Here is a 57,671-nt window from a genome sequence, read left to right as displayed (position 1 = left end):
ACTGTCGCACTATCATCATGATCATGTTGCAGACATTGGGGTGCTGCAATATGCAAGATTAATTACGAGTGTGACAAAAGGACAACTACCGGAGTTACCAATATACGGTCATTCGTTTGATGAGAATGGATTCCATTCTTTAACGCATGAACCGCATACGAAAGGAATCGCGTACAATCCAGAAGAAACACTTCAAATTGGACCGTTTTCGATTTCATTCTTAAAAACTGTTCATCCTGTTACATGTTTTGCGATGCGCATTACAGCTGGTAGTGACGCTGTAGTATATAGCGCAGATTCCAGTTATATTCCTGAATTTATTCCATTCACAAAAGATGCTGATCTTTTCATTTGTGAGTGTAATATGTATGCACATCAAGAGGCTGCAAAAGCAGGGCATATGAATAGTACAGAAGTAGCAAGTATTGCGAAAGATGCGCATGTAAAAGAACTTTTATTAACGCACTTACCGCATACAGGCAACCCATCTGATTTAGTAACAGAAGCAAAACAAATTTTCAGTGGCCATATTACGCTAGCGCATAGTGGCTACGTATGGAATTCATGAGGTGATACGATGTTATTTATTGATAATAAAGGGATTACAGATCCTAGAATAAACTTAGCGATTGAAGAATATTGTGTGAAGAATTTAGATATTAACGAAACATATTTACTGTTCTACATTAACAAACCTTCGATTATCATTGGTAAAAACCAAAACACAGTAGAAGAAATTAATGCAGATTACGTAAAAGAACAAGGAATTCATGTCGTTCGTCGTCTATCAGGCGGAGGCGCAGTATATCATGATTTAGGAAACTTAAACTTCAGCTTTATTACGAAAGATGATGGAGATAGTTTCAGCAACTTTAAAAAGTTCACAGAGCCTGTAACGAAAGCGCTTGGTAAATTAGGCGTAAATGCAGAACTAAGTGGTCGTAACGATATTTTAGCTGAAGGTAGAAAAATTTCAGGTAACGCGCAGTTCTCAACGAAAGGTCGTATGTTCAGTCATGGCACGTTACTATTTGACTCTGAAATCGATCACGTTGTATCGGCACTTAAAGTGAAAATGGATAAGATTCAATCAAAAGGCATTAAATCAATCCGTAGCCGCGTTGCGAATATTACAGAGTTCTTAAACGAAAAAATGACGACAGAAGAGTTTAGACAACTTCTTCTAGAAACAATTTTCGAAGGAGAAACAGAAATTCCAACGTATGAATTAACAGAAAATGATTGGAAAGAAATCCATAAACTTTCTGAAGAGCGCTACCAAAATTGGGATTGGAACTACGGAAAATCTCCGAAGTTCAACTTACAACATTCACACCGCTTCCCAGTTGGACAAGTTGACGTTCGTCTTGAAGTGAAAAAAGGGACAGTAACAGAATGTAAAATTTACGGTGACTTCTTCGGCTCACTAGATGTGCATGACATTGAAGAGCGTCTAACAGGTGTACAATTTGATAAAGATGCATTCACTGTAGCTTTAGAAGGCGTAGATATCGTACGCTATTTCGGTAATATTACAACAGAAGATTTCTTGCATTTATTCTTCTAAAAGAAGAAGCCATCCCAAAATACCTTTTGGGATGGCTTTTTTTATTATGAATTCATTTACCGTTAAAAGCGTCCCTAAAAACATCTACTAGCAGGACATTCTTTTATTATAAAGGAAGTATATATAATTAAAGGAGGATGATCGAAATGAAAAGGATAATACACTTTATATTATTGATCAGCTTCGTTATAGGGATGACAGCTTGTAACGATGAAACTTCCTCTAGTCGTACACTTTTATTTATTGGAAAGCCAGCGAAGGATAATGTCATATATTATACGCATACAAATAACAAACAAAAAATAAATGATATACAAACTATGTTTCAAAATAAGAAATGGAAAAGAAATGAAACGTTTAGTACCGTTGGTAAAACGCCAGATTTCGTCTTGTCGATAGATGAGGACAATAAAGGATTGCCGACATTATATGTTACAGTCTACTTGCACGAAAATGGAGCGGACGCTCTCAATTTGTATGGAGAGTATACGGCTTTAAATAAAGAGGAAGTTGAAAAACTTAGAGAGAAGATGAGTGCATATTATCCTACAATGATTTTAGCTATGGTTTAACTATATGTTTGTACCTGTTTTTTTTACATATAATTCTCGTATCTTACTAAAGTATTCTGGAAGAAAGTGGTTTATGTATATTCGATTAATAGAATATCACTTGCTACTTTAATTTTCTTTTAATATAATTAATTTAGAATTTTTAAATATTCTAAATTTTATAAAGGTGGGGTTTGTGTGAATCTCGTTCAATCTTTGGCTGAAACGGCAAAAAAGAAGGGGGATAAACCGGCGTACATATTTATGGATCAGTCGGTCTCTTATGACCAATTAAACAAAGTGGTCACTAGGTTTTCTAGTAATTTAGCAAAAATGGGCGTTGGAAAAGGGGACAATGTCGCATTAGCTGTAGGCAATTCACCACATTTTTTAGTAGGTTTATACGGAACGATGAAAGCCGGAGCAACTGTCATTCCGATTAATCCAATTTATACAGCAGACGAAATACATTACATATTACAAAATGGAGATGTAAAAACAATCATTGTACTCGACGTCCTTCTACCTGTTATACAATCTCTTACAACAAGACTTCCTTCACTTGAAAATATCATCATATGCGAAACCTCATCAGATTTTACTCATACAGAAACGGAAAAAATGAAAACGTTTACTAGTTTTATAGGAACTGGAGATATAACTTACGAAGGTCCTGAACTAGATGAAGAAGATGTAGCTGTTATTTTATACACTTCAGGTACAACTGGAAAGCCAAAAGGCGCTATGTTAACACATAAAAACCTATATAGTAATGCAAGCGATGTTGCGTCATATTTACAATATACTGCGGATGATCGCGTCGTTGCGGCATTGCCGATGTTCCATGTGTTCTGTTTAACAGTTGCGGTAAATGCGCCGATTGTGAACGGGGCAACGATTTTAATGGTACCGAGGTTTAGTCCGAAAGAAGTATTCCGTATTTGTCGTACGTATGAACCAACGATTTTTGCAGGTGTGCCGACGATGTACAATTACTTATATTTATTTGAAGAAGCAAGCGCAGAAGATGTAAAGACGCTTCGTCTCTGTATTTCAGGTGGTGCGTCAATGCCTGTTGCCCTTCTGCAAAACTTTGAAAAACGTTTTGATGTGATTGTTTCAGAAGGATACGGCTTATCAGAAGCATCACCAGTTACTTGTTTTAATCCGTTAGATCGTCCTCGTAAACCAGGTTCGATTGGTACAAATATTTGGCATGTAGAAAATAAAATTGTGAATGAACTTGGGGAAGAAGTACCTGTCGGTGCAGTTGGGGAGCTAATTGTTCGCGGACCTAACGTTATGAAGGGTTACTATAATGCGCCAGAAGATACAGCTGCGACACTTAAAGACGGCTGGCTATATACAGGTGACTTAGCGAAAATGGATGAAGAAGGTTACTTCTATATCGTCGATCGCAAAAAAGATATCGTCCTAGTTGGTGGTTATAACGTATACCCTCGTGAAGTAGAAGAAGTATTATATACTCACGAATCTGTGGCTGAAGTTGTCGTAATTGGTGTACCGGATGAAAACTTAGGAGAAGCAGTGCGAGCTTACGTCGTTCTGAAGCAAACGAACGTAACAGAAGAGGAGCTTACGCATTACTGCACGCTGCATTTAGCGAAATACAAAGTGCCAAAGAGCATTGAGTTTTTAACAGAATTGCCGAAGAATACAACTGGTAAGTTGTTACGAAGAGCTTTGAGAGAGAAGGCATTGCAAGTATAAAAATAAAGATATCCATCACTATGACTACATGTATAGAGATGGATATCTTTTTGTCCCAAAAAAGCTGGATTAGTTTGGATGGACAAAATTCCTACTCATTAAAGTTTCACGTTATTTTTTAGAATTGGTTAAGCTATAAGCCCATATATTTAAAACGTAATATTGCTAATAAGGAGGAGATATACGTGGATCAGAAGGAATTACGCTTACGGAAAGTACAATATCTTATTTGTGACATTATGGATGAAATGAATATGGAGAATGAAAAGAAGAACTTAGAAACATTGCAAAAGGTAATTGATCACCTTTCAGGGGCGATAGGTGATTTAGTTGATCCATCAAGCTCGTATTCTATTGATTATTTGGAAAGAAAAGTTCACACGGCGCATTATTTACTTTTTAAAAATGAGCGGAAGGCGTACTTATGTAGGAAATAGTATTATTAATTTTATTTGACATTGATAATCATTATCAATATGATAGTTATGTTGGGTATATTCATATAAAAGGAGATGTCGTATTGATAATGATTAAGAAAAAATATGTTAATGCGTTCGTTATAGCAGCAACTTTAGCAGTTCCACTAAGTGGTTTCAATGCGCCAATTGCAAAAGCAGATGTGATTGAAATGAAGGCAGCTAGTAAACTTGCAGATGGCACATATGACGTTATTTTAAAAACGTATAAAGATCAAACGAATGAAACATCTGTTGCTTCTACATATTTAAAAAATGCAAAAGTAACAATTCAAGGTGACAAAAAAATCGTTACGTTAACAATTCAAGATAATAGCTATTTCCAGTATCTTAAAGTAGAAGATACTAATAAAGTAGGGACATTCCATGATGTGAAAGTGATCTCTGAAGATAAAACAAATAATGGCACGAAAGTTGTTCAATTTGAAATCGATGAGTTCTCGAAAAAATATAATATGCAAATGCATATATTAATTCCAGCAATTAAATATGATCATAAATATCAAGTGCAGTTTGAAATCGATGCGAGTGCAATTGAAAACAAATCTAAGTTCTCAGATGTACCGACTTGGGCACAAGAGTCAGTTCAATATTTAGTAGACAAAGAGGCAGTACACGGTAAGCCAGCTGGTACATTTGCACCAGCTGAAAATATCGATCGTGGTTCAGCAGCAAAAATATTAGCTACTGTTTTAGGGTTAGAAATTAATAAAGATGCGAAGCCATCATTCCGCGATGCTCAAAATCATTGGGCTACACCTTACATCGCAGCAGTTGAAAAAGCTGGCATTGTAAAAGGTGATGAGAAGGGTAACTTTAATCCGAGTGGGCTAATTAACCGTGCATCAATGGCTTCTATGCTTGTGAATGCATATAAATTAGAAAGAAATGAAAATATTAAACTACCAAAAGAATTTGCTGATTTAAAAGATCATTGGGGTACGAAGTATGCGAACATTTTAATCCAAGAAAATATTTCAGTTGGAACAGATAATGGATGGGCTCCAGATAAATCGGTAAGCCGCGCAGAAGCAGCTCAATTTATTGCGAAGACAGATAAGTTAAAGAAATAAATCGAAACTAAAATCAGTGGGATTCCATTCCCGCTGATTTTTAGCTTGTATGAAGTTTCTTATATAATAATTCTAAATTCCAAGTTGACACATGTGAATTACGGAATTAAAATGGAAAGAAATCAAACAGAATACAATAGAAGCTCATCAGAGAAACTGAAGGCGCACAACGTTCACTTTTGTGAATAGATTGTGTGCCTTTTTCTATTGTACAAACTAAGGGGGCTTTATATATGAAACAGTGGAATAAGACAGCATTAATGAAAAGTACAGGTGTTTTATTATCAGCATTTGTCCTTTTGTCAGGGTGTGGTTCGGCAACATCCACTAACAATTCTGAAGGAAGTGCAGATAAGAAGACAGTCGAACTTTTAAATGTTTCATATGATCCAACGCGTGAGTTATATCAAGATTTCAATTTACTTAGGAAATGGAATAAAATATTTTCAAGTTGATGAAGAAGAACATTTATTGGTTGGGTATAGTGAAGAAGGTATATTTACTTCTGTAGAGGAATTGTTTATTTCAGATGAAGAGTTTGATTCGATAGATTGGGAAAATATATATGATATTAATAAATTTGAAAAGAGCGGATTAGCTATTTTTTCTAAGAATGGCGATTTAATTACTAATGAATTTAATAATTCAATAAAGAGATCTGTCTGTGATTGTACAGCAATACATATACAGAAGACAGGTGATATTTTAATGTCTTACTATAACGAGCAAGGAACGTATTCATTCACACAGATTAATAAAGAACGATGCGAACAAGTTATTCTGTATGAAACAACATTGAATCATACATCACTATATTTAAAAGTACAAAATAATATTATCTTTGGTGTAGATAACAATCAAATACATGCATATTCACTTGTAAATAAAAAATTAGCAACTCTGTTAACAGTAGATAGCGATGGAAATCCTATTCAATTTGAGTATATTTTTTCAAGGGATCAAACAATATATGCTGTTAAAGGGAAACGAATATTTTGTTGGGAGCAATATGGGATTTTAGAAGAGGGAGAATAAATAGAGAAGTGGTTGATAGAGAGAGAGAAAAGCTGATGTAGATTTTTCTCTCTTTTGTACACATTAATTTTTGTTGGCTATAAAAACATAAGGATAAACGCTATACTATCATTATAATTCTAAAGCAAAAAAAGGTCAGACACCTTCATTACCAATAAGAGATTAGATGAACTTATAAATATAAATTTTCCACAATTATACTTTAGATTAGTTATTTATTAGCCAAGCTGTTATACGTATTATAGGGGGGATAAATAATGGAATGTTTTCATATAGGCGAGCAGGATGATAATTTCATCAAGATTGTTATAACTGACTTTGCAAATGAAGGAGATAGTTATTTTGGTGGAGCTTATTTCAAAGGAGAATGTGAACTAGGTTGTTCTGGTTTTAAAGTGAAAACGACATCATTTTATTTTGACAATAATGATATATATCACTTTTACAAAGACCTTCAAAAAATATATACCTTGGGATCCGGAACAGTACATTTTAAATCAGAATCAAATGAGTTATCTTTAACTTGTCACTTGGATATTGATACATCTTTCAAAATTTCAGTTAGTTTTAAAGAGCTTGAAGGAGATAGCACGCTAAGTTGTTATATATATGAATTCCATGAATATATACTTAGTATTAAAAGTCAGCTTTCTTCATTTTTAAATACTTTTAAATTCAATGGAAATGAGTCTTGAAGGTTTTTCTGCCGCACCAATCTGGGAGTGGGATTAGGATTAGGAGAATGGAAGGGTAGTATTTAAAATAATAATTGAGAGCAAGCGTCAAACTTATTAAAAGTATAGAAGTTTGACGCTTATTTTTATGTTTAGAATCAATGAGAGGATTTTCATCTATATGAAAGATATCGCATGTAAAGAGTTAGTAAGTTTTAAGGATATTGTTGAAGCTTATCAGTTAAAAAAAGTGAGTTTGGATTATAAACAAAATGTGATTTTACTAGTACAAGATAATACTGATCAACCTTGTATTATTTATTTGGATAAAAATAATGTGAATATAAGTAAATTCAATTTAAACGTAGATATCGATGTTGAATCTGTGCGATGTATGCAACGAATTGGAGAGAGATGGTTACTTATATTTAATTATGAAGATGATAATGCGGTTATTTACAATTCGGACGGAAGTGAACATTGTAAGTTTTATGCCGGAGAAGGGATTCAAGATTGTCAGGTTGATGTGAATGAAGATATATGGGTTAGTTATTGTGATGAAGGGGTTTTCGGAGAGTGCCGAATTGGAGTAAATGGTATAGTTGCTTTTGATTCTACAGGTAAATTGATTTTTAATAATTATGATCAATATGTAGAAAGGTTTAATGTACCTCCTATAGATGATTGTTATGCAATGAACGTTATAGATGGAGACGTTTGGCTCTATTATTATTCAGAATTTCCTTTAGTTCAAATGAAAGATAAAAATTTTCATATGTTGTGGAATGAAATAAATTTAATTAGGGAAATATGGTCGGAAAGTTTTGCGGTCGCTCAAGATAAAGTAGTATTCATTACTCAAGATAAAAAGTTGGTTGTTTATGATTTAAACAATAATCATGTGTATGATAGTAATCCTTGTAATGAACTAGGTGAGAAAATTCAATTTGTTACTTATTATAGCCGCGGATCTGTTATGTATTTTCAGACGGATGATACGCTGTATTATGTTGAGTTACTTAATACATGAGGGGATAATGGAACGGATACAAGATGAAGATGATGACCCATCATATGAGATTTGTCTATGTTGCGGTTTTCAATTTGGTTATGATGATTGTGATCAAGGCTATACATTTATTGAGTATAGAAAAGAATGGTTGGAAAAAGGTGCAATTTGGTTTGGTAGTGAAAAAAAACAGCTAGATGGTCATTAGAAAAACAACTAAGAAACATCGGTTAATTTCATGAAATAAAGGGTTAAATAGAGAATCAATTGAAATTACGCTTATATGTAAAAGAGTTTGAAGTAATTCAAGCTCTTTTTTATCATTGAAATAGCCTCTTATTATTAATCAAAATATTTCACTATCTGTGATGTTAAATCAAAATAAAGAAGTTGTCGCAACATATTCAATATCATTATCAATTTCGTCTAATACGTAAGATTCTAAAATGCCCATTACAGCCGTTCCTAAAAACTTTAAAACGATGTGTTTATCAATGTTTTTATTGTGAAGATTGATGTGCTTAATATTTACGTTAAACGTGCATAACAAGATATAATAGAAGAAATCAATAAGGAGGCTAGCAGTGAAAAATTTTCGTTATTTCAATATATTCACTATTTTAATTGTATACACACTACTTATGTTTTACATCGGCTGGAACGGATGGGTTTGGCTTCATGCGGTGTTCGGCTGGGAATATTGGGGATATTACGCTTTCGTAGTTGGCTTCATTTCATATGCGTATATTCTCGTACAAGTGTTTAAATTCCTTCCTTTCCTGCGAACGGTCGGTTCAATTTGGTTTGCGGTTATACAATACGCGCTTATGTTATTGCCGTTAGCCGATATTGCCGTCTTATTATTACAGTTTTCAGTGGAGAAAGAGACGGCAATTATTTGGACAGGGGCAGTCACTTTACTCGTATTTTTCTTTATCTTCGCATACGGGGTATTTAATGCGTATAGCCCGGTTGTAAGAAAGTATGATGTACATATACCGAAAAAAGTAGAAGGGCGTAAAAGTTTACGCATTGCGATGGCCTCTGATATGCACTTCGGTAAACTGTCTGGAGTTGCTCATTTAAAGAGACTCGTTCGTCATGTAAATGAAATGAAACCCGATATTATTTTACTGCCGGGTGATATTATCGATGATCATCCAGGTGTGTTCATTCAGAAAAATATGGGACCAATCATGAAACAGATGAAAGCTCCATTAGGCGTATATGGTGTGTTAGGAAACCATGAATATTACGGCCGAGCTGTTCCTGAGTTTTTACAAGAGATGGATAAGATTGATATTCGTATTCTTTTAGATGAAGTCATTACAATTGAAGATGATTTTTATCTCGTTGGAAGAAGGGATAAAACAGAGCGAGATCGTCAAAGTTTTGAAAATCTAATGAGTACGGTAGATAAATCGCTTCCTGTTATCGCAATGGATCACCAACCATTTGAATTAAAACAAGCAGCGGACGCCGGCGTTGATTTATTATTATCCGGTCACACGCATCGCGGACAAATGGCGCCGAACCATATTGTGACGAGAAGAATGTACGAACTAGACTGGGGATACGCACAAAAAGGTGCATTCCACGCAATTGTTTCTTCTGGATTTGGATTCTGGGGACCACCGCTTAGACTGGGAAGTAGATCTGAGATTGTGCAGGTTGAAGTTACATTTGAATAGGATTGTGAAATAGAGAGCTGAGTGCTCTCTATTTTTTAATTTAAAGGTACAAAATATTCGAGTGAAGTTCTTTATTTACTCTCTGAAAAAAGAGATACTATAAGAAGACTCTGCTTGAAAAGGGGGATTTTAAGTGATCATATTAGATGTCATATACGGTGAGTTTAAAGTAGATAGAGTGTTAGAAGAATTAATTTTAAGTAAACCTGTGCAAAGGCTGAAAGGGGTTCATCAAGCCGGAGCAAGTTACTTAATGAATGAGAAATGGAATGTAACACGTTTTGATCATTCAGTTGGTGCTATGTTGTTAATTAAAAAGCTTGGTGGTTCAGTAGAAGAACAGATTGCTGGTTTACTGCATGACGTATCCCATACTGTTTTTTCCCATGTGATCGATTACGTTTTTGATAACGAAAATGAAAGTTATCATGAAGAAATATTTAGTTCTGTCGTGAAAAACTCGGAAATCCCGGCGATTCTTTCAAAACATGGTTATAACTATGAAGATATTTTGTTAGATGATTCGAAGTGGACATTACTTGAAAAATCTGCGCCAGAATTATGTGCAGACCGAGTGGATTACACATTACGGGACATGTTTACATATGGATATATTTCTTTAGAAGAAGTTCATAGTTTTTTAGAGGATTTAATCGAAGTAGATGGGAAAATGGTTCTTCAAAATATTGAAATTGCAGAATGGTTTACGAAGACGTATTACAAAGAAGTAATTGATTTCTTTATGAAACCAATGAATATTTATGGAAACGATATGTTAGCTAAAACGTTAAAATTAGCTCTTCATAAAAAGATAATCCATCCAGATGATTTTCTTCTTGAAGATCATGAGCTTATTACGAAATTGCGGCTATGTAAAGATCAAGAAGTAGATGCTTTATTAAGAAAAGTTCATCCAAGTATAGAAGTAAAAGAAGATAGAAATGAGTATGATCTACATCAGAAAAATAAAGTGCGTCTTATTGATCCTCCGTTACTTCATGAAGGGGAAGTTGTTCGATCGTCTGTTGTATCGGAAAAAATAAGACAGATGAGCGATATCGCTTATGAAAAGGCGATAAGAGGGATGTATGTGAAAGTGATTTCTAATTAGTTTATTTGTAATAGGAAAAGGTGTCATCAATTATGATGACACCTTTTCGCTTTAAAGGGTTGTTCGTATGGAAATGTGTTACATTTTTACGAGACTATAATATTTTACCAGAGAAATACCTTTTATAGTAAAAAAATTTTTTTATAAAGTTTTCCATCAAAAATAATTTGTGAAAAAAGTACTAATTTTTAATGTGACAAAAATAATATATTTTTCAATAATCGCTTTAGAATCTTTCGTTCTTTATATATGGATTGTTATATTTTTTAAGGTAATTTAAAGGTTTTTGTCGTTTTTTGTTGTAATTTTCATATTATGATAAACATAATGTTCGGAATCAGCCATTATAACAGAAAAATTTTTAAAAAACAGAATTGAATCATATTGTTTATTTTAATATAATTTATTTGTTAATTAATAACATATTTAAGGTATGATTCTTTATTGCGGTGAGAATTCTTTTTAGCATAGGAGGATTTACAGAATGGTTAAAACGGCAAAACCTGAAATGATGAATGAATTAAAAGAAACAGTTTACAAATTCTTTCCGAAAAATATTGTGAAAGAAAAAGGATTGTACGAGGAGTCCAAAGAGCATAAAAAGTTTGTAGACTTGAAAGAGAGTTTTATAAAAAACGAAAGCTCTCAAAAGGAAATTTTGTCTTTAATCGAGTCAACATTTTGTGATTATCACGTGTCAGACTATACAGATTTAAACCTATATAATTGTCTAGAATATAATGTGTTACTAAATGGAAAAGAACCGATGTTAAATGATGATATTGATTGGATACGAAAATCAAGAGGCGAGCGCCTTGATTTAGGGGTTTTTGTTAGCTTACTTGATAAATATTATTATTACTACGTATTAAAAACAACATATGATGAAGATGTAAGGGAATGGACTTTTGAAACAATCGATGTAGAAATGGATACCATTTGTGAATTTGATAAACTAATGAATACAAAAGGATTTGTAAGAGTAGAACGAGAGGTTGCTAGAACTGCAATTCCTGATATAGAAACGGAATGTTTACGTATGGGGGAAGTTAACGTATTCCACGCTTTATTCACAGATTCTGTTAGTGAAATATAGGTTTTAAATTATTAAAAAGGTTGTGTAGAAAATAGCTGCTATTTTCTACACAACCTTTTCATTTTCACTAATCAAACCAATTCCAAACCTCAATATCTCCAAGAGTCGCATAACGTACGTGCGGGGAGTTTTGTAATTTTAATAATTCTTTCGACGGCCCCGTAATGACAATGCCGTATACTTTTACGCCGTTATCTTTTACATATTTATAACGTTTATCTAAGTTGAGTTCTTTCTCAGGAAGTGCTGCTATTTTACTTACCGTTTTTTTATGGATAGAAAGGACGCGCATCATTTCGATTACTTGATCTTCTGGCGTTTTGTACTTGTCTGCGTTACTATCTAGAAATCTTACATGTTCTGGAAATCCTATAGCTTCTCCGCCATGTAAGATATAGTCATCTACATTTTTTCTTTCTTGTCCTGTATCTAAAGCGTACCATACAGGAGTTGGAGGGAGTTCTTGTGCTTCGAATATGCTATATAAAAGCGGTTCTAATTCTTTTAAAGTGTAAGTTTTATCAAAAGAAATTGCTACTTCTGCAACGGTTCCATCATGTACTTTTGCAAGTGTATCCCATACTTTTTTTGAGGAATCCTTTAAATAATCACCCTGCTTTGTTTTGGGATGAACAAAGAAGAGTTCTGGTTGATAGAACGGATTCATCCAAGTTTGTTTCGTGACATCTACAGATGATAAGAAGCTTTTTGTTTCTACTGTACCGAGTGGCATTTCTTTTTTACCGACGGTTCTTACTAAATCGAAGCTGCTGTTCGTACGGAAAAAAGCTTCTACACTTGTTCCGCCCCCCATAACACGGCTATTTGGGATAGTTGCTTCAAGTGCAAGCGAAGGAACTTCTCTAATTTCTTCTAGTCTTTTATCATTATTAGTTTGAAAATAAAAGGCTGATAATACCCCACCGATTATATATATAACGATGCAAATGGATAATATAAAACCAAACGTTTGTAACCGATGTTTCCACTTAATTCTCCAAAAAGGAACTTTAAGATCTTTTGGCGGTAATTTTTTCTTTACGGGTTCACTCTTCGCAAGCAATTCATCTAAATGAGCTCCACATTCTGCACAAGTTTCTATATGACTTTCTAACTGTTCTTGTTCGTCATGTGTGAGCGTTCCTTTTTCGTATTTCGTCCACAGTTTTTTAAACTCTGCACAACCCATCTGTATCACTCCTTTATGCTTTTCGTTTCTTTTCGTCCTCGGTGTAATTCAATTTTTACTTTTGCTAACGAGAGACCAGTCATTTCTGCTATTCCCTTATAAGAGAATCCGTAGTAATCTCGTAGTAGTAACACATTTCGTCTTTCGAGCGGAAGAGAGGATATACTTTGTAACCAACTAGCAATCTCATGTTTTACGAAATAAGAGTGTTCTGTACTTGGCACGTTTGGTAAATGGAATTCTTCAATTTGCGTTGTTTTATACTTCTTTTCTTTTCGGTACCAATCGATAAAGGCGTTGTAGGCGATTGTAAATAACCACGGCCTAATTTCTTCTCCTTTATAATAGTCAATATGGACGAGCATTCGGTAAAATGTTTCTTGCATGAGATCTTCAGCACTATGAGAATCTCCGGTTAGGGAGAGAAGATAGCGAAATAAATCTTGCATATGCTCTGAGTAAATTTCTTCTAATGATTGTTTGCGTTTCACTACATTTCCCTCCCTTCATACATAACAACGAAATACATATAAAAAAGTTACAATTTTTACGAAATTATAGTAAAAAACGTCAAGAATTGGATAGGATTCTCTTTTATCATAATACATATAAGGCGGGTGAACAGAGATGGAAAGCTATGAAACACAAATTCAAAGGTCAATTGATTATATTGAGGAAGATGTAATGGAAAAACAAACGCTGCGTAATTTAGCACGTGTTGCAGGTTTTTCTGAGTCGCATTTTCATCGTGTATTCCAGGCGTTAGTAGGCGATACAGTAATGGAGTATGTTCGAAAGAGGAGGTTAGCCCGGGCAGCTTATCAACTTTCTCATACGGATGAAAAAGTTATTGATATCGCATTTGAGCATGGCTTTCAATCTCATGAAACGTTCACGAGAGCCTTTAAAAAATTATTTCAAATGACACCAAGTGAATATCGAAAACAAGAAATTGAAACACCAATGTATTATAGAGTGAATGTAAAGCAAAGAAAATTAAATCCATATTTAGGGGGCATACAAATGGAATATCGTATTGTAAATAAACCAGAATTTTTAATGGCGGGTTATGAGCTGAAGACGACAAGTAAAGAAGGAAAAAACCATCAAGACATTCCAGCATTTTGGCAAGAATATTTACAAAAAGATCTTGGAACGACGATTCCGAATCGTAAAGATACGAGCCAATGGGTAGAACTTGGATTATGTACTGATTTTAATTTAGAAACAGGGGACTTCACTTATATTATCGGAATGGAAGTTACAGACTTTGAAAATGTACCAAATGCAGTTGCAAAGCGTACATTCCCATCCGCAACGTATGCAGTATTTACAACGCCGAAAGTTTCTCATGAAGAAATGGTATCGTCTATTCACCAAACGTGGAATGCAGTATTCTCAGAATGGTTCCCGCATTCAGGATACGAACATTGCGGCGTTAATGAGTTTGAGCTATACGATGAACGTTCCCATGCAGATAAAAGTGAGTTCGCTCAAATTGAACTTTGGATACCGGTGAAGAAGAAATAATAGAAAGAAAGACCGTTCAAAAGGTATTTTTGGACGGTCTTCTTTTATTAATAGGTTGCTACTATTGTTGTATTTTATAGTTAAGTCGATATAATTTCATTTACTAGCGCGCTGCTCCGAAAAGAGAAAGGTGCTTTATAAAAGCACCTTTTTCTACGAACTAAATGGAAACACAAGTATAATCGTCGTTCCTTTTCCAACTTCACTATCAATGAAAATCGTTCCGTTATGGGCATGCACGAGCTGTTTTGTAATGGCGAGACCAAGTCCAGTTCCGATGTTGCTTTCTTCTGTATTCGTTCCTCTGTAATATCGCTCGAATAGAAGTTCTTTCGTTTTATCATCCATACCTTTTCCATTATCTGAAATAGATAGTGTAAATGAATTTGCATTTTGCGAAAGCTTTACGATTACGTTTGTCGTTTCATTATTATGTTTTACAGCGTTTGCTAATAAGTTTTCGATAATACGTTGGAACCATTTTTCTTCAATAAAATATTGGATTTTGCTTGAACTTGGCACGAATTCAATGTTTTGATTTTGTAGTGTCGGGTTATTAATAAATTGTAATAGTACTTTTCGGACGAACTGATTAATTTCAACATTTACGTGTTGCGCAGGAAGAGTATCATTTTTTAATTGATATGTTAAGCTTAAGTCGTCAATTAATGTAGTCATATATTGAGATTTTTCTTTCATTACATGGCCAAATTGTTGAATGTCTTGATCCGTCCAATTATATTGCTTCGATTCTAGTAATAATGCATAGCCGTATATAGAGCTAAGCGGTGTTTTTAGATCATGCGTCAGGCCGGTAATCCACTCTTCACGTGTTTGTTGCAGTACTTTTCTCATTGCATCGTTCTTTTTCAAAGTAATAGAAAGGTGCTCTAGTGAGTTTGTAACATCTTTAAATATGCGGAACGACCATTTTTCTTTACCGGAGCGCCGAAACCGAACAGGTTTGCCTTTTTTACTAACAGGTTCTTCATATTTTCCTCCGGCTATGTTTTTAAGCCAGCGCATCGTGTGTAATAAAGGCTTTCCAAACTTATTTCCATACCAAATTGAAAGAATGACTAAATAAGCAAACACAATAAGGAGGATTAAGCTGCATCCGATTAGAAGTTTCTTGGTAAATATATCATCTAATTCATCATCTGGATAATAATGAGCGTTTGGGGCGGATACAACGACGAGATGACCGCTATTTGAATCGTAAAAACTAGATGTATTTTCTTTATAATTCCACGGTTCTTTTTCATTAAGAGCTGTTTTTATAGCCGAAAATGTTTTTTTCTTCCCAGTTGGATAGGAAAAAACTCCTTCGCCATTGTTATTAAATATTTGCAGTGTTGCTTTTTCTTTAGAAAGTAATTGTTTTTCTTGTTCAGTTAATGCAAATTCATTTAATGATAAAGAAGGGTGTCCTTGTTGTATCGTTTTTAGTAATGCATTACTTTTTAGTTTGGCACCGTAAATAACGATCACTGGTTTCTTTTCTAATTTAATTTCCCAATAGTTAAATTTATAAATATTGTTGTTACTATTCTGTAAATACGTAAGTAAGGATGTCTTTGTGTAAGAGGTCGGAACATCGTTAGGCGTATTAAAGTTGTAAAGGACCTTTCCATCTTCATCTACAATTTGAAGCCAATCACTCTTTTCTGTTATTAAATCTTTTACCTCAGATTTTAAAGTAATGTTATTGTCTTCAGAAGAAATATATTCGGAGATTGTAAAGGTATCATAATCAGAAATATTAGGTTCATATAAAGTACTATTAAGAAGAAAAATTAAATAAGAAAAAGAAGCAATTACTGCGATAAGTAACGTAACTAAGACAAAAACGTGTTGTAAAATAAACTGGATTATAAGTCGTTTATTAAAATTCATATCTTTAACCTACTTTGTAATGAACTTATAGCCAAGTCCGCGAACTGTTTTTATGTATTCTGGTTTACTTGGATCTTGTTCAATTTTTTCACGTAGTTTTCGAATGTGAACCATAACAGTATTATCATCTCCATTATAGGCAGGTGCTCCCCAAACTTTTTCGTATAATTCTTCCTTCGAAAATACGTAGTTCGGATTCTCACAAAAGAATAGTAGTAGTTGAAAGAGTTGAGCGGAACATTCGACAACGTTTCCATCTACTGTTAGTTCAGCAGAATGTTGATCAATTTCAAATCTCCCAAAAGAAAAGGAGTATATTCTTTGTTCTTGTATGTTTTGTTTCATATGTCTTCGGAGTTGAGCTTTCATACGAGCGACTACTTCTAGTGGATTAAATGGTTTCGTAATGTAATCATCCGCACCGTATGAAAATCCGGAAATTTTATCTACATCAGATGTTTTTGCTGTTAGGAAGAAGATAGGGCAATCCGTTTTTTGGCGAATGATTGGACAAATGTCAAAACCGGATTGTCCAGGAAGCATTACATCTAAAATAATTAAATCGTAATTGTTTTGCTCGGTGAGAGATAAGGCTATTTCCGCAGATGTTGCAGTTGTAATATGAGAAAAACCTTCTTTTTCAAGAATGGTAGTTAGTAATTGTAAAATTGCTGTTTCATCATCAATGAGTAGAATATTTGCGTGATACATATGAATCCCTCCTAATTTCCTCGAATATCATATCATCTTTTTGTAACTTATGGAATTTTTAAGGAAATTTTAAGGTTTTCTTTCACAAAAAATTAAGATTCAAATGATATGATAAAAGTAACATGGGGAGGAGATGAATGTGAATCCGTTTCAAACGATGCGAGCTAGATATTTTTTAATTGTATTTGCATTACTAATTTTAATAGCACGAAGTAGTAATGAAGTGCTAGAAAATACATTTCATATACAGAATTCATCTTTTATAAATATGCTTATATTTTATATCCTTCCAATAATATGGCTTTTTTACGGATATAGAAAGCATCGTGTTTCATTTTCATTATTTATTAATAGAAACGAAACATTTAACCTAGTGCAAGTTTTGTACATCGCGATTATACTTTGTATGTTTAGTTACGGCTATCTTATTTTATATATGTACAGCTTTGCATGGATTACACCAGATTTTATTATGAATGCCTTGCATGAACCGATTATAGATAGTACCGGGGGATATGTATTTCAATTTATTAGGGTTGTATTTATCGCGCCTATTGTCGGAGAGTTTGTTTTTCGAGGGTTTTTACTGCAGCGTTTTGCGGCAAAATGGGGTACTAGTATAGCAATGGTCGTTGTAGCACTTTTATTTGCTTGCTTACATGTTGATTTCCTTGGTGCAGTTGTGTTTAGCATCGTACTATCAATTGTATATATTCGTACGAAAAGCTTACTCATGCCAATTGCTATTCATATGTTAAACAATGCGCTTGTGCTTAGTTCTTCTTTTTTAGTAAGTAGAGAAAAGATAATGAGTTTTGCCGATTTTTCGAACTATACGACATTCTTTCCAGGATTAATTATTTTTATGACAGGATTAAACTTAGTGCTCATCTTTTTATTTGTGAATCGCAAATATTGGAGTAAAGAAGTGCCTGTTATATATGCGGAGAGGGAGAAGAACTTTTCAAGTATAATAGGAGATAAATAAGGTAGAGAAGACGTTTGAGAAAATATTGAAGGAAATGATAGATTATTGTACTTCTATTAGATATAAGTACTTTGCCATCAATAATGATACAGGAAATATTATTTTTCTTTTTATCGTGTTAGGGACATTAATAATAGTCAGCTTTATTATAGAAGAAATGATGAAGCGCATCTTCAGACAATATGTAGAAATGAAGTGAATTATGTTAGGACCCATAAAATGTTGGAGAAAGTGATGGGGACTTTTATTTTATGAAAACTAAATCATCATTAATTCGAAATTTGAAAGGGATGTATAAAATTATATGAATGAAACAATATCATCAAATAAGTTTTTTTATTTGATTGTGCTTAGTATAGTGCTGATAACGACAGTCAATGTTATTCTTCGCTGGGAGGAAGCTTACTTTTTTATGTATTTAGCGCTCCATTTATTAGGGATTTTATGCATAACGGGCGGAGTAGTTGCTGAGAAAAAGCATGAAGAAAGTATTAATTATATGTGTGTGATGGGTCTTATATTACTTCTAACTGTACAAGGTATTATGAAATATAGTTCTTTTTCTTTGCAAGATTTTAGTTTGTTAATAGATGTACTTCCTTAAGAAGGATTTTAAGGACTATGAATATATACGATATGTAAAAGGCATTGGTTTGTAAGTACATTTCTTATACCAGATTATGAGCCGGTGAAACTCTTCTTGTAATAGAAGAGTTTTTTTATGTAAATTGAACGAGCTAGAACAATTATCACGATTAGCTTGTTCTAATTTTGAAAGTACGAACTTACAATAATAATAGACAGGCAGCATAGAGGAGGGAATAGCGTGAGGAAAGTTATTGGGTGGTCGCTTTTTTTATACGTTGGGTTTGCGTTACTTATATATTGGTATTTATTTGGATGGAATCATGAGCTCATTCCGGACATGTATAAAGGAACGAGTGCAGATCCAGAAACCTTTATGAATGCGAGGGAGCTTACGCTAAGTCAAGATTATTCGCGTGTGAAAAATTTACTGTTCTTTTTAGCGACGCCTCTTGAATGGATTATTTTATTATTTGTACTCGTGCTCGGTATTTCAAAAAAGTTTGAGAAATGGTCGAAGGAAACGACCAAAATAAATGTCTTACAAGTTGCGATTTATTTCTTTTATTTATCACTACTAACAACAGTTCTTGCATTACCGATGCAATGGATCGGGCGTAAAGTGTCCGTTGATTACGGAATATCTACGCAAAGCACACAAAGCTGGATAAAAGATCATGTCATCGATTTTTGGGTGAACTATGCGACTATGTTACTCATTGTTACGGTTTTGTTATGGCTCATCCGTAAATTCCCGAAGAGATGGTGGCTAGCAGGATGGGCGCTCTCTGTACCATTTACAATCTTTTTAACGTTCGTGCAACCTGTTGTAATTGATCCACTTTATAATGATTTCTCGACGCTAAAAAATAAGGAATTAGAAACGAAAATTTTAGCGATCGCAGATAAAGCTGATATTCCAGCTAAACACGTATATGAAGTAAATATGTCGGAAAAAACGAATTCGTTAAATGCGTACGTAACGGGAATTGGCCCTAACGCCCGTATTGTAATGTGGGATACAACACTTAAGCAATTAAAAGATAAAGAGATTTTATTTATTATGGCTCATGAAATAGGGCATTATGTTATGAAACATATATATTGGGGCGTTGCGAGCTATGTGTTGCTATCGTTTATAGGTATGTATTTAATTAGTCGTATTATAAATATGTGTATTCGAAAATGGGGAGATACACTGCAAATTCCAAAATTAGCATGTTTCTCAATTTTACCTTTATTTTTCTTAATTTCCTCTTTATTATCTTTTGCAGCACAACCAGCAACAAACTACGTTTCTCGTATAGAAGAACGAGCGGCAGATCAATACGCTTTAGATATGACGAAAGATGGAAATTCAGGTGTGAAAACTTTTCAATATTTATCAAAGACGAGCTTAAGCCAAGTGAATCCGCCTGCATTAGTGAAGTTTTTCTTATATACACATCCACCAATTTTCGAAAGAATTCATACGTTTGAACAATATGAAAAACAAAAAAAAAAGAAGTAGCGATTATGCTACTTCTTTTTTATAGAAATATAAGTTTGGTATTAGGAATATTTACCATTGCTTTTTATTGTGATTTTGTAAATAATAAGCTATAAAATTCTAAAAATCTATATATAAAGGAATAAAGGTGGAAATATGTATTTTTTACAAAATTTAAAAGTGAAACATAAATTATTCTTACTTATCTCATTAGCAGTTTTGGGCATGGCAATTATGAGTTGTGTAGCAATTAATTCTATTAATAAGATTAAGCGCGATACAGAGGTTGTAGTAGATGATTATCAAAATTCTGCAGTTTTATTAGAAGGAATGCTTCGTACACAAAATTCACTAGAATATAACTTACTAGAATTAATTACAACGTCACAAAATGAGGGGACAAATAAAGAAGGGATTATTGGTAATGTTGAAAAGGATCTTAAAAAATATGATTCTTTATTAAAAGAATATGATGATGGCGTTAATTTAAGTAAGCAAGAGGATGAGCTGTTTCAGAAGATGAAGAAATCTTTGCCAAGTTATATGGAGACATATAAGAAGTTGTTTGACAAAGCAAAGGGAACAAATGAATCTCAAATGGTAAACGAATTTCAAAAGGACTTAAAACCGAAGGGAGTAGAGTTAGCTGCTTATGCTGTAGATTTAGAAGAGTATGTTTCAAATTTAGCTGACCAAGTATTTAAAGATTCTCAAAAAATGATAGATCGGTCCGTTATTACCTTTATCATTCTTGCAGTAGTTACTACAATCATTATATGTATAGTAAGTTATATTATTAGCAAACTTATAGTTGCTCCTTTACAAACGGTTAGTCGTATGATGGAAAGAGCAAAAGAGGGAGATTTAACTGTACATGGTGATTATAATGCTAAAGATGAATTAGGTATATTAGTAAGTGATTTTAACGAGATGATTGCAGGGCTAAGAACAAATATGCAAGAAGTAGAGAATAATATTCAGCTTTTATTCCAACATGCAGACGGAGTAGTATCTGCATCAGAAGTATCTAGCGGTGCAGCAAAGAAAATCACTATGGATATTGAAGAAGTTGCCAATGGCGCAGAGAGCCAAATGCAAGCAATGGAACAAACTGCGGGTGCGATGGAAGAGTTGACACAAGGAATGCAGAGCATAGTGAATACATCATCCTCTGTAAATGAATTGTCTGCTCAATCAGCATTAGATGCAGAGAGTGGTAACAAATTAATGAAACAAATGATTCAACAGATGGATACAATCCAAAATTCAGTACATAGCGGTGTGAAACAAGTAGAGACTATGAAAGAACAATCAGAAGAAATTGTTAAAATCATTGATGTTATGCAAGGTATTACCTCTCAGATTAACTTATTAGCATTAAATGCCGCAATTGAGGCTGCACGTGCTGGAGAAAGTGGTAGAGGATTTGCAATTGTGGCAGATGAAGTAAGAAAATTAGCAGAACAATCTAGTCATTCTGCAAAACAAATTGAGAAACTTATTATTCAAGTTATGGGAACAACGAACCATACGGTAGACATGATGGGGAAAGTAGATAATGAGGTACAGGCAGGTACACAAGTAGTGATGAATACAGAAAAAGTATTTGGAAAAATCACTGAAAAAGTGCAGCAAGTATCTAATCAAATTCAAACTGTATCTATGTCTACAGATGAAATTGCAGCGAGTAGTGAGGAGATTTCTGCTTCTGCAGAAGACATGGCTCAAATTTCCCAAAGATCATCTGATCGAACTGATAGGGTAAAAGAGTCTATTCATCAGCAAGAAAAATCAGTTCAAGAAATCTCAGTTTCAATTGAGCATCTGCATAGCGTAGCAGGAGGATTAAAGCAGATTGTTTCACAATTTACTCTTCAAAAATAGTATATTTAAGTTTATATATAGTGAAATTCCTCTGAATAAATAGCAAAAAAATCATCCTTTATAAGAAATAAAGGATGATTTTTTTATTATGAAAATTTGGTGTGAACTCTACTTTTTACATTCTATTTTTTTACAGTTTTTCAATTGTGATATATAATGATATATATAATGTTTTTAGAATTTTTAGTTTATAAAGAGATGATTGTAGGGGGAGGAGAAAATTGTTTCATTCAAAATCAATGCCGGCTATAAAAATGATCCTTTCGATGTCTATTTTCGGATCGATTGGATTTTTTTCTGTCCAAACGGGTTTACCATCTTTCGAATTAGTATTTATTCGTTGTATTTGTGCGACTTTATTTTTAACGCTATGTTGGTTTGCAACAGGACAATATAAAAATGAGAAATGGAATAAAAAAGAAATTGTACAAATATTAGCGTGTGGCGTATTTCTCGTTTTTAACTGGGTGTTTTTATTTAAAGCGTTTGAACTCATGTCGATTACAATTGCGATTTCAGTGTATCATCTCGCTCCAATTATCGTATTAATGATCGGTAGTATCGTATTTAAAGAGAGACTTACAGTATTTGCTGTTATGTCCATTGTTATTTGTTTTATCGGCACAGTGTTAGTAGCTGGAGTGGACGGTAGTATGTCGCTTGAGAAATTAATGTCATCTGGAATGGTATGGGCACTTCTTGCGGCTTTATTTTATGCTTTTACAACGTTGCTCGGAAAAGGAATTAAGCATACGAGTGCATATGCGATGACCTTTTTACAAACGTTTTTAGGTATATTTTTATTGCTACCATTCGTAGATTTCGGGAAGTTTCAAGGATTAACAGAGATGAACTGGATGATGATTACTGCGACAGGACTTATACATACTGGGTTTGTATATTACTTATTTTTTGACAGTTTAAGAGATTTACCGACGAGACTTATTTCTGTATTAGTGTTTTTAGATCCTGCTGTTGCAATTTTGTTAGATACGATCTTTACTGGATTCAGACCGACGAGTATGCAAATTGTAGGGATTGCCTTAATATTTGTAGGAATGGCATTTACTTTCTGGAAGCCGAGGGATGAAAGAGTGAAAGTGTACTCAGAAGCATAATATTTACCGGGATTAAAAGTAGCTACGTCATTAACGTTAATAGGTGGAATGTTTTTTAGTGCAAATGGACAATATTTGCACTTTTTTTGTCTGAAAAATGAAGTTTTTATAAGCAAAGGATTTAATGAAAATCTTATAGAATATGTTAGTGTACAACATTGTAAATCCTTTGAAACTGAAGAAGGATTTACAGAGTATACGTCATAATAATTTGTCTATGATTCGGTATACCAATTGAAATGAGGACGGATTTGCTTCCCTTTAGTAGTAATCTTCAAAATAATAGATGTTAAAAATGAATGTATTACATGAGATTTGCAAATACAGCATATGTAATATGGAAAAAGAATGTAGTCTATTATTTTCCATTTTAATAAAATGGAAATGAAGGAGAGAGGGCAATGAAGAAAAGAATGTTGCGTATAATGACGGTAGCGACTATTATGGGTGGTTTATTATTAAATGTAAATGTTCCTAATATAAAAGCAGAAGAGTATCCAGAAATGATTGTATTTGATGATGTTCCAGTAGGCTATTGGGCATATGAATATATTATAGAGGTTGCATATAATAAAGTTATGCTAGGTTATGGAAATGGGAAATTTGGTGTTGGCGATAATGTAACGCGAGAACAAGTGGCGGCAGTACTGTATCGCGCACTTAATATAAAAAATGAAGGACCGTTACATAATCCGTATAAAGATATTTCTGAAAGATCAACAATGTTTCCAAAGGAAATTTTAGCGTTAACAGAACATGGTATTTTTAAAGGTGATGAGAAGGGGAATTTCAGACCGGGGGAAACGATAACACGTGCAGAAGTAGCACAAGTCCTTACACGAGCATTTTCATTTGAAGTGAAGAAGAAACATACATTTGCAGATGTACCAAATAATTATTGGGCAAAAAATGCAATTAGTGCATTGCAATCTAATAATGTCATAATAGGAACAGGGAATGGGAAATTTGAACCAAATAAATTTGTAACACGTGAGCAATATGCAGCATTTTTATATAAGGCTATTATTAATTTTCATTTGAAAGATGAGAAGTATTAAGCGGAAATTCAAAAGTTGTTTAATAGAAAGGTGAAAATATTTTAATTATAGTAATATGTTATTTTGAAAAAAGTGCAAAAGTTTTGCGCTTTTTTTATTTAATTCATGTATATTTATTCACTTTAATACAAAACATGAATTTACCAAAAATGAAAAAAACAGGTGTGTTAAAGTGACAATTCATAAGAAAAAGATATTATTTAGTAACTTTATTATCAACGAAGTGTAAAGGAAAGTATGTGAAAAGATGTTCACAAAATAGACAAAACTTATATAAATAAGTATATTGATACTTTTTTATTAATTCTTTATAGTAGAAAAAAGTATGTTTTTAGGGGGAAAATGCGGTGAAGAAAAAGTTTTTAAAAATAGCAACGGCTTTAACAATTATGGGTGGAGTTGTATTAAGTGCAGAAGGTACTAAAGTAAATGCTGAAGTAGTTGTGAAGCAACAACAACAAGCAAATTCTGTTGTATTTAAAGATGTACCAAAAGGTCATTGGTCTTTTGAAGCTATTCACACTCTAGCAGGCTGGGGAATCATTAATGGTTATGGAGATGGGAAGTTTGGTTTTGGTGATGATGTAACACGTGAGCAAGTAGCGGCTTTAATTTATCGTACGATTGATTTTAGCGAAGTGTTTGAGGAAGGCGACGTACTTGAGAATCCATACAAAGATATTAATGAAAACTCAACAATGTTCATAGAAGAAATTTTAGTATTAACAGAAGTAGGTATCTTAAAAGGTGATGGAACTGGGAACTTTAGACCGAAGGATACGCTAACACGTGCGGAAATGGCACAGGTTCTTACGAATGCTTTTGAATTAGAAGCAAAGGGACCTCATACTTTTAATGATGTTCTAACAGATTCATGGGCAAACAATGCAATTAGCGCAATACAAACAAATAATATTACAATTGGAATAGGAGAAAATAAATTTGGTCCGTCTATGAGCGTAAAGCGCGAACAATACGCACAGTTTTTATATAGAGCCATTTCGAATGATATGGCACAGCAATAAAAAATAATACATAAAGGCCACTGTTGTATAGCAGTGGCCTTTTTTTGCGCGAAAGAAAGGCGGTTTGAAAAAAAATGAAGTGAATTTTCAAAAAAAACTTCCTTTTCTGAAGATTTGTTATATAATATAAAACATAAAATTAAATCTGTTATAAGACAGTTTAAGAAGGGGATGCTAATATGTCGACGCAAACTTCACGGGTTACACTGGCCGGAGAAATGTTACCAGCGTACAACGAAATATTGACACCTGAGGCGCTTAGTTTTTTAAAGGAACTGCATGAAAATTTCAATGAACGCCGCACGGAACTTTTAAAAAAGCGTGTGGAGAAACAAAAAAGAATTGATGCAGGGGAGTTTCCTACGTTTTTAGAAGAAACCAAGCATATACGTGAAGGGGATTGGACAATTGCCCAGCTTCCGAAAGATTTAGAGGATCGCCGCGTGGAGATTACTGGGCCGGTGGATAGAAAGATGGTCATTAACGCTTTAAATTCAGGAGCACATCTTTTTATGGCAGACTTTGAAGATTCGAATGCACCAACTTGGAGAAATGCTGTCGAAGGTCAAATTAACTTACGAGATGCGAGTAAGGGAACGATTTCATATAAAAATGAAAACGGAAAAGAATATCGTTTAAATAGTAAAACAGCTGTATTAATTGTGCGTCCGAGAGGGTGGCATTTAGAAGAAAAACATATGCAAGTTGACGGCAAGAACATGTCTGGCAGTTTAGTAGATTTTGGTTTGTACTTTTTCCATAATGCGAAGACGCTTTTAGCAAAAGGAAGTGGCCCATACTTTTACTTACCGAAAATGGAAAGTTACTTAGAGGCAAGATTATGGAATGACGTTTTCGTATTCGCTCAAAAGTATATCGGTATTCCGAACGGAACGATTAAAGCGACTGTGTTAATAGAAACGATTCACGCTTCATTTGAAATGGATGAAATTTTGTATGAACTAAGAGATCATTCTGCTGGTTTAAACTGCGGACGATGGGATTATATATTTAGTTTCTTAAAGAGCTTCCGTAATCATAATGAATTTTTACTTCCGGATAGAGCGCAAGTCACGATGACAGCGCCGTTTATGCGCGCGTATTCTTTGAAAGTTATTCAAACGTGTCATCGTCGTAACGCGCCAGCAATCGGAGGGATGGCGGCGCAAATCCCAATTAAAAATGATCCAGAAGCAAATGAGGCAGCTTTCGAGAAAGTGCGTGCTGATAAGGAGCGCGAAGCTTTAGACGGTCATGATGGGACTTGGGTTGCCCACCCGGGACTTGTACCGGTTGCAATGGAAGTATTTAATCACATAATGAAAACGCCAAATCAAATTTTTAGAAAGCGTGAAGGAATACGTGTAACAGAAAAGGATTTATTAGAAGTACCGATGGGAACGATTACAGAAGGTGGTCTTCGTACGAATATTAACGTCGGTATTCAATATATTGCATCTTGGTTGAGCGGGCGGGGAGCAGCTCCAATTTATAACTTAATGGAAGATGCAGCAACAGCAGAAATATCAAGAGCACAAGTATGGCAGTGGATTCGTCATGAGGGTGGAAAGCTAAGTGATGGCCGTAATATCACTTTTAAATTAATGGAAGAATTGAAAGAAGAAGAACTAGCAAAAATAGAAAGAGAGATTGGTAAGGAAGCATTTAATAAGGGGAGATTTGAAGAAGCTACAAAACTGTTTACAAACCTTGTTCGTAATAACGAGTTCATGCCGTTTTTAACATTACCGGGTTATGAAATTTTATAAGAAACAAGAAAAGGGGATGGAACATATGAAAAACGAAAGAATTGATAAATTGCAGGAAAGCTGGGAATTAGATACGCGCTGGAAAGGGATAACACGTCCATATACAGCTGAAGATGTAATTCGTCTGCGCGGATCGATTGATATTGAACATACGTTAGCGCGCTGCGGTGCAGAGAAGCTTTGGAAATCACTTCATACAGAAGATTATATTAATGCACTTGGGGCATTAACAGGAAACCAAGCGATGCAACAAGTGAAGGCTGGATTAAAAGCAATTTATTTAAGCGGTTGGCAAGTAGCGGCAGATGCGAACCTTTCTGGACATATGTATCCTGACCAAAGCTTATACCCAGCGAACAGTGTGCCAGCTGTTGTAAAACGAATTAACCAAACACTTCAACGTGCTGATCAAATTCAGCATATGGAAGGTAGCGGTGATACGGATTATTTCGTTCCAATTGTGGCGGATGCTGAAGCTGGGTTTGGTGGACAGTTAAACGTATTTGAATTAATGAAAGGGATGATTGAAGCTGGTGCATCTGGCGTGCACTTTGAAGACCAATTATCTTCAGAGAAAAAATGCGGGCATTTAGGCGGAAAAGTATTATTACCGACGCAAACAGCGGTGCGTAATTTAATTTCGGCACGTCTTGCTGCGGATGTAATGGGTGTACCAACAATTATCGTCGCAAGAACAGATGCAGATGCGGCAGATTTAATTACGAGCGATATCGATCCAGTTGATCAAGAGTTTATTACAGGCGAAAGAACGCCAGAAGGGTTTTATCATACGAAAGCAGGTCTTGATCAAGCAATTGCACGTGGTTTAGCGTATGCGCCGTATGCAGATCTCGTTTGGTGTGAAACGTCGGAGCCAAATTTAGAAGATGCAAAACGCTTTGCGGACGCAATTCATAAGAAATATCCAGGGAAGCTACTTGCTTACAACTGTTCCCCTTCTTTTAACTGGAAACAAAAATTAGATGAAAAAACGATTGCAAGCTTCCAAAAAGAAATTGCATCGTACGGTTATAAATTCCAGTTCGTAACGCTTGCTGGATTCCATTCATTAAATTACGGCATGTTTGAATTAGCGCGTGGTTATAAAGAGCGCGGCATGGCAGCGTACTCTGAATTACAACAAGCAGAGTTCGCAGCAGAGAAATACGGTTACTCTGCAACGCGCCATCAACGCGAAGTAGGAACAGGATACTTTGATGAAGTAGCACAAGTGATTACAGGCGGTACTTCATCAACGACTGCTCTAAAAGGATCCACAGAAGAAGAACAGTTTACGAAATAAAGGTATAAGTAGGTGCCCCAAAAAATATTTTTGGGGCACTTTTCTTATTTATTATTACGTCGCTGACATTGTTAAACTTTGTCGGAAAGTTGATGTAATTTTATTTGTCGTCGTATTGTGGGACGTTCACTTCTATTTAAAATATCCAATCCAATATAGTGAATATACCAACGATAGCAGTAAAAAGAAGGAATACGAATAATGATAGACAGCCCCATGTAAATAGTTTGTCTTTCCATGTTTCTTCATAATCATCAATTAGTTCCTCTATCACTTTTTTCTGCAATGGCTGTAAGGGACGTTCGGTGTGTAGTCCTGTAATAATGTTACGATCTCCTTTGAATTTTAGAGCACGTACAATATGATAAGAGTCGTTTCCCATCGATTTTTCAAATTGTAGACATGCCGCGTGCATAACATCTGTTTTCTCTTTTTCAAGATACCAATACCGTCCAGCCATTTCTGGGTATTGTAATGTAAAGTAAATGTCACCGAGTTTTTTCCTAAGTGCTAATTCATTCGGATAAGTAGTGATTAATCCGTGTAATCTATCTCTTGCTTTTCCAAGGTTGTTATTTTCAATATCTTTTTCAATTCTCTTTAATGTTTTTTTAGGGATTATTTCTGTCATACACGCCTCCTTATTAGAATAGGTATGGTTATATTTTATAAGAAATACTAAAATTTAGAAATTTTATTTTTAAAAAGATTGTACATTCTATTTTAAGTGTGTTATGATAATACCAGTTGAATAATTAAATTAAGCAATCCATATATTATCAAATGCCGAAAACAAACGGGAAAAAGTATGTGAGAACTAGTTTATGTTTCGAATTTGATAATGTGTGGATTCTTTTTTTATACATGAAGACTAAATAAAATGTATTTTCGTAGGAGGAAATAATTATGACAGTTACAGGACAAGTAAAATGGTTTAACAACGAAAAAGGCTTCGGTTTCATCGAAGTTCCAGGCGAAAACGATGTATTCGTACATTTCTCTGCAATCGAAACTGATGGTTTCAAATCTTTAGAAGAAGGCCAAAAAGTTAGCTTCGAAATCGAAGATGGCAACCGTGGACCTCAAGCTAAAAACGTAATCAAACTATAATTTTATAGTTTATTATAGAAAAAAGGATGGCTTATGCCATCCTTTTTTTTGTTGTTGAGATATACGATATTTATATTAGTAATAAAGACAGCCTAAAAAGTACGATTGAAGAAATAAAGGCGTACTCGAAAACTTATGAAAATGATAAAGTGACGGTAATTGATTTGAGGAAGTCTCATTCTCGGTATTTAGATCAAGAACCATATATAATCATAGTACAGGTTGAAAGAGATACAGAGAATCTTGGAAGAAAAAATAGTAGGTTTTTTTGAGGATGAAGAAGAATGAAGGAAATGGCAATCGGTATGTAAAAAGGGCTTTCCGTAAAGGAAGGCCTTTTAGTGTTCTTTCACAGCTTTTTTCTTTTCACGTTTCTTGCATTCTGGACATTTAGATTTACGAAAAGGCTTCGCGAAGAACAGTAAAATAAAAAATAAACCGAATATAATACTCGCTGAATTTTTTACGATAACAATGCTACTATTTTTCATTTGAATTGTTGGATGATCTTGCTTTTCTTCCATGAGAGACCTCCGTATATTTGATTTATATTTTAATTATAGCAAAATTAATTGCTGTAATTATATGAAAAGGGGAATGTGTTAAATATATTACAAATGATATAAATTCTTTTTTCGTATATAGAATCCTCTTTTTATACAGATTATTCTTTTGATATCCATATATTTTTATTAACATATTTGTATTATATTTGATTTATTATAAGTATTTGTAAAGAATCGCAGAATGTAAACCATTTCCTTTTCGTAGGTGCTACTATAAAAGGGAAATGAAGAAGGGAAATTAAATAGCAATTGAAAATTTAAAAAAGAGAGGTGAAAAATCTGTTACTAACAAAAGAGCGAGTATAGATAAAAATATTCTTAGCGTGCAAAAACTACATACTCTAAGGATATACATTTGCCTATATTTGTAGTAGCAGACAGTAGACTATGGAAAGTAAAGTAGAACGTTATGTCGAAAACTATGTTGTAAGCAAAAATACAATGGCCTTACTTCCTGTTGTTCTAGGAGAAAAGAAAGTTGTTACGCGAATTGTAGAAATGGAAGATTCTTTTTTCGTATTTCAAAAGCCTCTTGATATTATAGAGAGAAGTTGCCGGAAGCATGGTTCCAGTTTCTTTGGAAGAAAAGAAGGAACGAAGGAGTTAACTCGTATTACACATAAAGCTCCTATCGCAATTAGCCCGACAGATCAACTTTATTTTTTCCCTACGTATTCTTATTCTCGAAAAGAGTGTGCGTGGTTATCTCATTTTCATATTGAAGATAATAAAGAATTAAAAGATGGAAATCTTATTATTAGATTTATAAATGGTTTCGCTGTGAAACTAGAAATATCAAAAAGTAGCTTTGAAAATCAGCAAAATCGTACAGCGAAATTACGGACAGAGTATGAAGATCGTAAGAAAAAACAAGGAAATCCTTGCTTTAAAGAGATTGATAAAAATGAAGAATCTAAATTAACACCAGCATATGAGAAAGTGTATTTTGTGAAGGAAGGCGAAGTGTGAAAGGGAGAGGATGGGGGGACTCATCCTTTTTATTTGTCTGTTTTTGTCGGAAAGTCGATGAAAATCAAATTGTGGTCGATGTATTCAGAAAATCACCAGTGTAATTTCATTTACCGAAAAAATCATCAAAAAATATTGTTCCTCAAACAACCAAACGTACAACAAACCTTGTCGAATATTGAAAGATTATCATAGCATAATAATGAAGGAATTCTAGCGAATGATATGGAAACTTTAATAAATACATCTCCATATGTCGTATCTACCATTTCCTCTTTCATTTAAGCGATGATACAGTAGAGGTAGTAATTAGAGTAAAGGGGTAAAGTGTAGAATGGATTTTCAAACGATCAAAGAGTATTTCTCACCAGAAAATATGGATCATATTGTTGAAAGTTATCGTGCGTTCGGACCGCTTCTCGGTATTGGCTTACCGATGATAGAGGCGCTTATTCCGGCATTGCCACTCATTGTGTTTGTGTTGGCGAATGCTGTTGCATTTGGTTTTTGGTTCGGTTTTCTTTATTCATGGATTGGGTCAGTAATTGGTGCAATGCTTGTATTTTTCATTATTCGTAGCTTTGGAAGAAGTCGTTTCTTTTCTTTTGTAAATAAGCATGAGAGAGTGCGAAAAGCGATGGGATGGATTGAAAGAAAAGGGTTCGCGCCAATCTTTGTTATATTTTGTTTTCCGTTCACACCATCTGCGCTTATAAATGTTGTAGCTGGTTTGTCTCGCATTAGCGTAAAACAGTTTGGACTAGCATTAGCATTTGGAAAGCTTGTTATGATCTTTATTTTAACGTATATCGGTCATGATTTAGTGTCATTTATTCATAAGCCGGTGAAATCGGTTATTGTGGGCGTTGTTATTTTCATTTTATGGTATGTCGGTAAAAAAATTGAAGTAAAGTTAGAACTACATTAGGAAAAGTCTTCTTTGTAAAGATAAGCTTCATCATTAAAGGGCGAGGGGAGAAGCGAATGAAGAAAACTTTGAAAAAAGAAGGGCTAGAGTGGGTAAGAACAATTTTAATTGGTGTACTATTAGCTGTATTTTTTCGAACGTTTTTCTTTTCAACGTACGTTGTAGAGGGGAAGTCAATGATGCCGACATTGCAAGATGGAAATATGCTCGTTGTGAATAAGGTGAGTTATCAAGTAGGGGACTTGAATCGATTTGATGTCGTCGTTTTTCATGCGAATAAAAAAGAGGACTATGTAAAGCGAATTATCGGTTTACCTGGGGATCATATCGAATATAAGCATGATAAATTATATATAAACGGACAATTCGTGGATGAACCTTATTTAGAGACGTATAAGAAAGAGACAAATGGACGGCAATTAACAGGCGATTTTAAACTAGAAGAGTTAACGAAAGAAAAGTTTGTACCACCCGGTTCTATTTTTGTAGTTGGTGACAACCGCCTTGGTAGCTGGGATAGTAGGCACTTCGGCTTTGTGAAAGCTGATACAGTTGTCGGTAAAGTTGATTTACGATATTGGCCGATTCAAGAGGTACAAACGAATTTCTCAAAAGGCTGATATAATAAAATGAAGTATAAGGAAAAGACAAACGAGTATGTTTGTCTTTTTTATCGTCCTATAATACAATTGTGATAGCAAACTAACGTTCGTTATGTAAGTGAAAGGTGGGGTTTCATGTCACTTCGATTTGTGATTGGTAGAGCTGGAAGTGGAAAAAGTACACTTTGTTTACACGAAGTGCAAGAAGAGTTAAAACAGCGCCCAAGAGGGAAAACAATATTATATCTTGTGCCAGAACAGATGACATTCCAAACGCAGCAGGCGTTAATTGGGAGTGAAGAGGTAAGAGGTTCTATTCGGGCACAAGTTTTTAGTTTCTCGCGATTAGCGTGGAAGGTGCTGCAAGAAGTTGGCGGAGCGAGTCGTCTTCATATTGATGAAGCTGGTGTACATATGTTGCTTCGTAAAATTGTAGAATCTCGTAAAGATGGATTATCGGTGTTTCAAAAAGCAGCGGAGCAAAACGGTTTCTTTGAACATCTTGGTAGTATGATTGCTGAGTTTAAACGTTACAATGTGACGCCGTCTAACGTATATGAAATGTGGCAACAATTAGACACGCATAGCAGTAGTGCAGAGCAAAAGCTACTAGCGAATAAAGTGTATGATTTACAGTTACTATATGATGATTTTGAACGTGCTTTAATCGGAAAGTATTTAGATTCAGAAGACTACTTACAATTATTAATTGAGAAGCTTTCAGACTCTGAGTATGTAAAAGGCGCGGAAATTTATATAGATGGATTCCATTCATTTTCTCCTCAAGAGCTAGAAATCGTTAGAGGGCTAATGAGATTAGGAACAAGAGTAACAATAACATTAACGATAGATGAAAAAACGTTAGCGCAGCCAGTGAATGAACTAGATTTATTTTATGAAACGACGTTAACGTATGAACGAATAAAACAAGTAGCGCGTGAAGAGAAAATAGAAATTGAAAAAACAATTCCACTTATGGAACAACCGCGTTTTCATTCTCCAGCATTAGCTCATTTAGAAACGCATTATGAAGCGCGTCCGAATGAAAAGTATCATGGTGAAGCGAGTGTAACAATTAGTACAGCAGCTAATTTACGAGCTGAAGTAGAAGGTGTAGCTCGTGAAATTAGAAGACTTGTGGCGGATGAAGACTATCGTTACCGAGATATCGCAGTCCTTCTTCGTAACGGAGAAAGTTATTACGACGTAATGCGAACGTTATTTACGGATTATAATATCCCGCATTTCATCGATGAAAAACGCCCAATGTCACATCATCCGCTAGTAGAATGTATTCGTTCTGCACTCGAGATTATTAGCGGGAATTGGCGTTATGATGCAGTATTTCGCTGCGTGAAAACAGAGCTTTTATATCCATTAGATGTAAGAAAAGAAGCGATGCGCGAAGAGATGGATGAGTTTGAAAACTACTGTTTAGCGTACGGTGTACAAGGGAAGAGATGGACTTCTGAAGATCCGTGGATGTATCGTCGTTATCGTTCTCTTGATGATGCGAGCGAAATGATAACAGACAGTGAGCGTGAAATGGAAGAGAGAATAAATCGACTTCGCGACGTTGTAAGAACGCCAGTTATTCGTATGCAAAAAAGACTGAAGCGTGCTGGAACAGTTATGCAAATGTGCGAAGCGGTATATTTATTTTTAGAGGAGCTTGACGTTCCGAAAAAACTAGAAGAATTACGTGTTCGTGCAGAAGAAAATGGAGATTTCTTATTTGCGACAGACCATGAGCAAGTATGGGAAGAAGTGATGAATCTTCTTGATACGTTCGTTGAGATGCTTGGCGAAGAGAAGATGTCCCTTTCAATGTTTACGGAGGTTATGTCGACAGGACTTGAGGCACTTCAATTTGCGAACATTCCGCCGTCACTAGATCAAGTGTTAGTTGCTAATATTGATCATTCTAGATTATCAGATATTAAAGCGACGTTCATTATTGGAGTAAATGAAGGAGTGATTCCAGCAGCGCCTATGGATGAAGGTATGCTTTCTGATGAGGAAAGAAATGTTCTCACCGCTGCAGGTATCGAATTAGCACCAACGACGAGACAAACTTTATTAGAAGAACAGTTCGTTATGTATCAAATGGTGACGAGAGCATCTGAGAAGTTATACATTTCCTGTCCGCTTGCGGATGAAGAAGGAAAGACGTTACTTGCTTCTAGTTTTATTAAAAAAATAAAAAGAATGTTCCCTGATGTGAAAGAATCGTTTATTACGAATGATGTAAATGACTTATCGCGTTCGGAACAAATCTCATATGTAGCAACGCCAGAAGTAACGTTGTCTTATGTCATGCAGCAACTGCAAACGTGGAAGCGATACGGATTTGAAGGCAATTTAGACTTTTGGTGGGACGTATATAACTTCTACGTTACTTCAGATGAATGGAAGCAAAAAAGTAGCCGTGTGTTATCAAGTTTATTCTACCGAAATCGTGCACAGAAACTAAGTACAGATGTAAGTAGGGATTTATATGGAGATACAATTAAGGGAAGCGTTTCTCGTATGGAACTATTTAATCGCTGTGCGTACGCTCATTTTGCCCAGCACGGTTTATCGCTAAGAGAGCGTGATATTTTCAAACTTGATGCGCCAGATATCGGTGAATTATTCCATGCAGCGCTGAAGAGAATTGCAGACAAGCTATTACGTGAAAATCGGACTTGGGCGGATTTATCAATAAAAGAGTGTGAACACCTTTCTGCTTTAGTAATAGAAGAAATTGCACCGTTATTACAAAGACAAATTTTATTAAGTTCGAACCGTCATTTCTATTTAAAGCAAAAACTACAACAAATCATTTTCCGTACGTCACTTATTCTTCGTGAACATGCGAAGTCGAGTGGATTTGTACCAGTTGATTTAGAAGTACCGTTCGGTATGGGCGGGACTGGATCTCTTCCGCCAATGGAATTTGCGTTGCCAAATGGTGTGAAGATGGAAGTAGTTGGCCGTATTGACCGTGTTGATAAGGCTGAAGATGAGAGTGGTACGTTCCTTCGTATTATTGATTATAAATCAAGTTCGAAAGCGTTAGATTTAACAGAAGTGTATTACGGACTCGCACTTCAAATGTTAACGTATTTAGATGTTGTTACTTCAAATGCACATACGTGGATGAAAAAGGGCAGTACTGCATCACCGGCGGGTGTATTGTATTTCCATATTCATAACCCGATTGTTGAGATGAAAGGCGATGCATCTGAAGAAGAAATTGAGAAAGAAATTTTAAAGAAATTTAAAATGAAAGGTCTCGTACTAGGAGATGCTGACGTTGTGCGTTTAATGGATAATAAACTTTCAACAGGAAGCTCTGATATTATTTCTGCTGGTCTGAAAAAAGATGGTAGTTTTAGTGCGCGTTCTAGCATTGCAAGTGAACAAGAGTTTAACGTACTTCAAAAATATGTACACCACTCGTTTGAAAATATCGGAAAAGACATTACAGAAGGTGTTATCGATATTGCTCCTTACAAAAAGGGGAATAAAGCGGCATGTACGTTCTGTAACTTCAAATCTGTTTGTCAATTTGATGAATCACTTGAAGATAACCAATTCCGTACGTTAAAAGATATGAAAGATAGCGAAGCGATGGAGAAAATTAGAGAGGAGGTTGGCGGAGAATGATAGAAAATTGGCCTCAGAAACCAGAAGGTAGTCAATGGACAGATGACCAGTGGAAAGCGGTTGTAGCGAACGGACGTGATATTTTAGTCGCAGCGGCAGCTGGATCAGGGAAAACAGCGGTATTAGTTGAACGTATTATTAAAAAGATTATAAGTGAGGAAAATCCAGTCGATGTCGACCGCCTGCTCGTTGTAACATTTACGAATGCAGCAGCGCAAGAAATGAAAAATCGAATTGGGGAAGCGTTAGAAAAAGTATTAATTGATGGGCCAGGTTCACAGCATATAAGAAAGCAGCTTAGCTTATTAAATAAAGCTTCCATTTCTACAATTCATTCATTTTGTTTACAAGTTATTAGAGGATATTATTACATGCTTGATGTCGATCCTCGTTTTCGTATTGCGAACCAAACAGAAAATGAGTTATTAAAAGAAGAAGTGCTAGATGACATATTAGAAGAAGAATATGGAATCGAAGATAATAGTATTTTCTTTGAACTAGTTGATCGTTATACGAGTGACCGTAGTGACGATGACTTACAACGAATGATTTTAGCGCTTCATACAGAATCAAGAGCGCATCCAAACCCGGAGAAGTGGCTTGATAAATTAGTAGAAGCATACGACGTTGAAGGAAAGACGATTGAAGATTTAGTGTACGCTTCTTACTTATTAGAAGATGTGAAGTTTCAGCTTGAAACAGCGGAAAAGCATATTCGTAAGGCGACTGAACTCGCAATGCTTCCTGATGGTCCAGCGCCTCGCGTTGAAACTTTACAAGCGGATTTAGCTTTACTTGGAACGTTATCCTCAGCAGCGAGTGGATCGTGGACAAGCGTTTATGAAGCGATGCAAAATGTATCGTGGCAAACGTTAAAGCGTATTAAAAAAAGTGATTACAACGAAGATGTTGTAAAACAAGTAGATTCTCTTCGTAATAAAGCGAAAGATGAAGTGAAGAAATTACAAGAAGAGCTATTTAGCCGCAGACCCGAAAGTTTCTTACGAGATTTTCAAGATATGCATCCTGTATTAGAAAAACTCGTGAAGCTTGTAAAAGTATTTACAGAGCGTTTCCAAGCGATTAAGCGAGATAAAGGAATGGTCGATTTCACAGATTTAGAGCATTTCTGTTTGCAAATTTTAAGCGAGCAAAGTGAAGGCGGTGAAATGAAGCCGTCAGCAGTAGCACTTCAATATCGTAATAAATTTGCTGAAGTACTAGTTGATGAATATCAAGATACGAACTTCGTACAGGAATCAATTATTAAATTCGTAACGAAAGATTCTGAGAGTGAAGGAAACTTGTTCATGGTTGGTGACGTAAAACAGTCAATCTATCGTTTCCGACTAGCAGAGCCTGGTTTATTCTTAGGAAAATATAAACGTTTCACACAAGAAGGATCGGGCGGCGGAATGAAGATTGACTTAGCGAAAAACTTCCGTAGCCGTCATGAAGTGCTAGCAGGTACGAACTTTATTTTCAAACAAATTATGGGCGAAGAAGTCGGCGAAATCGATTATGATGCTGACGCTGAATTAAAGCTAGGTGCTAGCTATCCAGAAGGTGAAGATGTAGCGGCAGAGCTATTATGTATTCAGCAAACTGAGGAAGAAGTGCAAGACGGTGAAGAAGGTGCCGAAGTAGAAAAAGCGCAGCTTGAAGCTCGTCTTATGGCGCAGCGTATTAAAGCAATGGTCGATTCAGGCTATGCAGTGTATGATCGTAAAACTGATAGTATGCGCCCAGTGCAATATCGTGATTTCGTTATTTTACTTCGCTCCATGCCATGGGCGCCGCAAATTATGGAAGAGTTAAAACTACAAGGAATTCCGGTATATGCTGACCTTGCGACTGGTTACTTTGAAGCGACAGAAGTAAATATTATGATGAACGTATTCCGCGTCATTGATAACCCGATGCAAGATATTCCGCTTGCAGCTGTACTTCGTTCACCGATCGTTGGACTAAATGACGAAGAACTCGCGACGCTTCGTGCTCATGGAAAGAAAGGCTCGTTTTATGAAGTGATGAGCTCATTCTTAAAGGGAGCGCCGCTTGAAGAAGAACAAGAATTACATGATAAATTAGAGTGGTTTTATAACTTACTGCAAGGGTGGCGTGAATTTGCGCGACAACAATCACTTTCCGATTTAATTTGGAAAGTGTACGGTGAGACAGGCTATTACGACTTTGTCGGCGGTTTACCAGCCGGAAAGCAAAGGCAGGCAAACTTACGCGTACTATATGATCGTGCAAGACAATATGAAGCAACATCGTTTAGAGGATTATTCCGCTTCTTACGTTTTATTGAGCGTATTTTAGAACGCGGAGATGATATGGGAACGGCGAGAGCTCTTGGAGAACAAGAAGATGTTGTTCGCATTATGACGATTCATAAAAGTAAAGGGCTAGAGTTCCCAGTCGTATTTGTAGCTGGACTTGGTCGCCGTTTTAATACACAAGATTTAATGAAGCGTTTCTTACTTCATAAAGATTTCGGTTTCGGTTCACAATTTATCGATCCTCGTAAACGAATTAAATATACGACATTATCGCAACTAGCGATTAAGCGTAAAATGAAGATGGAATTAATTGCGGAAGAAATGCGCGTACTATACGTAGCATTAACACGTGCAAAAGAGAAGTTGATTTTAATTGGAACAGTTAAAGATGCAAATAAAGAAATGGAAAAATGGCTCGATGCAAGAGAGCATAGTGAATGGTTATTACCAGACCATATTCGTGCCGGAGCGTCTTGCTACTTAGACTGGATTGCACCTTCCTTATATAGACACCGTGATAGTGAAATGCTTCTTGAATTAGGACAAGGAAATATTCCAGGCGAAATTTATGAATATAGTGCTAGCTGGAAAGTAGAAGTTGTTGAAGGAAAAGATTTACTTGCACCAGAACCAGTTCAAGAAGAGAAACAAGAGTTATTAGAAGCGCTTCGTGATAAAAAAGCTGTTCCGTTAGAAAGTGAACGGAAAGAAGAAGTGTACGACAGATTGATGTGGGAATACGGGTATGCGGACGCGACATCTCACCGTGCGAAGCAGTCTGTTACAGAAATAAAGAGAAATTATCAATCTGAAGAAGGTAGCGATAACGCCTTTATTAAAAAACTTCGTGCACCAATTAAAACACGTCCGCGCTTTATGGAGAAAAAAGGGCTAACATACGCAGAGCGAGGGACAGCAGTCCATGCCGTTATGCAGCATGTAGATTTGAAGAAACCAATTACGATTGAAGTTCTTCAAGAACAAATTGCAAGAATGGTAAATAAAGAACTATTAACATTTGAACAAGCTGAAGAAATAGCGATTGAAAAGGTAATTTCATTCTTTGACAGTGACTTAGGTAAAAGGGTATTAGCAGCAAAAAGTGTTGAGCGCGAAGTACCATTTACGATGATGCTTTCAGCAGAAGAAGCGTATCAAGATTGGCAAGGGAAGAAAGGCGAATCAATACTTGTCCAAGGGGTTATCGACTGCATGATCGAAGAGGAAGACGGAATTACTTTAATCGACTTTAAAACAGATACGATTGAAGGAAAGTTCCCAGGCGGATTTGATCAAGCGAAACCAATTTTAGAAGACCGATACAAAGTACAGCTTTCACTATATGCAAAAGCACTCGAGAAAAGCTTAAAACATCCTGTGAAAGAGAAATGTTTATATTTCTTTGATGGAAATCATGTTGTAAATATTGACGAATAGAGCTTAGAAAGGGGTTATGGATTATGGCGACGTTAAGAACTTGTGATCAAGGACACGAGTACTACAAAAGTAGCGATTGTCCAACTTGCCCAACCTGTGAGAAAGAGAGAAAGCCAAAAGAAGGCTTTCTTTCTCTTCTTTCAGCACCAGCAAGGCGAGCGTTAGAGCACCATGGAATAACGACTGAAGCAGAACTTTCAAAGTATAGTGAAAAAGAAATTTTGAAACTGCACGGTATAGGGCCAGCATCTTTACCTAAATTGAGAGCGGCTTTAGAAGATAAGGGATTATCATTTAAATAAAAAAACTAATCATTAGCGGGGAGTAGCATCTTAACTAATGATTAGTTTTTATAATCGGTATTAATTAGCTAGATAAACGCGTATAACGAAATCCCATTTTGAAAATCGTAAATCGATGGACAAAACGCTTTAAAAGATGGAGTTATGAAGTATAGAGAACTTGATAAAGAAGATAAGCGAATTGATTATAATATTGAGGAAGGAAGTGCAACACGATGGATTTTGAAACAGTAATGCAAGAGCTTGAAACTCTCGGCAAGGAACGAACTAAAAAAATATACATATCCAATGGTGCAAAGGAGCCACTTTTTGGAGTAGCTACAGGTGCTATGAAACCAATCGCGAAGAAAATAAAAATCAATCAAAGTTTAGCTGAAGAGCTTTATGCTACAGGTAACTATGATGCGATGTACTTTGCAGGCATTATTGCAGATCCAAAAACTATGAAAGAATCGGATTTTGATCGTTGGATGGATGGGGCGTACTTTTATATGCTGTCCGATTATGTGGTAGCAGTAACTTTATCAGAGTCAGATTTTGCACAAGACGTTGCTGATAAATGGATTGCAAGTGGTGACGAACTAAGAATGTCAGCGGGATGGAGTTGCTACTGCTGGCTTTTAGGGAATCGAAAAGACCATGAATTTTCCGAAAGTAAGATTACCAATATGCTAGAAGTTGTGAAAAATACAATTCACGATGCGCCAGAACGAACGAAATCCGCTATGAATAATTTTCTAAACACCGTGGGGATTTCATATGTGCCGCTACATGAAAAGGCAGTTGAAACCGCAAAGGAAGTAGGCATAGTAGAACTAAAACGGGATAACAAGAAAAGTAGTTTTCTAAATGCTTACGAAAGTATTCATAAAGGACTTGATAGAGGAAGACTGGGGTTCAAACGTAAATATGTAAGGTGTTAAAAAACAGAAGGAAAAGCATTAGCTCTATACAAGAAGAGCTAATGCTTTTTTTACGCTGTTCCAATTTGATCTTGGTCTGCAACGTCCGAATCAAATGTATTTGTTGCGCTAACGCCGCTAAAAGTGTTGACGACAAATCCGACATTGGAAGCTCCAGAGCCGTTATAAGCTTTCGTATTTTCTTTCGGAGACACGTTATAAAAATCTCCTAAGTTGAAAGAGCCGTTACTGTTTTGAACGACAAGATTTCCTACAACCGAAGGCATACCATCCACCTACTTTACTAAGCTTTTTAATTACTATATGAATTATTTAGAGGAAGGTTCATCAGTAATAAATTGGCGGATTTGTAGCGTGCGAGAATTATTGAAAACATAGTCAACATTGCCGATTTGGAAGCACGCGGAATTTAAAAGGGTTCGCAAGTGAACATCATTTACTTCAATAAAAGGGCACTCATTTACAATATTTAGTTTTACATCTGTTGTTCGCTTTGGAATTGTAATGTACTCATCTGTAAAGATTTCAAACGCATCAAAACGACCTTCACCTTTTATATAACAAGGGATTTCTCGATGAACGATAAGTGCTCTATTTTTTAATTCTATTTGATTAGAATCCCCGGCCTGGAAGACAGCTGCAACCCCCATAGAAACGATAGAAACATTTTGTACAATTGAAGTATGACGGAGCATAATTTTTCCTCTCCTCAACCTGGAGTCGGAGGGACATCTGTTACTAATGGTACAAATGGCCCCTCTGTAACAGATTCGAATGGCGTATCAAGAATAGAAGAAAGGATGAGAAGGTTTGCATCCCCAATTAAAAATAATGCGGAAGAAGAAACCCCGTTCATTTTAATCTGGCCTACTTTTAACTCGCGGTTTACAACATTTAAATTCATGCATACTCACTCCTTTCGGAAATTGCCCGGTATGTGTTGAATAAAGGAAAGGAACGCCTTGTCAATATCTTGTTTCATCGCTTGAATAATGATGTCTCGTAAATAATCGGGATCTGTGGAAATACCCTCATACGATTGAACTTGTGATAAATAATATGGAAGTCTATGTTCCATCTGTTTTTTTATGTCATCCACCATCATTTGTCGATACATCTCATCAAGCGGCGTTCTCTCTTCTTGTTCAAAATGGAGAATTCGACTATATGCTTCTTCATCTAAATAGCGATGCATTTCTTGGAGGATACCTTGATAAAAGTCTGGATTTGTTTCTGTTTCAGGATTTACTTTTAATGTTTCTGTATCCACTTGAAAATCTTCAATTTGTTGCCCTTTTGTTGAAAATGGATTCAAGCCAATATTTAAAGTGCCGTTTAAATTTTCTACTTTTAATTGATCGAATTTATATTCCACTTTTCCTATAGAAGAGGAGGGACGACTTTTTAACTCATTAAGCTCTTCTTGTAGTAGGCGAACTTGCTCTTCAAGGTTTAGAATAGTTTGCTGCTGTATTTGGAGAGCTTGTTGAAGTTGGTGTAGGTAAGTATATATATCTTGATTCATTTGTGAAACCTCCTTTTCAATAGGGAGGGGAAATATATTCCTGCTATATATTTATGACAAGGATACCTTAAGAAGAACTAGTTGATGGTTTGATGGAAATAATTTGTCCTTTCGCATGTAAAGGGCGAAGCGGTTCTGTAAATCCGCCAGAATTTGAGAATTTAGAAAGAGCCTTAATACTACCTGCAGTTCCAATTTGAAAAACGGAAGAGGTCGTAATGCTATCGATTTTAATGCTGTTAATGATGATACTTTGGTTCACATAAAAATTCAATGCAATCGCCCCCTTTAGTTCGAACCAATTATTGCTTGATCAATTACATCTGAATCATTGACGGTCGTTGAGCTTTGATAATTGTAGACAGAGACGTTATCCCCAACATTAAATGAACCGGCTCCCGCAAAAGCGCGTGAATAACTAATAGGCCTAATCGCAAATACATCTCCAATATGAAAAATACCACTTGATCCAATGTTAACGATACGAATATGTCCGACCATAGCTGGCATACAAAACACCTTTCGTTTTTAAAATTTTCTTTTCTACTATTGTATGGGCGTTTTCAATAAAATGTGTATTTTTTCGAAATAAAAGAAACACATACGTTATTGCGTATGTGTTTCGAACATTTGAGTATGTGTGCAATCTGTATGTATAGGCCAAACAACATTTAAGAGCCTGTCCAATTCCTGGCTACAATCTACTGTTTTTTGAGAAGTCATTCCGTAGCGTTCAGCAAAATAGATCATTTTTTCGCGTTTTTTTTCGATAGCTTGCTCAAACATTGAAATCGGCTCCATCTCTCAATAAATTTTATGTATATATGTAGTACATATTATACAAAAATCCCATAAAAAAGAAACATCTTCGCTAAAAAAAGTATAATTTCTACATTTTATGTCAAATAACGGATGAGGAACAAATATAATAACGGTTGAATATTGTAAAAATTAGCGTGTATAAGAAGGTTTTTTTCTTAAGGATGCGAATACAATTAAAGGGTATGAGTTTTAGGATGGAGAGTGGAAGTATTGCGTTTTGTAACGGCTAAGAAAGAAGAAAAAGTATTTGTAGGTATTGTGGATGAAGAGGAAGAAAAGGTATTACATTTAAGAGAAGCGCAAAGACAAAAAGGGGAAAAGGTTACTATCCCAATTACCATGTTAGAGTGTATTGAAAGAGGAAGCGAATGTCTTGAGAAAGTGTACGATATTGTAAATTGGGCGAAGGAAAATGCGGGATCGGCGTATTATCCGTTAGCAGAGGTGAAAATATTAGCACCGATTCCAAGGCCGAGAAAAAATATTCTTTGTGTTGGAAAGAACTATCGTGAGCATGCGGTAGAAATGGGCGGAGTAGAGTCTATCCCTGAAAATATAATGATTTTTACAAAGGCGCCAACAACAGTGATTGGAATTGATGAGCAAATTAATGGTCACCCTCACGCGACGAATGAACTTGATTACGAAGGTGAACTAGCAATCGTTATCGGTAAGCGAGGGAAACAAATAAAAATAGAAAAAGCTCTTGATCATGTTTTTGGATATACAGTTATAAATGATGTAACTGCTCGGGATATTCAAAGAAAACATAAACAATTTTTCCTAGGGAAAAGTTTCGATACATTTTGTCCGATGGGACCGTATTTAATTCATAAATCGATGGTTAGAACGCCGAATGCATTACACATTGAAACAGTGGTAAATGGAGAAGTAAGGCAAACTTCAAATACGAGAGAAATGATTTTTTCAGTAGAAGAAATTATTTCAACTATAAGTAAAGGCATGACATTAGAGCCAGGAGATATCATTGCAACAGGGACACCAGCTGGTGTTGGTAAAGGTTTTACACCACCGAAGTTTTTACATGCTGGTGATGAAGTTGTTATTACAGTAGAGGGAATTGGTACGCTTAGAAATATTGTGAAATGAAAAAAGAGCTATCTTGTGAAAAGATAGCTCTTTTCTATGGGCGTGGATTAACGGAGTAATCTATGATGGCGAAAATATACAATCCGATTAATGCTAAAGTACAAATTCCAATTAGCATAACTGCAAGTGCGCTTCTCTCGCGGTCAAAACCGATAATTGTAAGGAAAACAGCAGCCCAAAATGATGTTTTGAGTAGTGTGAATGTATTAGGAGTTGAATAATGACTGAGTAAAGTTGTAGATAATATGAAGCCGATGAATGTCATAGAAATAAAAATTGTAGCTAAATTATTAATGTGTTTACCGTATTTCAATAGCATACAGTTACCCCCTTTTTAACGAAAAACAGAATATTCAATTTTATTTTACGATAAACTACTAAAAAAAGAAAGAGGTTGTCCTATATTTAGGACAACCTCACTATGATTAAGATAGTACAGCTTTAATTTTTTGGAACGCCCACTCTAAATCTTCTTCAGAGATTACTAGAGGTGGTGCAATACGAATTACGTTTTCGTGTGTTTCTTTACATAATAGACCAGCTGCTTTTAGTTGTTCACAGTAAGGACGAGCTGGCTCGTTTAATTCGATACCGATGAATAAACCTTTACCGCGAATGTCAGTAATCATTGGGTTATCAATTTCTTTTAATTGCCCAACTAGTTTTTCTCCTAATTGAAGAGAACGCTCTGTTAATTTTTCTTCTTCTAATACTTCAAGAGCTGCAATAGAAACAGCACATGCAAGTGGGTTACCACCGAATGTAGAACCGTGAGAACCTGGCTCGAATACACCTAAAATGTCGCTGTTTGCTGCAACACAAGAGATTGGGAATACGCCGCCGCCAAGTGCTTTACCAAGTATGTACATGTCAGGAGTTACATTGTCCCAGTCGCAAGCAAATACTTTACCCGTACGGCCTAAGCCTGTTTGGATTTCATCTGCTACGAATAAAACGTTTTCTTTTTTACATACTTCAAAAGCTTCTTGTAAGAAACCAGCTGGTGGAATGTTAATTCCTGCTTCACCTTGGATTGGCTCTAAAATGAATGCAGCTGTATTTGGTGTAATCGCAGCTTTTAACGCTTCTAAATCACCATAAGGAATTACAATAATGCCAGGAAGCATTGGACCGAAGCCGCGCTTGTACTCTTCATTTGATGACATAGAAACAGCACCCATTGTACGTCCGTGGAAGTTATCTTCACAAACGATGATTTCTGCACGGTTTGCTTCTACCTTTTTCACATCATAAGCCCAGCGACGAGCTGTTTTAATTGCAGTTTCAACAGCCTCTGCACCTGTATTCATAGGAAGTACCATATTTTTATTTGTTAGTTTCGCAACTTTTTCGTACCAAGGACCTAATTGATCGCTATGGAAAGCACGAGAAGTTAACGTCACTCGATTAGCTTGGTCAATTAAAGCGTTAATGATTTTTGGATGACGATGACCTTGGTTTACTGCAGAATATGCACTTAATAAGTCCATATAGCGGTTTCCTTCAGGATCTTCTACCCAAACGCCTTCTGCTTTAGAAATAACGATTGGAAGTGGATGGTAGTTATTTGCCCCGTATGTGTCTGTAAGTTCGATAATATCCTTAGTTTGAATCATGATTGTTCCCCCTTTTGTTATTACAAGAAGTTTGTAAATACTCTAAATATTATAGCATTTAAATATAAAAAAGCGAAACATTTCCTGAAAATATATGAACATGTTATCATATAGAGTGAAAAAGTGTGAAAAAGAGGAGGCAGGGATACGATGGTACATATGCATATTACAGCATGGGCGTTAGGATTAATTTTATTCTTCGTTGCGTATTCACTTTATTCAGCAGGAAGAAAAGGTAAAGGTGTACATATGGGGCTTCGCCTTATGTATATCATCATTATTGTGACAGGTTTCATGTTGTACATGAGTATTGTGAAGACGGCAACAGGTAGCATGCACATGTGGTACGGCATGAAAATGCTAGCTGGTATATTAGTAATCGCTGGAATGGAAATGGTTCTTGTGAAAATGAGCAAAAACAAACCAACAGGGGCGGTTTGGGGCTTATTTATTGTCGCGCTAGTAGCGGTATTATACTTAGGACTAAAATTACCGCTTGGCTGGTACGTATTCAAATAAAAATAAAACCACCTTATGATCTCAAATATTTGGGAGATAAGGTGGTTTTTATTTTATGTCGCATCAATATGCAACTCTTCTCCGTTTACTTTCGTAAATCGCAAAATATTTTTATTAGAGGAAGAGTGGCGTACAAAATGATGCTGCAATGTACAAATCATTTCGTCGTTATCGAATAAAAGAATATTTACTCCTTCGCATGCTTCCTCTTTTGGCAAGAAGGATAAATAATTATGACAATACATGCAATCATATAAAGAGTAATTAAGTGATTGCAATGATTCGGTTAATAATGTAAAGACAGAGTCAGGTAATTCCTCAAGCCATTCATTATAGCTAAGAAGTAATTTTTTTCGAATTCGTATCATTTCCCCGTTTTGGAGAGAATGTTGTTCATTTGCAATTTGTAATATGTCTTGTTCATAAAAACGAGCTGGTAGCCAATTGTTGTTATATAAAATTTCAAAACCATCTTCAGCAATATCTTCTAATAGAAAAGCCTCATCATTTTCATCATCAAAGAATACCCATTCTTTGTTTATATATTCTACATTACCGACTGTATGAGCGCGCGGTTGGTTATACAAAATGTGTTTGCGTTGTATCATAGTTCATTTCTCCTTTTATAGAAATAGTTATTCTTGTTATGGACAGTTCGTACGTTCTTTATAACTAGACACACCTAAAGATAGATGGGCATACAATAAAACACGCTTTACACTGTGAAACTGCTATTCCATATGTGGATAGTTAGTTATCGTCAAGTTTGTTGTTTTTATGTATCCGCACTCATAGGGTGGGGATTACTGCACGTTCGGAAACAGATATTAGATTAGGAAGGATGATTCTTATGTGCGGGATTACAGGATGGGTGGATTATAAACGCTCATTAGAAGGGGAAAGGGACATCGTGACGAAGATGGCGGAAACGCTAGCGAAACGCGGTCCAGATGATAATAAAGTTTGGATTAAAGGGAACGTCGCATTTGGGCATAAACGGTTAATCGTTGTAGATCCTGAAGGTGGTAAACAACCCATGACTTGTTTAAAAGACGAAACGAGTTATGCGATTTGCTATAACGGAGAGCTCTACAATACAGAAGATATTCGCAAAGAGTTATTAAGAAGAGGTTATACATTTAAAGGGCATTCCGATACAGAAGTACTATTGGCATCTTATATTGAATGGAAAGAAGAATGTGTCGATCATTTAAACGGTATATATGCGTTTGCAGTATGGGATGAGAAAAATGAACGAGTCTTTATTGCTAGAGATAGATTAGGTGTAAAACCGCTTTTTTATAAATATGATAGCGGACGATTATTATTTGGTTCAGAGTTAAAAGCGATACTAGCGCATCCAGATGTGAAGGCGGAAGTAACGTTAGAAGGGTTGTCAGAAATATTTGGCCTCGGACCATCTAGAACGCCTGGTCACGGTGTATATGCTGGTATTCAAGAACTGCGTCCGGGTCATGCAATGACGTTCTCAAAAGACGGTTTATGTATATGGAGATATTGGAATGTAGAAAGTAAAAAACATGAAGATTCATTTGAAGAAACAGTAGAGAAAACTCGTTTTTTATTACAAGATGCGATTACGAGACAATTAGTTTCTGACGTACCACTATGCACTTTTTTATCAGGAGGTGTAGATTCAAGTGCTATCACAGCAATTGCCGCGAAAGAGTATGAAAGATCAGGGAAAGGTCAATTGCACACGTATTCTGTTGACTATGAAGATAACGACAAATATTTTAAAGCGAATGCGTTTCAGCCGAATTCAGATGCACCATTTATTAATTTAATGACAGAGACATTTCAAACAATTCATCATCGCTGCGTCATTTCTAATGAACAACTAGCACAGTATTTAACAGAAGCAGTACTCGTTCGCGATTTGCCTGGTATGGCAGATATTGATTCTTCATTATTATGGTTTTGCCGTGAAATAAAACAAGATTTTGTCGTCGGTTTATCTGGAGAATGTGCAGATGAAATATTCGGCGGTTATCCGTGGTTTTATAGAGAAGATGATTTACAATCAAGTGCATTTCCGTGGATGCGTTCTACAGAAGCGCGTGAACAACTTCTGAAGAAAGAATGGAGAAATAAATTAAATTTACAACAATATGTACAACAACGCTATGAAGAATCCATTCAAGAAGTTCCTATTTTAGAGGGAGAAAGCCCATTAGAAGCGAAGAGACGACAATTATTTTATTTAAACATGGTATGGTTTATGACAACATTATTAGACAGAAAAGACCGTATGAGTATGGGGGCAAGCTTAGAAGTACGCGTTCCATTTGCGGACCACCGACTTGTCGAATATGCGTGGAATATTCCTTGGGAAATGAAAATGTATAAAAACCGCGAAAAAGGTCTATTGCGTAAGGCTTTAGAAGGATTACTTCCAAATGATATATTGTATAGAAAGAAAAGTCCGTATCCGAAAACGCATAACCCGCACTATACGAAAGCAGTCACAGTATGGCTCCAAGATTTATTAACGGATAAAGGCTCAATTTTGCATGAATTGTTCGATAAGGAGCAATTGAGCGGATTGATCCAGTCTGGCGGCAGTGCATTTCAAAAACCATGGTTTGGTCAATTAATGACTGGGCCGCAGCTTTTAGCTCATTTAGCGCAAATTCATGTTTGGTTTAAAGAGTATGGGGTAAATATTAAGGAATAGGGAAAGAGCGGCTTATATTTATGTGAGCCGCTCTTTTTCTTAAATAAATTGTCATATAAAATTCGAAATCATATTAGAAACAATACTTATTTAGAATTATTATTTTGACGTACTTATTATTGCTTGTTATAATTGGAAACAAATGTTCTTGAAAAAGATTCTCATTTCCAAAATTGAGGTGCTATATAGATGACGAAGAAGAAAATAGGTTTGCTTGTAATGGCATATGGAACACCGGAGTCATTAGATGATGTAGAAGCTTATTATACTCACATTCGTCATGGCCGTAAGCCATCTGAAGAAGCGCTCCAAAATTTAATCGGACGGTATAAAGCGATTGGTGGAATTTCACCGCTTGGGAAAATAATGAAAGAGCAGGCGCATAAATTAACAGATTCAATGAATAAAATGTTTACAGAGTATGAATTTGTTTGTTACTTAGGTTTAAAACACATTGCTCGATTTAGGAGTTTTATATGACACCGATTATGAATGTAAAGTTGTAACTGATGAATTAAATGCCGCATATTTTAGACTAAATATGCCCAATTCACAATCTGTATTTATTGATTGTTTAGCTGAAATTGTTTCCAAAAAAATGAAGGAAATAGTTGACAAGGATTTAATTTTGAATAATAATTAGTTTATAATAATTTTAAATAAATAATAATTACTATGAAGGAAAGAGGAGGATCACCCTTGATGAATCCAAATAAGCGCTTAACAACAAACCAAGGTGCTCCAGTTGGAGATAACCAAAACTCTCGTACAGCTGGTCGCCGTGGACCGGTATTGTTAGAAGACTATCATTTAGTAGAAAAACTTGCTCACTTTGATCGTGAACGTATTCCTGAGCGTGTTGTGCACGCACGTGGTGCAGGTGCTCACGGTGTATTCGTAACGAAAAACAGCATGCAGCAATATACGAAAGCAGCGTTTTTACAAAATGAAGGAACTGAAACACCTGTATTCGTTCGTTTCTCAACGGTTATTCATGGTCAAGGTTCTCCAGAGACAGCTCGTGATCCGCGTGGGTTCGCTGTTAAATTTTATACAGAAGAAGGAAACTACGATATCGTAGGTAACCACTTACCAGTTTTCTTCATTCGTGACGCAATTAAATTCCCTGACATGGTGCATTCTTTAAAGCCAGCACCTGATACAAATGTTCAAACGCCAGATCGTTACTGGGATTTCATGACGTTAACTCCAGAATCTACACATATGATGACGTGGGTATTTTCTGATTATGGTACACCGGCAAACTACCGTGAAATGGAAGGATTCGGCGTACATTCATTTAAATGGATTAATGCAGAAGGTAAAATTGTTTACATTAAGTATCACTGGAAACCACAGCAAGGTGTACGTAACCTAAGTGCAAAAGAAGTCGAGCAAGTGCAAGGAAAAGACTTCAATCATGCAACTCGTGACTTGTTCGATGCAATCGAAAAAGGAAATTATCCGAAGTGGGATTTACACGTACAAGTAATGCAACTAGAAGAAACGGATTCTTTAGATTTCGATCCACTAGATCCGACGAAAGTATGGCCAGAAGATCGTTTCCCATTAATTGAAGTAGGGACGATGACGTTAAATCGTAACCCGAAAAACTTCTTTGCGGAAGTAGAACAAGTGGCGTTCTCTCCAAGTGCAACTGTAAATGGTATTGAACCATCTGAAGATAAATTATTACAAGGTCGTTTATTCTCTTACCCAGATACGCAGCGTTATCGCCTTGGTGCAAACTATTTACAAATTCCTGTAAACTGCCCATACGCAGCTGTTCGTAATCAACAACGTGATGGTGCGATGCAAGTGGATCAAAACCCATCTACAATAAACTACGAACCGAGCCGTCATACTGAAAATCCAGTTGAGGACCCAACTTACCGCGATTCAACTATGAAAGTAGAAGGCTACGTATCTCGTGAAAAAATTGACAAACCAAATGATTTCAAGCAAGCGGGTGAGCGTTACCGTTCATTCTCTAAAGAAGAGCAAGACAACTTAATTGCGAACTTAACAAACGACTTAAAAGGCGTAAATGAGCAAACGAAATTACTAGCTATTTGCAACTTCTTCCGCGCAGATCATGACTACGGAATGCGTTTAGCAGGGGCGTTAAATGTTGATATTACGCAGTATGTAGGGAATGTTCCGAAGTAAATAGGAAAAGACGACTGTTAAACGGTCGTCTTTTTTGTGTAAAATCATGCAGGGTATTTTGCGTTTTAGCTATGTCAGAATTCGTCGGTAAATCGATATATTTATGGGAATACAGGATGGGGTATGCTAATCAGTGCGAAAAAAGAGATGCAATCTACTATTAATAGATTGCATCTCTTTTTTAATTTACTCGCTCAGTATACTCATAAGCTTTCTCCCCGTGCATCGAAATATCAAGCCCCATTTGTTCTTCGTGCTCATCGACGCGAACAGGAAGGAAGAAGTTAATTGCCTTAATAATGGCGTACGTCATTATGATCGTGAATGCATATGTTGCTCCGATTGCTACAAGTTGTTTGAAAAGGAGAGTGGCGTTTCCGTAAAATAATCCGTTAGCGCCATCGCTATTTATAGTAGTAGTAGCAAATAGTCCAGTTGCAATACCGCCCCAAGTTCCTCCAATGCCGTGGCATCCAAATGCATCGAGTGTATCGTCGTATCCGAACTTGTTTTTTAAGAAGAAGACAGCTCCGAAGCATAATATACCGCCAATTGCTCCGATAAGAAGAGCGGAGAAAGGTGTAACGAATCCACAAGCCGGCGTAATTGCGACTAAACCAGAAACAACCCCTGAAGCAGCTCCCATCGCAGTCGGTTTTGATTGGAAGAACCATTCAGAAAGCATCCAAGTTAGAGCTGAGGCAGCGGCGGCTATATTTGTATTAATAAATGCAGTTAAAGCTACGTCATTTAAAGATAATGCACTACCGACGTTGAAACCGAACCAGCCGAACCAGAGTAAGCCTGCGCCTAACATTGTAAAAGGTAAATGATGAGGGGAGGTGCCGCTTATGTTTTTTCGTTTTCCAAGAAAAATAGCTAATACAAGACCAGCAACGCCAGATGTGATATGAACGACATTACCACCAGCGAAGTCTAACGCGCCGAGTTCTCTCAGCCATCCGCCAACGCCCCATACCCAATGAGCGACAGGATTGTAAACGATTGTTGTCCAAAGAAGGATAAAAATAAGAAAGGCAGAAAATCGCATTCTTTCGGCGAATGCCCCTGAAATTAAAGCGGGAGTTAAAATAGCGAACATGAGTTGGAACATCATAAATAAATTGTGAGGAATAGTAGATGAGTAGTCTGGGTTTGGTGCGTAGGTAACTCCGTTTAGACCGAACCAATCGAGATTGCCGATAAGTCCGTGCCAATCTGGCCCGAATGATAAAGAATAACCGATAACAATCCATTGAATCGAAACGATAGCCATTGCGCTATAACTGTGCATTGTCGTGCTGAGTACGTTTTTACTGCGAACCATACCCCCATAAAAAAGTGCCAATCCTGGTGTCATCAACATGACCATTACTGTCGTTACAAAAATAAAAACTGTATCTCCCGTATTCATTCTCTCTCCTCCTATGATGTTAGAAAAAATAACATCTATATGTTATGTTTCATATCATATTCGAAATAAAAAGAAAAATCAACTAAAAATTCAGAAAACTTTTTAGATGATGTTAGAAAACCTAACATGATGTATTTTTGGGGGATAAAATCAACGTATGCGATTTGCTCTGAAAATTGGTATAATATTCTTACAATTGGAAGTTTGGGGGATGCGTGTGAAAAAAATATGGACTAAGGAACTATTCATTTGTTTTTGTTTAGCTGTTATTTTGTTTGTACCAGTACATACTTTTGCGGAAGAAAAAAGGGAATGGCGAGATGAAGTTATATATTCCATTATGATTGATCGCTTTAATAACGGAGAATCGAAAAATGACAAACAGTTAGACGTTGGTAATTTAGAAGGGTATCAGGGCGGAGATATACGTGGGATTATAAAAAGATTGGACTACATAAAAGAAATGGGATTTACTACTATTATGCTTTCGCCGCTTTTTGAAAGTGAAAAGTATGACGGATTAAGCGTTCGAAATTTTCAAAAAGTAAATGAACATTTCGGAACAGAAAATGATGTGAAAGAACTTGTAAATGAGGCTCACAAAAAAGGAATGAAAGTTGTCTTTCAATTTCCGTATGAAGAAAATGAACAACAATTAATAGACTCGATGAAATGGTGGATAAAAGAAGTCGATTTAGACGGAAGTTATGTGATACATAGTGAAAAAAAGCCGCGTGCTTTTTGGGATGAAGTGCAAAAGGATTTGCAAAAGGTAAAGAAAGATTTTCACATTATGACAAAGGAAGATAATGAGTACTATAAAAAAATAGTAGAGTCATTTTCAAAAGTAGATATGTCTGTGAAACCTTTATATGATGTGAGTGGAAAAGAAGAGGAATTCGCTACGTTTTTAGATAATCAAGAAACAAAGCGATTTGCACGTATTGCAAAAGAAAATATGTATTACCCACCGTCTCGTTTAAAACTAGCGATCACTTACTTGTTAACATCCCCGGGGATACCGAATTTTTATTACGGAACTGAAATCGCATTAGATGGGGGAGATGCTCCAGATAATAGACGATTAATGGATTTCAAATCTGATGAAAAGTTTATGCAGCACATAACGAAGCTAGGTGAACTTAGACAAGCGAGACCATCTTTACGACGTGGTACGTTTGAACTTCTATATGATAAAGATGGAATGAGTATATTAAAACGAAAGTATAAAGATGAAGTAACACTAGTAGCGATTAATAATACGAAAGAAACGCAAAAGGTCTCCTTACCTGTAAGTACAATTGGTGAAAAACAAGAGTTAAGAGGATTGTTAGAAGACGAAATTATAAGAGAAGAAAACGGAAAGTTTTATCTTGTTTTAAAGCGCGAAGAGTCGAATGTGTATAAAGTTAGCGAAGAAACAGGTGTGAATTGGTTGTTTATCTCCTTAATAGTCGGTGTGAACGTATTATTTATTGCTTTTTTAATTGCGGTTAAAAAGAAAAGATCCTCTGTATAGATAGAGGATCTTTTTTTCTTAGCGGTAGTTAATGAACTGTACGTCGATTGGTAAGTCGACGCTGCGAACGGCTGCGATTACTGCTTGTAAGTCATCACGGCTTTTCGCTGTTACGCGTACTTGGTCATCTTGTACTTGCGTTTTTACTTTTAATTTCATTTCTTTAATGATGTTGTTAATTTTTTTCGCGTTATCTTTATCGATACCTTGTTGCAGAGTTGCACGTTGGCGAACAGTATTACCAGATGCAGTTTCAACTTTTCCGTAGTCCAAGTTTTTAATTGGAACGTTACGTTTTACAAGTTTAGAAATTAGAACGTCTTTTACTTGGTCTAATTTGAACTCGTCCTCAGAAGTTAAAACAAGTACTTCTTTTTCTAATTTAATATCACTTTTACTACCTTTAAAGTCATATCGGTTTTGGATTTCCTTTAATGCGATGTTAATTGCGTTTGTTACTTCAGGTAATTCTACTTTCGAAACGATGTCAAAAGAACTCTCTTTTGCCATAGTTAGCACCTCCAAATAAATTTCTATCTTTTCATGCACCTAAATAGGCTATGTAATATACATATTAAAGTATAGCGGAAAATACATCGATTAGATAGAGTGTTGCAACTTAAGTGTTTTGACGGATCATCCGTAGAGGAATATAGTCCTATAGATACAGTCTTTATTTAATTATAGTGAATTTTGGGCAGTTGGACAAATAAAGGAAAAATCGTGTTATAATTAACTTTTGTTTGGAATGATAAAAAAGATAATTTTATATATATAGAAGGGAATTAAAAAATATGTATTTGCAATTAGGGTCGATTGAACAGGTAACTGTTTTACGCGAAACGGAAATCGGATATATGGTTGGAAACGAAGAGGAAGAAATCTTCCTACATAAAAACGAATTAGCTGGAGAAATTGCAGAAGGCGATACGATTGATGTATTCTTATACCTTGATCACCAAAATCGTATTTCAGCAACAATGAAGGAACCAATTATTACAACACATGATTGGAATTGGGTAAAGGTTGTAGAAGTTATTCCTAGTTTAGGTGTGTTTGTTGATATTGGTGTATCAAAAGATATACTAATTCCACTTGATGAGTTTCCAATTTATATGCCAGTATGGCCTCAGGAAGGCGACGAATTATATTGTACGTTAAAATTAACGAATCGTGATCGTTTAATTGCTCTTCCGGCAAGAGACAGTGATATGCAAGAAATTATCGTAGATGCAACGCCATCTATGCGTAATAAAAACGTAAATGGACGTGTGTATCGCTCACTTCAAGTTGGTTCATTCATACTAACTGACGAGCATTTCCGTGCTTTCTTACACCATACAGAAAGAAAAGAACAAGTCCGCATCGGTGAGCGCGTAACAGGTCGTATTATTGACGTGAAAGACGACGGTACAATTAACATTTCACTTCTTCCTCGTAAAGAAGAAGGAATGGAAGATGATGCAGCAGTACTTTATGCATATATGGAAGAACGAGGCGGAGCAATGCCGTTTTGGGATAAGAGCAACCCAGAAGACATTAAAGAACGTTTCAATATGAGTAAGGCTGCATTTAAGCGTGCACTTGGTAAACTGATGAAAGAAGAAAAGATTTACCAAGAAGAAGGCTGGACTTACTTTAAGAAATAAGATAAATGAAAAAGAACTATTTTTTCTCTTAATTTTTAAGAGAAGAGATAATTCTTTTTTTTATTATAAAGTACATAAAAAGTAAATAAGGTGTAATGAAATTCGCAAAATCTGAAGATATACAAACGACTAGAATACGGTATGGTTTTTATTATAACAAGAAAGAAGAGTATTTCGAATAAAAAGAATATTAAAATGAGTTTTTGGGCTTTTAGTTAACAAAGTTTCGAAAATACACACTTTATAAAGGTTTCCTTTAAATATGATTATTGTGTTTCGAGGGTTTCCTTATAAATCTTAGCTATATATTTTACAAAATCAATGATGGGATAGTGTATGAGCGAGCGGTGCTGCGTAAAACGAACTCCTGATTTTTCCATTTTTGAAATAATTTGTTCAATTTCCAACTCTTTTTGTTGTATCTTATTATAATTTTGATATACAATGTTTTTCCATTGATAGGAAGAACCATGAAAATAACTCTCTCCTTTTACCCTGTGATTAAATATTATTTCTATTTTTTCTCTACGTTGTCTTTCCTTCATATACGATTCCGTTGACTGCATGGTTATCGCCTCTTTCCTTTGTATTGTATACTGTTTCCGAAAATTCGGTCTAACTCATCATAGCCAATGTACAGTGATTTTGTTGGGGATTGTCGTTTAAGGCTATCTTATCAACTGTATATATTTTGCAATTTCTTAATCTAATATCTTATATCTAAATAAATTGTTAGTGTGTATAAAACGCCATTAATCTTTTAAGTTTTTGCTACCAATAACAAAATTAGAAAGTAGCGAAAACGGATGAAAGATAAATTCTTTATCAATCTTAATTATAAAACGATTCTTTATGGATATGCACCTTTTTATACTCACCAAGATTTACAATATGACGAGTATCTTCATCCATGAATGTTATCCTCTATTTGCTGAGGATAGTTTTTTTATTTAGGCTAAGCAACATATCGTATGCCTCAGAACCCTTTTTATAAAAAAGGACAATATATGTAACGGTTTCCCTTTTGATATGAAAAAAATCATATAGAAATAAAGCGTTCTTAAAGTGGTTTGTTAAAAATTTGTTGTATTTGACTTAAAAAAAGGAAAGTAATATTTATTTGTAGAAAATTTTTAAGGATACAAATGAATGTAAAAATAGAATGACTATCTACGATAAAAAAGGGGGCACTTATATATGCTAACAAATGATTTAGATTTTCGATTAGAACCACGTTTAAAAGAACTGTATGAACAACATAAAATAAGAGCGCAGAAGATAGACTGGGGTTATCATGA

The 57,671-nt window shown here is 35.5% G+C and carries 56 protein-coding genes and 6 pseudogenes (1 of these 62 running past the window's edge); 42 read left to right on the top strand and 20 right to left on the bottom strand.

The window, feature by feature from the left end:
• The 11 genes and pseudogenes from AC0IXC_RS20235 to AC0IXC_RS20185 form a co-directional block, all read left to right on the top strand.
• On the top strand, positions 1-568 hold the 3' portion of the coding sequence (locus AC0IXC_RS20235) for an MBL fold metallo-hydrolase (RefSeq protein WP_215590889.1). It extends 167 nt beyond the left edge of the window; only the last 568 of its 735 coding nucleotides appear in the window; its start codon lies beyond the left edge, outside the window; its stop codon occupies positions 566-568.
• 9 nt (positions 569-577) lie between these two features.
• Positions 578-1,567 carry a lipoate--protein ligase gene (locus AC0IXC_RS20230; RefSeq protein WP_002030357.1) on the top strand — a complete coding sequence of 330 codons (990 nt, stop codon included), beginning with the start codon at positions 578-580 and terminating at the stop codon, positions 1,565-1,567.
• Positions 1,568-1,713: 146 nt separating this feature from the next.
• Complete coding sequence (locus AC0IXC_RS20225) at positions 1,714-2,139, top strand: hypothetical protein (protein WP_149190227.1); 426 nt, start codon at positions 1,714-1,716, stop codon at positions 2,137-2,139.
• A 177-nt stretch (positions 2,140-2,316) separates the two neighbouring features.
• Entirely contained in the window at positions 2,317-3,849 is a 1,533-nt protein-coding gene (locus tag AC0IXC_RS20220; RefSeq protein WP_061688990.1) for a fatty acid--CoA ligase family protein, read from the top strand.
• A 185-nt stretch (positions 3,850-4,034) separates the two neighbouring features.
• A complete protein-coding gene (locus tag AC0IXC_RS20215) occupies positions 4,035-4,286 on the top strand; it encodes a hypothetical protein (protein ID WP_471653198.1) in 252 nt (83 codons plus the stop codon).
• 89 nt (positions 4,287-4,375) lie between these two features.
• Positions 4,376-5,398 carry an S-layer homology domain-containing protein gene (locus AC0IXC_RS20210; protein WP_471653197.1) on the top strand — a complete coding sequence of 341 codons (1,023 nt, stop codon included), beginning with the start codon at positions 4,376-4,378 and terminating at the stop codon, positions 5,396-5,398.
• 233 nt (positions 5,399-5,631) lie between these two features.
• Positions 5,632-5,817, top strand: a pseudogene (locus tag AC0IXC_RS20205) (sulfate transporter subunit); the annotation flags it as partial.
• Positions 5,804-6,433, top strand: a pseudogene (locus tag AC0IXC_RS20200) (hypothetical protein); the annotation flags it as partial. The pseudogenes AC0IXC_RS20205 and AC0IXC_RS20200, both read left to right, overlap by 14 nt.
• Positions 6,434-6,690: 257 nt before the next feature.
• Complete coding sequence (locus AC0IXC_RS20195) at positions 6,691-7,128, top strand: WapI family immunity protein (protein ID WP_471653196.1); 438 nt, start codon at positions 6,691-6,693, stop codon at positions 7,126-7,128.
• A gap of 160 nt (positions 7,129-7,288) precedes the next feature.
• Complete coding sequence (locus AC0IXC_RS20190) at positions 7,289-8,137, top strand: hypothetical protein (protein ID WP_002030343.1); 849 nt, start codon at positions 7,289-7,291, stop codon at positions 8,135-8,137.
• A gap of 7 nt (positions 8,138-8,144) precedes the next feature.
• On the top strand, positions 8,145-8,324 hold the full coding sequence (locus AC0IXC_RS20185; RefSeq protein ID WP_471653195.1) for a hypothetical protein: 180 nt from the start codon (positions 8,145-8,147) through the stop codon (positions 8,322-8,324).
• 168 nt (positions 8,325-8,492) lie between these two features.
• Here AC0IXC_RS20185 and AC0IXC_RS20180 read toward each other — a convergent pair whose 3' ends face one another.
• A complete protein-coding gene (locus tag AC0IXC_RS20180; protein WP_471653194.1) occupies positions 8,493-8,666 on the bottom strand; it encodes a TetR family transcriptional regulator in 174 nt (57 codons plus the stop codon).
• Positions 8,667-8,700: 34 nt separating this feature from the next.
• On the opposite strand from AC0IXC_RS20180, the gene AC0IXC_RS20175 reads away from it, so the two are divergent.
• The 3 genes from AC0IXC_RS20175 (at position 8,701) to AC0IXC_RS20165 (ending at position 12,014) form a co-directional block, all read left to right on the top strand.
• The gene (locus AC0IXC_RS20175; protein WP_429690886.1) at positions 8,701-9,807 is read left to right on the top strand and encodes a metallophosphoesterase; all 1,107 of its coding nucleotides are present in this window, start codon (positions 8,701-8,703) and stop codon (positions 9,805-9,807) included.
• Between the two features lie 133 nt (positions 9,808-9,940).
• A complete protein-coding gene (locus AC0IXC_RS20170; RefSeq protein WP_471653193.1) occupies positions 9,941-10,918 on the top strand; it encodes an HD domain-containing protein in 978 nt (325 codons plus the stop codon).
• Between the two features lie 484 nt (positions 10,919-11,402).
• Entirely contained in the window at positions 11,403-12,014 is a 612-nt protein-coding gene (locus AC0IXC_RS20165) for a hypothetical protein (protein WP_098167244.1), read from the top strand.
• Between the two features lie 67 nt (positions 12,015-12,081).
• Here AC0IXC_RS20165 and AC0IXC_RS20160 read toward each other — a convergent pair whose 3' ends face one another.
• Together AC0IXC_RS20160 and AC0IXC_RS20155 are read right to left on the bottom strand one after the other, a co-directional pair.
• Positions 12,082-13,203 (bottom strand): anti-sigma factor, encoded by a 1,122-nt coding sequence (locus AC0IXC_RS20160; RefSeq protein WP_215590897.1) that lies wholly within the window; start codon positions 13,201-13,203, stop codon positions 12,082-12,084.
• Between the two features lie 5 nt (positions 13,204-13,208).
• Positions 13,209-13,694, bottom strand: a complete 486-nt coding sequence (locus AC0IXC_RS20155; protein WP_471653192.1) for an RNA polymerase sigma factor — start codon at positions 13,692-13,694, stop codon at positions 13,209-13,211.
• 136 nt (positions 13,695-13,830) lie between these two features.
• On the opposite strand from AC0IXC_RS20155, the gene AC0IXC_RS20150 reads away from it, so the two are divergent.
• Complete coding sequence (locus AC0IXC_RS20150; protein WP_215590898.1) at positions 13,831-14,733, top strand: AraC family transcriptional regulator; 903 nt, start codon at positions 13,831-13,833, stop codon at positions 14,731-14,733.
• Positions 14,734-14,886: 153 nt separating this feature from the next.
• Here AC0IXC_RS20150 and AC0IXC_RS20145 read toward each other — a convergent pair whose 3' ends face one another.
• Both AC0IXC_RS20145 and AC0IXC_RS20140 read right to left on the bottom strand, forming a co-directional pair.
• Positions 14,887-16,629, bottom strand: coding sequence for an ATP-binding response regulator (locus tag AC0IXC_RS20145; RefSeq protein WP_471653191.1), 1,743 nt, complete (start codon positions 16,627-16,629; stop codon positions 14,887-14,889).
• 9 nt (positions 16,630-16,638) lie between these two features.
• Positions 16,639-17,340, bottom strand: a complete 702-nt coding sequence (locus AC0IXC_RS20140; RefSeq protein ID WP_002064182.1) for a response regulator transcription factor — start codon at positions 17,338-17,340, stop codon at positions 16,639-16,641.
• A gap of 139 nt (positions 17,341-17,479) precedes the next feature.
• On the opposite strand from AC0IXC_RS20140, the gene AC0IXC_RS20135 reads away from it, so the two are divergent.
• The 9 genes from AC0IXC_RS20135 (at position 17,480) to aceA (ending at position 28,559) form a co-directional block, all read left to right on the top strand.
• Positions 17,480-18,328, top strand: a complete 849-nt coding sequence (locus AC0IXC_RS20135; RefSeq protein ID WP_002140783.1) for a CPBP family intramembrane glutamic endopeptidase — start codon at positions 17,480-17,482, stop codon at positions 18,326-18,328.
• Positions 18,329-18,632: 304 nt separating this feature from the next.
• Positions 18,633-18,932, top strand: coding sequence for a hypothetical protein (locus tag AC0IXC_RS20130; RefSeq protein WP_215590899.1), 300 nt, complete (start codon positions 18,633-18,635; stop codon positions 18,930-18,932).
• Positions 18,933-19,154: 222 nt separating this feature from the next.
• Positions 19,155-20,423 carry a M48 family metallopeptidase gene (locus AC0IXC_RS20125; RefSeq protein ID WP_471653190.1) on the top strand — a complete coding sequence of 423 codons (1,269 nt, stop codon included), beginning with the start codon at positions 19,155-19,157 and terminating at the stop codon, positions 20,421-20,423.
• A gap of 135 nt (positions 20,424-20,558) precedes the next feature.
• Positions 20,559-22,286 carry a methyl-accepting chemotaxis protein gene (locus tag AC0IXC_RS20120; protein ID WP_215590900.1) on the top strand — a complete coding sequence of 576 codons (1,728 nt, stop codon included), beginning with the start codon at positions 20,559-20,561 and terminating at the stop codon, positions 22,284-22,286.
• Positions 22,287-22,507: 221 nt separating this feature from the next.
• Positions 22,508-23,404, top strand: coding sequence for a DMT family transporter (locus AC0IXC_RS20115; protein WP_078184071.1), 897 nt, complete (start codon positions 22,508-22,510; stop codon positions 23,402-23,404).
• 401 nt (positions 23,405-23,805) lie between these two features.
• Positions 23,806-24,462, top strand: a complete 657-nt coding sequence (locus AC0IXC_RS20110) for an S-layer homology domain-containing protein (RefSeq protein ID WP_215590901.1) — start codon at positions 23,806-23,808, stop codon at positions 24,460-24,462.
• A 347-nt stretch (positions 24,463-24,809) separates the two neighbouring features.
• Positions 24,810-25,487: an S-layer homology domain-containing protein gene (locus tag AC0IXC_RS20105; RefSeq protein WP_088030985.1), complete on the top strand. Its 678-nt coding sequence runs from the start codon at positions 24,810-24,812 to the stop codon at positions 25,485-25,487.
• 179 nt (positions 25,488-25,666) lie between these two features.
• Entirely contained in the window at positions 25,667-27,256 is a 1,590-nt protein-coding gene (gene aceB / locus AC0IXC_RS20100) for a malate synthase A (RefSeq protein WP_471653189.1), read from the top strand.
• Between the two features lie 25 nt (positions 27,257-27,281).
• Positions 27,282-28,559, top strand: coding sequence for an isocitrate lyase (aceA, locus tag AC0IXC_RS20095; RefSeq protein WP_002125874.1), 1,278 nt, complete (start codon positions 27,282-27,284; stop codon positions 28,557-28,559).
• A 136-nt stretch (positions 28,560-28,695) separates the two neighbouring features.
• Here the strand turns inward: aceA and AC0IXC_RS20090 are convergent, their stop codons facing one another.
• Positions 28,696-29,190: a DUF6584 family protein gene (locus tag AC0IXC_RS20090; protein WP_215590902.1), complete on the bottom strand. Its 495-nt coding sequence runs from the start codon at positions 29,188-29,190 to the stop codon at positions 28,696-28,698.
• Between the two features lie 275 nt (positions 29,191-29,465).
• On the opposite strand from AC0IXC_RS20090, the gene cspA reads away from it, so the two are divergent.
• Positions 29,466-29,669, top strand: a complete 204-nt coding sequence (cspA, locus tag AC0IXC_RS20085; RefSeq protein ID WP_002011282.1) for an RNA chaperone/antiterminator CspA — start codon at positions 29,466-29,468, stop codon at positions 29,667-29,669.
• A gap of 26 nt (positions 29,670-29,695) precedes the next feature.
• Positions 29,696-29,957 (top strand): annotated as a pseudogene (locus AC0IXC_RS20080) (hypothetical protein).
• 50 nt (positions 29,958-30,007) lie between these two features.
• Here the strand turns inward: AC0IXC_RS20080 and AC0IXC_RS20075 are convergent.
• A complete protein-coding gene (locus AC0IXC_RS20075; RefSeq protein WP_002011281.1) occupies positions 30,008-30,193 on the bottom strand; it encodes a hypothetical protein in 186 nt (61 codons plus the stop codon).
• Between the two features lie 293 nt (positions 30,194-30,486).
• On the opposite strand from AC0IXC_RS20075, the pseudogene AC0IXC_RS20070 reads away from it, so the two are divergent.
• The 8 genes and pseudogenes from AC0IXC_RS20070 to AC0IXC_RS20035 form a co-directional block, all read left to right on the top strand.
• Positions 30,487-30,573 (top strand): annotated as a pseudogene (locus AC0IXC_RS20070) (RNA-guided endonuclease TnpB family protein); the annotation flags it as partial.
• A gap of 49 nt (positions 30,574-30,622) precedes the next feature.
• Entirely contained in the window at positions 30,623-31,204 is a 582-nt protein-coding gene (locus tag AC0IXC_RS20065) for a competence protein ComK (RefSeq protein WP_078177026.1), read from the top strand.
• Positions 31,205-31,538: 334 nt separating this feature from the next.
• The gene (locus tag AC0IXC_RS20060) at positions 31,539-32,132 is read left to right on the top strand and encodes a TVP38/TMEM64 family protein (RefSeq protein WP_002011278.1); all 594 of its coding nucleotides are present in this window, start codon (positions 31,539-31,541) and stop codon (positions 32,130-32,132) included.
• Positions 32,133-32,188: 56 nt separating this feature from the next.
• Entirely contained in the window at positions 32,189-32,752 is a 564-nt protein-coding gene (gene lepB, locus AC0IXC_RS20055) for a signal peptidase I (RefSeq protein WP_002011277.1), read from the top strand.
• Between the two features lie 117 nt (positions 32,753-32,869).
• On the top strand, positions 32,870-36,385 hold the full coding sequence (addB, locus tag AC0IXC_RS20050) for a helicase-exonuclease AddAB subunit AddB (protein ID WP_215590905.1): 3,516 nt from the start codon (positions 32,870-32,872) through the stop codon (positions 36,383-36,385).
• Entirely contained in the window at positions 36,382-40,107 is a 3,726-nt protein-coding gene (gene addA / locus AC0IXC_RS20045) for a helicase-exonuclease AddAB subunit AddA (protein WP_326996820.1), read from the top strand. The genes addB and addA overlap by 4 nt, the downstream gene beginning before the upstream one ends.
• A gap of 23 nt (positions 40,108-40,130) precedes the next feature.
• Positions 40,131-40,409 carry an RNA polymerase alpha subunit C-terminal domain-containing protein gene (locus AC0IXC_RS20040; RefSeq protein WP_002011271.1) on the top strand — a complete coding sequence of 93 codons (279 nt, stop codon included), beginning with the start codon at positions 40,131-40,133 and terminating at the stop codon, positions 40,407-40,409.
• 215 nt (positions 40,410-40,624) lie between these two features.
• Positions 40,625-41,332, top strand: a complete 708-nt coding sequence (locus AC0IXC_RS20035) for a DNA alkylation repair protein (protein WP_215590907.1) — start codon at positions 40,625-40,627, stop codon at positions 41,330-41,332.
• 50 nt (positions 41,333-41,382) lie between these two features.
• On the opposite strand, the gene gerPF is transcribed toward AC0IXC_RS20035, so the two are convergent.
• The 7 genes from gerPF to AC0IXC_RS20000 all read right to left on the bottom strand — a co-directional run bounded on the left by gerPF (position 41,383) and on the right by AC0IXC_RS20000 (position 43,643).
• The gene (gene gerPF / locus AC0IXC_RS20030; protein ID WP_001141570.1) at positions 41,383-41,598 is read right to left on the bottom strand and encodes a spore germination protein GerPF; all 216 of its coding nucleotides are present in this window, start codon (positions 41,596-41,598) and stop codon (positions 41,383-41,385) included.
• Between the two features lie 42 nt (positions 41,599-41,640).
• A complete protein-coding gene (locus AC0IXC_RS20025; protein ID WP_002125894.1) occupies positions 41,641-42,027 on the bottom strand; it encodes a spore germination protein GerPE in 387 nt (128 codons plus the stop codon).
• A 14-nt stretch (positions 42,028-42,041) separates the two neighbouring features.
• Positions 42,042-42,236, bottom strand: coding sequence for a spore germination protein GerPD (gene gerPD / locus AC0IXC_RS20020; protein WP_001052805.1), 195 nt, complete (start codon positions 42,234-42,236; stop codon positions 42,042-42,044).
• A gap of 6 nt (positions 42,237-42,242) precedes the next feature.
• A complete protein-coding gene (gene gerPC / locus AC0IXC_RS20015) occupies positions 42,243-42,857 on the bottom strand; it encodes a spore germination protein GerPC (RefSeq protein ID WP_001070757.1) in 615 nt (204 codons plus the stop codon).
• Positions 42,858-42,924: 67 nt separating this feature from the next.
• A complete protein-coding gene (gerPB, locus tag AC0IXC_RS20010; RefSeq protein WP_001012505.1) occupies positions 42,925-43,131 on the bottom strand; it encodes a spore germination protein GerPB in 207 nt (68 codons plus the stop codon).
• A 14-nt stretch (positions 43,132-43,145) separates the two neighbouring features.
• The gene (gene gerPA, locus AC0IXC_RS20005; protein ID WP_001111190.1) at positions 43,146-43,367 is read right to left on the bottom strand and encodes a spore germination protein GerPA; all 222 of its coding nucleotides are present in this window, start codon (positions 43,365-43,367) and stop codon (positions 43,146-43,148) included.
• A gap of 96 nt (positions 43,368-43,463) precedes the next feature.
• A complete protein-coding gene (locus tag AC0IXC_RS20000) occupies positions 43,464-43,643 on the bottom strand; it encodes an aspartyl-phosphate phosphatase Spo0E family protein (RefSeq protein WP_002087032.1) in 180 nt (59 codons plus the stop codon).
• Between the two features lie 246 nt (positions 43,644-43,889).
• On the opposite strand from AC0IXC_RS20000, the gene AC0IXC_RS19995 reads away from it, so the two are divergent.
• A complete protein-coding gene (locus tag AC0IXC_RS19995) occupies positions 43,890-44,789 on the top strand; it encodes a fumarylacetoacetate hydrolase family protein (protein WP_044438097.1) in 900 nt (299 codons plus the stop codon).
• A gap of 34 nt (positions 44,790-44,823) precedes the next feature.
• Here the strand turns inward: AC0IXC_RS19995 and AC0IXC_RS19990 are convergent, their stop codons facing one another.
• A complete protein-coding gene (locus AC0IXC_RS19990) occupies positions 44,824-45,108 on the bottom strand; it encodes a hypothetical protein (RefSeq protein ID WP_193652771.1) in 285 nt (94 codons plus the stop codon).
• 106 nt (positions 45,109-45,214) lie between these two features.
• Positions 45,215-46,405, bottom strand: a complete 1,191-nt coding sequence (rocD, locus tag AC0IXC_RS19985) for an ornithine aminotransferase (protein WP_000616665.1) — start codon at positions 46,403-46,405, stop codon at positions 45,215-45,217.
• Positions 46,406-46,555: 150 nt separating this feature from the next.
• Between rocD and AC0IXC_RS19980 the strand changes: the two genes are divergently transcribed.
• Complete coding sequence (locus tag AC0IXC_RS19980) at positions 46,556-46,924, top strand: YisL family protein (protein WP_002011256.1); 369 nt, start codon at positions 46,556-46,558, stop codon at positions 46,922-46,924.
• A gap of 53 nt (positions 46,925-46,977) precedes the next feature.
• Here AC0IXC_RS19980 and AC0IXC_RS19975 read toward each other — a convergent pair whose 3' ends face one another.
• Positions 46,978-47,532 (bottom strand): DUF2777 domain-containing protein, encoded by a 555-nt coding sequence (locus AC0IXC_RS19975; RefSeq protein ID WP_002140810.1) that lies wholly within the window; start codon positions 47,530-47,532, stop codon positions 46,978-46,980.
• A gap of 242 nt (positions 47,533-47,774) precedes the next feature.
• Here AC0IXC_RS19975 and asnB point away from each other — a divergent pair, with 242 nt between their 5' ends.
• From asnB to katB, 3 genes and pseudogenes are all read left to right on the top strand, one after another.
• Positions 47,775-49,622 (top strand): asparagine synthase (glutamine-hydrolyzing), encoded by a 1,848-nt coding sequence (asnB, locus tag AC0IXC_RS19970; RefSeq protein WP_061675293.1) that lies wholly within the window; start codon positions 47,775-47,777, stop codon positions 49,620-49,622.
• A gap of 189 nt (positions 49,623-49,811) precedes the next feature.
• Positions 49,812-50,265: pseudogene (locus AC0IXC_RS19965) on the top strand (ferrochelatase).
• 59 nt (positions 50,266-50,324) lie between these two features.
• Positions 50,325-51,791: a catalase KatB gene (gene katB / locus AC0IXC_RS19960; protein ID WP_431187520.1), complete on the top strand. Its 1,467-nt coding sequence runs from the start codon at positions 50,325-50,327 to the stop codon at positions 51,789-51,791.
• Between the two features lie 181 nt (positions 51,792-51,972).
• Here katB and AC0IXC_RS19955 read toward each other — a convergent pair whose 3' ends face one another.
• On the bottom strand, positions 51,973-53,205 hold the full coding sequence (locus AC0IXC_RS19955; protein WP_002011245.1) for an ammonium transporter: 1,233 nt from the start codon (positions 53,203-53,205) through the stop codon (positions 51,973-51,975).
• Between the two features lie 157 nt (positions 53,206-53,362).
• On the opposite strand from AC0IXC_RS19955, the gene AC0IXC_RS19950 reads away from it, so the two are divergent.
• A complete protein-coding gene (locus AC0IXC_RS19950) occupies positions 53,363-54,724 on the top strand; it encodes an alpha-amylase family glycosyl hydrolase (protein WP_471653188.1) in 1,362 nt (453 codons plus the stop codon).
• A gap of 18 nt (positions 54,725-54,742) precedes the next feature.
• Here AC0IXC_RS19950 and AC0IXC_RS19945 read toward each other — a convergent pair whose 3' ends face one another.
• A complete protein-coding gene (locus AC0IXC_RS19945) occupies positions 54,743-55,234 on the bottom strand; it encodes a YajQ family cyclic di-GMP-binding protein (protein ID WP_002011241.1) in 492 nt (163 codons plus the stop codon).
• 284 nt (positions 55,235-55,518) lie between these two features.
• On the opposite strand from AC0IXC_RS19945, the gene AC0IXC_RS19940 reads away from it, so the two are divergent.
• The gene (locus AC0IXC_RS19940; RefSeq protein ID WP_002011240.1) at positions 55,519-56,373 is read left to right on the top strand and encodes a CvfB family protein; all 855 of its coding nucleotides are present in this window, start codon (positions 55,519-55,521) and stop codon (positions 56,371-56,373) included.
• 266 nt (positions 56,374-56,639) lie between these two features.
• On the opposite strand, the gene AC0IXC_RS19935 is transcribed toward AC0IXC_RS19940, so the two are convergent.
• Positions 56,640-56,939, bottom strand: coding sequence for a hypothetical protein (locus AC0IXC_RS19935; RefSeq protein WP_002030282.1), 300 nt, complete (start codon positions 56,937-56,939; stop codon positions 56,640-56,642).
• Between the two features lie 631 nt (positions 56,940-57,570).
• Here AC0IXC_RS19935 and AC0IXC_RS19930 point away from each other — a divergent pair.
• Positions 57,571-57,671: pseudogene (locus tag AC0IXC_RS19930) on the top strand (acyl-ACP desaturase); the annotation flags it as partial.

The sequence above is a fragment of the Bacillus sp. AC266 genome, from assembly GCF_979253805.1.
Note: the sequence above shows the minus strand (reverse complement) of the source record. Positions and strands in the feature narration are given on the sequence as shown.

Excerpts from the sequence above, each read along its gene's own strand:
- AC0IXC_RS20230 (WP_002030357.1), top strand. The coding sequence starts at position 578 with ATGTTATTTATTGATAATAAAGGGATTACAGATCCTAGAATAAACTTA.
- AC0IXC_RS20225 (WP_149190227.1), top strand. The coding sequence starts at position 1,714 with ATGAAAAGGATAATACACTTTATATTATTGATCAGCTTCGTTATAGGG.
- AC0IXC_RS20210 (WP_471653197.1), top strand. The coding sequence starts at position 4,376 with ATGATTAAGAAAAAATATGTTAATGCGTTCGTTATAGCAGCAACTTTA.
- AC0IXC_RS20195 (WP_471653196.1), top strand. The coding sequence starts at position 6,691 with ATGGAATGTTTTCATATAGGCGAGCAGGATGATAATTTCATCAAGATT.
- AC0IXC_RS20190 (WP_002030343.1), top strand. The coding sequence starts at position 7,289 with ATGAAAGATATCGCATGTAAAGAGTTAGTAAGTTTTAAGGATATTGTT.
- AC0IXC_RS20185 (WP_471653195.1), top strand. The coding sequence starts at position 8,145 with ATGGAACGGATACAAGATGAAGATGATGACCCATCATATGAGATTTGT.
- AC0IXC_RS20165 (WP_098167244.1), top strand. The coding sequence starts at position 11,403 with ATGGTTAAAACGGCAAAACCTGAAATGATGAATGAATTAAAAGAAACA.
- AC0IXC_RS20160 (WP_215590897.1), bottom strand. The coding sequence starts at position 13,203 with ATGGGTTGTGCAGAGTTTAAAAAACTGTGGACGAAATACGAAAAAGGA.
- AC0IXC_RS20150 (WP_215590898.1), top strand. The coding sequence starts at position 13,831 with ATGGAAAGCTATGAAACACAAATTCAAAGGTCAATTGATTATATTGAG.
- AC0IXC_RS20145 (WP_471653191.1), bottom strand. The coding sequence starts at position 16,629 with ATGAATTTTAATAAACGACTTATAATCCAGTTTATTTTACAACACGTT.
- AC0IXC_RS20140 (WP_002064182.1), bottom strand. The coding sequence starts at position 17,340 with ATGTATCACGCAAATATTCTACTCATTGATGATGAAACAGCAATTTTA.
- AC0IXC_RS20130 (WP_215590899.1), top strand. The coding sequence starts at position 18,633 with ATGAATGAAACAATATCATCAAATAAGTTTTTTTATTTGATTGTGCTT.
- AC0IXC_RS20120 (WP_215590900.1), top strand. The coding sequence starts at position 20,559 with ATGTATTTTTTACAAAATTTAAAAGTGAAACATAAATTATTCTTACTT.
- AC0IXC_RS20110 (WP_215590901.1), top strand. The coding sequence starts at position 23,806 with ATGAAGAAAAGAATGTTGCGTATAATGACGGTAGCGACTATTATGGGT.
- aceB (WP_471653189.1), top strand. The coding sequence starts at position 25,667 with ATGTCGACGCAAACTTCACGGGTTACACTGGCCGGAGAAATGTTACCA.
- aceA (WP_002125874.1), top strand. The coding sequence starts at position 27,282 with ATGAAAAACGAAAGAATTGATAAATTGCAGGAAAGCTGGGAATTAGAT.
- AC0IXC_RS20090 (WP_215590902.1), bottom strand. The coding sequence starts at position 29,190 with ATGACAGAAATAATCCCTAAAAAAACATTAAAGAGAATTGAAAAAGAT.
- cspA (WP_002011282.1), top strand. The coding sequence starts at position 29,466 with ATGACAGTTACAGGACAAGTAAAATGGTTTAACAACGAAAAAGGCTTC.
- AC0IXC_RS20075 (WP_002011281.1), bottom strand. The coding sequence starts at position 30,193 with ATGGAAGAAAAGCAAGATCATCCAACAATTCAAATGAAAAATAGTAGC.
- AC0IXC_RS20065 (WP_078177026.1), top strand. The coding sequence starts at position 30,623 with ATGGAAAGTAAAGTAGAACGTTATGTCGAAAACTATGTTGTAAGCAAA.
- AC0IXC_RS20060 (WP_002011278.1), top strand. The coding sequence starts at position 31,539 with ATGGATTTTCAAACGATCAAAGAGTATTTCTCACCAGAAAATATGGAT.
- lepB (WP_002011277.1), top strand. The coding sequence starts at position 32,189 with ATGAAGAAAACTTTGAAAAAAGAAGGGCTAGAGTGGGTAAGAACAATT.
- addB (WP_215590905.1), top strand. The coding sequence starts at position 32,870 with ATGTCACTTCGATTTGTGATTGGTAGAGCTGGAAGTGGAAAAAGTACA.
- addA (WP_326996820.1), top strand. The coding sequence starts at position 36,382 with ATGATAGAAAATTGGCCTCAGAAACCAGAAGGTAGTCAATGGACAGAT.
- AC0IXC_RS20040 (WP_002011271.1), top strand. The coding sequence starts at position 40,131 with ATGGCGACGTTAAGAACTTGTGATCAAGGACACGAGTACTACAAAAGT.
- AC0IXC_RS20035 (WP_215590907.1), top strand. The coding sequence starts at position 40,625 with ATGGATTTTGAAACAGTAATGCAAGAGCTTGAAACTCTCGGCAAGGAA.
- gerPF (WP_001141570.1), bottom strand. The coding sequence starts at position 41,598 with ATGCCTTCGGTTGTAGGAAATCTTGTCGTTCAAAACAGTAACGGCTCT.
- AC0IXC_RS20025 (WP_002125894.1), bottom strand. The coding sequence starts at position 42,027 with ATGCTCCGTCATACTTCAATTGTACAAAATGTTTCTATCGTTTCTATG.
- gerPD (WP_001052805.1), bottom strand. The coding sequence starts at position 42,236 with ATGAATTTAAATGTTGTAAACCGCGAGTTAAAAGTAGGCCAGATTAAA.
- gerPC (WP_001070757.1), bottom strand. The coding sequence starts at position 42,857 with ATGAATCAAGATATATATACTTACCTACACCAACTTCAACAAGCTCTC.
- gerPA (WP_001111190.1), bottom strand. The coding sequence starts at position 43,367 with ATGCCAGCTATGGTCGGACATATTCGTATCGTTAACATTGGATCAAGT.
- AC0IXC_RS20000 (WP_002087032.1), bottom strand. The coding sequence starts at position 43,643 with ATGTTTGAGCAAGCTATCGAAAAAAAACGCGAAAAAATGATCTATTTT.
- AC0IXC_RS19990 (WP_193652771.1), bottom strand. The coding sequence starts at position 45,108 with ATGCTATTGAAATACGGTAAACACATTAATAATTTAGCTACAATTTTT.
- rocD (WP_000616665.1), bottom strand. The coding sequence starts at position 46,405 with ATGATTCAAACTAAGGATATTATCGAACTTACAGACACATACGGGGCA.
- AC0IXC_RS19980 (WP_002011256.1), top strand. The coding sequence starts at position 46,556 with ATGGTACATATGCATATTACAGCATGGGCGTTAGGATTAATTTTATTC.
- AC0IXC_RS19975 (WP_002140810.1), bottom strand. The coding sequence starts at position 47,532 with ATGATACAACGCAAACACATTTTGTATAACCAACCGCGCGCTCATACA.
- asnB (WP_061675293.1), top strand. The coding sequence starts at position 47,775 with ATGTGCGGGATTACAGGATGGGTGGATTATAAACGCTCATTAGAAGGG.
- katB (WP_431187520.1), top strand. The coding sequence starts at position 50,325 with ATGAATCCAAATAAGCGCTTAACAACAAACCAAGGTGCTCCAGTTGGA.
- AC0IXC_RS19955 (WP_002011245.1), bottom strand. The coding sequence starts at position 53,205 with ATGAATACGGGAGATACAGTTTTTATTTTTGTAACGACAGTAATGGTC.
- AC0IXC_RS19950 (WP_471653188.1), top strand. The coding sequence starts at position 53,363 with ATGCGATTTGCTCTGAAAATTGGTATAATATTCTTACAATTGGAAGTT.
- AC0IXC_RS19945 (WP_002011241.1), bottom strand. The coding sequence starts at position 55,234 with ATGGCAAAAGAGAGTTCTTTTGACATCGTTTCGAAAGTAGAATTACCT.
- AC0IXC_RS19940 (WP_002011240.1), top strand. The coding sequence starts at position 55,519 with ATGTATTTGCAATTAGGGTCGATTGAACAGGTAACTGTTTTACGCGAA.
- AC0IXC_RS19935 (WP_002030282.1), bottom strand. The coding sequence starts at position 56,939 with ATGCAGTCAACGGAATCGTATATGAAGGAAAGACAACGTAGAGAAAAA.